The sequence below is a fragment of the Stenotrophomonas sp. YJH_SMC_81 genome (assembly GCF_059370875.1).
Genome location: NZ_JCAFUB010000002.1, coordinates 57672 through 111512, shown reverse-complemented (window position 1 = coordinate 111512; position 53841 = coordinate 57672). Strand labels below are relative to the sequence as shown.

The 53841-nt window shown below is 64.6% G+C and carries 55 protein-coding genes and 2 pseudogenes; 25 read left to right on the top strand and 32 right to left on the bottom strand.

Annotated features, from left to right (window positions below; all coding sequences use genetic code 11):
• Positions 1-22: 22 nt before the first annotated feature.
• On the bottom strand, positions 23-679 hold the full coding sequence (locus AC5P8U_RS04080; RefSeq protein ID WP_072168904.1) for a hypothetical protein: 657 nt from the start codon (positions 677-679) through the stop codon (positions 23-25).
• 125 nt (positions 680-804) lie between these two features.
• On the opposite strand from AC5P8U_RS04080, the gene AC5P8U_RS04075 reads away from it, so the two are divergent.
• Positions 805-1338, top strand: coding sequence for a hypothetical protein (locus AC5P8U_RS04075; protein WP_072168903.1), 534 nt, complete (start codon positions 805-807; stop codon positions 1336-1338).
• Positions 1339-1423: 85 nt separating this feature from the next.
• Here the strand turns inward: AC5P8U_RS04075 and hmgA are convergent, their stop codons facing one another.
• Both hmgA and hppD read right to left on the bottom strand, forming a co-directional pair.
• Entirely contained in the window at positions 1424-2722 is a 1299-nt protein-coding gene (gene hmgA, locus AC5P8U_RS04070; protein ID WP_494541325.1) for a homogentisate 1,2-dioxygenase, read from the bottom strand.
• A 103-nt stretch (positions 2723-2825) separates the two neighbouring features.
• On the bottom strand, positions 2826-3938 hold the full coding sequence (gene hppD / locus AC5P8U_RS04065; protein ID WP_495213936.1) for a 4-hydroxyphenylpyruvate dioxygenase: 1113 nt from the start codon (positions 3936-3938) through the stop codon (positions 2826-2828).
• Between the two features lie 129 nt (positions 3939-4067).
• On the opposite strand from hppD, the gene AC5P8U_RS04060 reads away from it, so the two are divergent.
• Positions 4068-4562, top strand: coding sequence for a MarR family winged helix-turn-helix transcriptional regulator (locus AC5P8U_RS04060; RefSeq protein ID WP_072168901.1), 495 nt, complete (start codon positions 4068-4070; stop codon positions 4560-4562).
• 81 nt (positions 4563-4643) lie between these two features.
• Here AC5P8U_RS04060 and AC5P8U_RS04055 read toward each other — a convergent pair whose 3' ends face one another.
• The 4 genes from AC5P8U_RS04055 to AC5P8U_RS04040 all read right to left on the bottom strand — a co-directional run bounded on the left by AC5P8U_RS04055 (position 4644) and on the right by AC5P8U_RS04040 (position 9156).
• Positions 4644-5783 (bottom strand): hypothetical protein, encoded by a 1140-nt coding sequence (locus tag AC5P8U_RS04055; RefSeq protein ID WP_072168900.1) that lies wholly within the window; start codon positions 5781-5783, stop codon positions 4644-4646.
• A 197-nt stretch (positions 5784-5980) separates the two neighbouring features.
• Positions 5981-6580, bottom strand: coding sequence for a thioredoxin family protein (locus tag AC5P8U_RS04050; RefSeq protein ID WP_111008323.1), 600 nt, complete (start codon positions 6578-6580; stop codon positions 5981-5983).
• Positions 6581-6599: 19 nt separating this feature from the next.
• Positions 6600-8099: a peptide MFS transporter gene (locus tag AC5P8U_RS04045; protein WP_005419890.1), complete on the bottom strand. Its 1500-nt coding sequence runs from the start codon at positions 8097-8099 to the stop codon at positions 6600-6602.
• Between the two features lie 181 nt (positions 8100-8280).
• Positions 8281-9156 carry a tryptophan 2,3-dioxygenase gene (locus AC5P8U_RS04040; protein ID WP_061480234.1) on the bottom strand — a complete coding sequence of 292 codons (876 nt, stop codon included), beginning with the start codon at positions 9154-9156 and terminating at the stop codon, positions 8281-8283.
• Positions 9157-9493: 337 nt separating this feature from the next.
• Here AC5P8U_RS04040 and pdhA point away from each other — a divergent pair, with 337 nt between their 5' ends.
• Genes pdhA through AC5P8U_RS04020 form a run of 4 tightly spaced genes read left to right on the top strand, consistent with a single transcriptional unit; the run spans position 9494 to position 13370 of the window.
• On the top strand, positions 9494-10576 hold the full coding sequence (pdhA, locus tag AC5P8U_RS04035) for a pyruvate dehydrogenase (acetyl-transferring) E1 component subunit alpha (protein ID WP_010482685.1): 1083 nt from the start codon (positions 9494-9496) through the stop codon (positions 10574-10576).
• A complete protein-coding gene (locus AC5P8U_RS04030) occupies positions 10569-11636 on the top strand; it encodes an alpha-ketoacid dehydrogenase subunit beta (RefSeq protein WP_005419896.1) in 1068 nt (355 codons plus the stop codon). The genes pdhA and AC5P8U_RS04030 overlap by 8 nt, the downstream gene beginning before the upstream one ends.
• A gap of 1 nt (position 11637) precedes the next feature.
• The gene (locus AC5P8U_RS04025) at positions 11638-11991 is read left to right on the top strand and encodes an SH3 domain-containing protein (RefSeq protein WP_005411349.1); all 354 of its coding nucleotides are present in this window, start codon (positions 11638-11640) and stop codon (positions 11989-11991) included.
• Positions 11988-13370: a dihydrolipoamide acetyltransferase family protein gene (locus AC5P8U_RS04020; RefSeq protein ID WP_439426449.1), complete on the top strand. Its 1383-nt coding sequence runs from the start codon at positions 11988-11990 to the stop codon at positions 13368-13370. Before AC5P8U_RS04025 ends, AC5P8U_RS04020 begins: the two co-directional genes overlap by 4 nt.
• Before the next feature lie 169 nt (positions 13371-13539).
• Here AC5P8U_RS04020 and AC5P8U_RS04015 read toward each other — a convergent pair whose 3' ends face one another.
• The 3 genes from AC5P8U_RS04015 to AC5P8U_RS04005 all read right to left on the bottom strand — a co-directional run bounded on the left by AC5P8U_RS04015 (position 13540) and on the right by AC5P8U_RS04005 (position 15386).
• On the bottom strand, positions 13540-13926 hold the full coding sequence (locus AC5P8U_RS04015) for a VOC family protein (protein WP_072168897.1): 387 nt from the start codon (positions 13924-13926) through the stop codon (positions 13540-13542).
• A 117-nt stretch (positions 13927-14043) separates the two neighbouring features.
• Positions 14044-14751, bottom strand: a complete 708-nt coding sequence (locus tag AC5P8U_RS04010; protein ID WP_072168896.1) for a helix-turn-helix transcriptional regulator — start codon at positions 14749-14751, stop codon at positions 14044-14046.
• On the bottom strand, positions 14751-15386 hold the full coding sequence (locus tag AC5P8U_RS04005) for a Rossmann-fold NAD(P)-binding domain-containing protein (RefSeq protein WP_172412147.1): 636 nt from the start codon (positions 15384-15386) through the stop codon (positions 14751-14753). The genes AC5P8U_RS04010 and AC5P8U_RS04005 overlap by 1 nt, the downstream gene beginning before the upstream one ends.
• A gap of 105 nt (positions 15387-15491) precedes the next feature.
• On the opposite strand from AC5P8U_RS04005, the gene AC5P8U_RS04000 reads away from it, so the two are divergent.
• On the top strand, positions 15492-17030 hold the full coding sequence (locus tag AC5P8U_RS04000; protein WP_072168894.1) for a GGDEF domain-containing protein: 1539 nt from the start codon (positions 15492-15494) through the stop codon (positions 17028-17030).
• A gap of 95 nt (positions 17031-17125) precedes the next feature.
• Here the strand turns inward: AC5P8U_RS04000 and AC5P8U_RS03995 are convergent, their stop codons facing one another.
• Positions 17126-18052 carry a DUF808 domain-containing protein gene (locus AC5P8U_RS03995; RefSeq protein WP_111008320.1) on the bottom strand — a complete coding sequence of 309 codons (927 nt, stop codon included), beginning with the start codon at positions 18050-18052 and terminating at the stop codon, positions 17126-17128.
• Positions 18053-18259: 207 nt separating this feature from the next.
• Here AC5P8U_RS03995 and AC5P8U_RS03990 point away from each other — a divergent pair.
• Positions 18260-19906 (top strand): annotated as a pseudogene (locus AC5P8U_RS03990) (ABC1 kinase family protein); the annotation flags it as partial.
• 244 nt (positions 19907-20150) lie between these two features.
• Complete coding sequence (locus tag AC5P8U_RS03985) at positions 20151-22256, top strand: phosphoglycerol transferase I (RefSeq protein WP_495213935.1); 2106 nt, start codon at positions 20151-20153, stop codon at positions 22254-22256.
• 522 nt (positions 22257-22778) lie between these two features.
• Here AC5P8U_RS03985 and AC5P8U_RS03980 read toward each other — a convergent pair.
• Together AC5P8U_RS03980 and AC5P8U_RS03975 are read right to left on the bottom strand one after the other, a co-directional pair.
• Positions 22779-25196 carry a DUF3772 domain-containing protein gene (locus AC5P8U_RS03980; RefSeq protein ID WP_495213934.1) on the bottom strand — a complete coding sequence of 806 codons (2418 nt, stop codon included), beginning with the start codon at positions 25194-25196 and terminating at the stop codon, positions 22779-22781.
• Between the two features lie 89 nt (positions 25197-25285).
• Complete coding sequence (locus AC5P8U_RS03975; RefSeq protein ID WP_005419952.1) at positions 25286-25534, bottom strand: hypothetical protein; 249 nt, start codon at positions 25532-25534, stop codon at positions 25286-25288.
• Between the two features lie 182 nt (positions 25535-25716).
• On the opposite strand from AC5P8U_RS03975, the gene AC5P8U_RS03970 reads away from it, so the two are divergent.
• The 3 genes from AC5P8U_RS03970 (at position 25717) to AC5P8U_RS03960 (ending at position 28040) form a co-directional block, all read left to right on the top strand.
• The gene (locus AC5P8U_RS03970; protein ID WP_005419954.1) at positions 25717-26211 is read left to right on the top strand and encodes a lipocalin family protein; all 495 of its coding nucleotides are present in this window, start codon (positions 25717-25719) and stop codon (positions 26209-26211) included.
• Between the two features lie 12 nt (positions 26212-26223).
• Positions 26224-27432, top strand: coding sequence for an NAD(P)/FAD-dependent oxidoreductase (locus AC5P8U_RS03965; protein WP_495213932.1), 1209 nt, complete (start codon positions 26224-26226; stop codon positions 27430-27432).
• Between the two features lie 125 nt (positions 27433-27557).
• Positions 27558-28040: a hypothetical protein gene (locus tag AC5P8U_RS03960; protein ID WP_065178855.1), complete on the top strand. Its 483-nt coding sequence runs from the start codon at positions 27558-27560 to the stop codon at positions 28038-28040.
• A gap of 426 nt (positions 28041-28466) precedes the next feature.
• On the opposite strand, the gene AC5P8U_RS03955 is transcribed toward AC5P8U_RS03960, so the two are convergent.
• Entirely contained in the window at positions 28467-29411 is a 945-nt protein-coding gene (locus AC5P8U_RS03955) for an HlyD family secretion protein (RefSeq protein ID WP_494525127.1), read from the bottom strand.
• A gap of 224 nt (positions 29412-29635) precedes the next feature.
• Here AC5P8U_RS03955 and AC5P8U_RS03950 point away from each other — a divergent pair, with 224 nt between their 5' ends.
• Positions 29636-30283, top strand: a complete 648-nt coding sequence (locus AC5P8U_RS03950) for a CPBP family glutamic-type intramembrane protease (RefSeq protein WP_227836812.1) — start codon at positions 29636-29638, stop codon at positions 30281-30283.
• 143 nt (positions 30284-30426) lie between these two features.
• On the opposite strand, the gene AC5P8U_RS03945 is transcribed toward AC5P8U_RS03950, so the two are convergent.
• Entirely contained in the window at positions 30427-30861 is a 435-nt protein-coding gene (locus tag AC5P8U_RS03945) for a PepSY domain-containing protein (protein ID WP_072167930.1), read from the bottom strand.
• A gap of 155 nt (positions 30862-31016) precedes the next feature.
• Between AC5P8U_RS03945 and AC5P8U_RS03940 the strand changes: the two genes are divergently transcribed.
• Genes AC5P8U_RS03940 through AC5P8U_RS03930 form a run of 3 tightly spaced genes read left to right on the top strand, consistent with a single transcriptional unit; the run spans position 31017 to position 33282 of the window.
• Positions 31017-31307, top strand: coding sequence for a PepSY domain-containing protein (locus AC5P8U_RS03940; protein WP_072167931.1), 291 nt, complete (start codon positions 31017-31019; stop codon positions 31305-31307).
• On the top strand, positions 31307-31966 hold the full coding sequence (locus AC5P8U_RS03935; protein WP_447897018.1) for a response regulator transcription factor: 660 nt from the start codon (positions 31307-31309) through the stop codon (positions 31964-31966). The genes AC5P8U_RS03940 and AC5P8U_RS03935 overlap by 1 nt, the downstream gene beginning before the upstream one ends.
• Positions 31963-33282, top strand: a complete 1320-nt coding sequence (locus tag AC5P8U_RS03930) for a sensor histidine kinase (RefSeq protein ID WP_447897019.1) — start codon at positions 31963-31965, stop codon at positions 33280-33282. The genes AC5P8U_RS03935 and AC5P8U_RS03930 overlap by 4 nt, the downstream gene beginning before the upstream one ends.
• A gap of 132 nt (positions 33283-33414) precedes the next feature.
• On the opposite strand, the gene AC5P8U_RS03925 is transcribed toward AC5P8U_RS03930, so the two are convergent.
• Both AC5P8U_RS03925 and speA read right to left on the bottom strand, forming a co-directional pair.
• Positions 33415-33735 carry a DUF6122 family protein gene (locus tag AC5P8U_RS03925; protein ID WP_005411369.1) on the bottom strand — a complete coding sequence of 107 codons (321 nt, stop codon included), beginning with the start codon at positions 33733-33735 and terminating at the stop codon, positions 33415-33417.
• A gap of 37 nt (positions 33736-33772) precedes the next feature.
• Positions 33773-35662, bottom strand: coding sequence for an arginine decarboxylase (gene speA / locus AC5P8U_RS03920; RefSeq protein ID WP_061480252.1), 1890 nt, complete (start codon positions 35660-35662; stop codon positions 33773-33775).
• A gap of 191 nt (positions 35663-35853) precedes the next feature.
• Between speA and speE the strand changes: the two genes are divergently transcribed.
• Positions 35854-36708, top strand: a complete 855-nt coding sequence (gene speE, locus AC5P8U_RS03915; protein ID WP_072167936.1) for a polyamine aminopropyltransferase — start codon at positions 35854-35856, stop codon at positions 36706-36708.
• A gap of 124 nt (positions 36709-36832) precedes the next feature.
• Here speE and AC5P8U_RS03910 read toward each other — a convergent pair whose 3' ends face one another.
• A complete protein-coding gene (locus tag AC5P8U_RS03910; RefSeq protein ID WP_032954620.1) occupies positions 36833-37738 on the bottom strand; it encodes an aspartyl/asparaginyl beta-hydroxylase domain-containing protein in 906 nt (301 codons plus the stop codon).
• A gap of 436 nt (positions 37739-38174) precedes the next feature.
• Here AC5P8U_RS03910 and AC5P8U_RS03905 point away from each other — a divergent pair, with 436 nt between their 5' ends.
• On the top strand, positions 38175-38834 hold the full coding sequence (locus AC5P8U_RS03905; protein WP_227836810.1) for an RIO1 family regulatory kinase/ATPase domain-containing protein: 660 nt from the start codon (positions 38175-38177) through the stop codon (positions 38832-38834).
• A gap of 125 nt (positions 38835-38959) precedes the next feature.
• Here AC5P8U_RS03905 and AC5P8U_RS03900 read toward each other — a convergent pair whose 3' ends face one another.
• The gene (locus AC5P8U_RS03900) at positions 38960-39298 is read right to left on the bottom strand and encodes a P-II family nitrogen regulator (RefSeq protein WP_005411374.1); all 339 of its coding nucleotides are present in this window, start codon (positions 39296-39298) and stop codon (positions 38960-38962) included.
• A gap of 155 nt (positions 39299-39453) precedes the next feature.
• Between AC5P8U_RS03900 and ubiK (AC5P8U_RS03895) the strand changes: the two genes are divergently transcribed.
• On the top strand, positions 39454-39711 hold the full coding sequence (gene ubiK / locus AC5P8U_RS03895; RefSeq protein ID WP_069138732.1) for a ubiquinone biosynthesis accessory factor UbiK: 258 nt from the start codon (positions 39454-39456) through the stop codon (positions 39709-39711).
• A 35-nt stretch (positions 39712-39746) separates the two neighbouring features.
• Here the strand turns inward: ubiK (AC5P8U_RS03895) and AC5P8U_RS03890 are convergent, their stop codons facing one another.
• Positions 39747-40676, bottom strand: coding sequence for a hypothetical protein (locus AC5P8U_RS03890; protein ID WP_227836809.1), 930 nt, complete (start codon positions 40674-40676; stop codon positions 39747-39749).
• A gap of 73 nt (positions 40677-40749) precedes the next feature.
• Between AC5P8U_RS03890 and ubiK (AC5P8U_RS03885) the strand changes: the two genes are divergently transcribed.
• The gene (gene ubiK / locus AC5P8U_RS03885; protein WP_005419983.1) at positions 40750-41001 is read left to right on the top strand and encodes a ubiquinone biosynthesis accessory factor UbiK; all 252 of its coding nucleotides are present in this window, start codon (positions 40750-40752) and stop codon (positions 40999-41001) included.
• Between the two features lie 127 nt (positions 41002-41128).
• Positions 41129-41563: an NAD(+)--rifampin ADP-ribosyltransferase gene (arr, locus tag AC5P8U_RS03880; RefSeq protein WP_495213930.1), complete on the top strand. Its 435-nt coding sequence runs from the start codon at positions 41129-41131 to the stop codon at positions 41561-41563.
• Between the two features lie 4 nt (positions 41564-41567).
• Here the strand turns inward: arr and AC5P8U_RS03875 are convergent, their stop codons facing one another.
• The 4 genes from AC5P8U_RS03875 to AC5P8U_RS03860 form a co-directional block, all read right to left on the bottom strand.
• On the bottom strand, positions 41568-42002 hold the full coding sequence (locus AC5P8U_RS03875; protein ID WP_272040947.1) for a DUF4279 domain-containing protein: 435 nt from the start codon (positions 42000-42002) through the stop codon (positions 41568-41570).
• Between the two features lie 310 nt (positions 42003-42312).
• Positions 42313-42669, bottom strand: a complete 357-nt coding sequence (locus AC5P8U_RS03870; RefSeq protein WP_032958808.1) for a CPCC family cysteine-rich protein — start codon at positions 42667-42669, stop codon at positions 42313-42315.
• Positions 42670-43015: 346 nt separating this feature from the next.
• A complete protein-coding gene (locus tag AC5P8U_RS03865) occupies positions 43016-43345 on the bottom strand; it encodes a hypothetical protein (protein ID WP_088497371.1) in 330 nt (109 codons plus the stop codon).
• Positions 43346-43441: 96 nt separating this feature from the next.
• Positions 43442-44044, bottom strand: a complete 603-nt coding sequence (locus tag AC5P8U_RS03860) for a DUF998 domain-containing protein (protein ID WP_088497372.1) — start codon at positions 44042-44044, stop codon at positions 43442-43444.
• Between the two features lie 644 nt (positions 44045-44688).
• Between AC5P8U_RS03860 and AC5P8U_RS03855 the strand changes: the two genes are divergently transcribed.
• Both AC5P8U_RS03855 and AC5P8U_RS03850 read left to right on the top strand, forming a co-directional pair.
• The gene (locus tag AC5P8U_RS03855; RefSeq protein WP_088497373.1) at positions 44689-45045 is read left to right on the top strand and encodes a hypothetical protein; all 357 of its coding nucleotides are present in this window, start codon (positions 44689-44691) and stop codon (positions 45043-45045) included.
• Positions 45046-45090: 45 nt separating this feature from the next.
• The gene (locus tag AC5P8U_RS03850; protein WP_447897021.1) at positions 45091-45579 is read left to right on the top strand and encodes a cold-shock protein; all 489 of its coding nucleotides are present in this window, start codon (positions 45091-45093) and stop codon (positions 45577-45579) included.
• A gap of 76 nt (positions 45580-45655) precedes the next feature.
• Here the strand turns inward: AC5P8U_RS03850 and AC5P8U_RS03845 are convergent, their stop codons facing one another.
• Positions 45656-46606, bottom strand: a complete 951-nt coding sequence (locus tag AC5P8U_RS03845; RefSeq protein WP_495213929.1) for an Abi family protein — start codon at positions 46604-46606, stop codon at positions 45656-45658.
• A gap of 400 nt (positions 46607-47006) precedes the next feature.
• Between AC5P8U_RS03845 and AC5P8U_RS03840 the strand changes: the two are divergent.
• Positions 47007-47642, top strand: a pseudogene (locus AC5P8U_RS03840) (magnesium chelatase domain-containing protein); the annotation flags it as partial.
• A gap of 830 nt (positions 47643-48472) precedes the next feature.
• Here the strand turns inward: AC5P8U_RS03840 and AC5P8U_RS03835 are convergent.
• From AC5P8U_RS03835 to AC5P8U_RS03815, 5 genes are all read right to left on the bottom strand, one after another.
• On the bottom strand, positions 48473-49429 hold the full coding sequence (locus AC5P8U_RS03835; protein WP_495213927.1) for a reverse transcriptase family protein: 957 nt from the start codon (positions 49427-49429) through the stop codon (positions 48473-48475).
• Positions 49407-49700, bottom strand: coding sequence for a helix-turn-helix domain-containing protein (locus AC5P8U_RS03830; RefSeq protein ID WP_065197327.1), 294 nt, complete (start codon positions 49698-49700; stop codon positions 49407-49409). The genes AC5P8U_RS03835 and AC5P8U_RS03830 overlap by 23 nt, the downstream gene beginning before the upstream one ends.
• Before the next feature lie 51 nt (positions 49701-49751).
• Positions 49752-49985, bottom strand: a complete 234-nt coding sequence (locus AC5P8U_RS03825; protein WP_346486226.1) for a hypothetical protein — start codon at positions 49983-49985, stop codon at positions 49752-49754.
• Positions 49986-50359: 374 nt separating this feature from the next.
• On the bottom strand, positions 50360-50815 hold the full coding sequence (locus tag AC5P8U_RS03820; RefSeq protein ID WP_065197325.1) for a DUF4411 family protein: 456 nt from the start codon (positions 50813-50815) through the stop codon (positions 50360-50362).
• Complete coding sequence (locus AC5P8U_RS03815) at positions 50812-51858, bottom strand: ImmA/IrrE family metallo-endopeptidase (protein ID WP_495213926.1); 1047 nt, start codon at positions 51856-51858, stop codon at positions 50812-50814. The genes AC5P8U_RS03820 and AC5P8U_RS03815 overlap by 4 nt, the downstream gene beginning before the upstream one ends.
• A 280-nt stretch (positions 51859-52138) precedes the next feature.
• On the opposite strand from AC5P8U_RS03815, the gene AC5P8U_RS03810 reads away from it, so the two are divergent.
• Positions 52139-52711, top strand: coding sequence for a recombinase family protein (locus AC5P8U_RS03810; protein ID WP_495213925.1), 573 nt, complete (start codon positions 52139-52141; stop codon positions 52709-52711).
• On the opposite strand, the gene AC5P8U_RS03805 is transcribed toward AC5P8U_RS03810, so the two are convergent.
• Together AC5P8U_RS03805 and AC5P8U_RS03800 are read right to left on the bottom strand one after the other, a co-directional pair.
• Positions 52708-53409 (bottom strand): hypothetical protein, encoded by a 702-nt coding sequence (locus AC5P8U_RS03805; protein WP_346486220.1) that lies wholly within the window; start codon positions 53407-53409, stop codon positions 52708-52710. The genes AC5P8U_RS03810 and AC5P8U_RS03805 overlap by 4 nt on opposite strands.
• Before the next feature lie 10 nt (positions 53410-53419).
• Positions 53420-53761: a helix-turn-helix domain-containing protein gene (locus AC5P8U_RS03800; protein ID WP_346486218.1), complete on the bottom strand. Its 342-nt coding sequence runs from the start codon at positions 53759-53761 to the stop codon at positions 53420-53422.
• Between the last annotated feature and the right edge of the window lie 80 nt (positions 53762-53841).

Genomic DNA, 53841 nt, shown 5'->3' with positions numbered 1-53841 from the left:
TGGCTGGGCGGTGGATCAAGGATCAGCCACAGCCTTCCGCATAGTCGACCTGCGGGGTCTGCCCGACCCGCCAGGCCCCCACCCGGCCATCGGCACCGAGCGCGAAGTCGATCACTGCCCCGCCCTCCTGCACCGGCCGCACGCGCAGGTGCTGGGCCTTCTCGTCGTACTTGTCGGGACCGACGTCAGCGCGCTCGGGATACAGCACCTGCAGCTCGCCCAGGGTCATGCCGACCTTGCCGCCGCCCGGTGCAGTGATGGCGGCGCTGCGCACGTCGTAGCGCACCAGCTTGCGGCCTTCGATCATCAACCGCGGGTCCTCGGCATCCTGCGGGCGCAGGAAGTAACAGCCGTCGTTGCCGTCGTCCGCGGGCAGCGGCTTGCCGGCGGCATCGGTGCCCAGCCCCTGCAGCGGCGTGCCGAAGCCGCTGCGGACCTCGGCGATGCTGGCGCCCAGCGTGACGCCGCCGAAGCCATCCAGGCGCGCCGGGCTGTCCTTGCGGAGGTCGTTCGCCGGGCGGGCCGCCAGATCAGGATCCGTCGATTGGGCCGGACCGGTCGCCGAGGCGGTTTCCGCCGGGGTGTCGCTGCCGCTGCCGGCGGCGCCCTGCTTGTCGGGGCCGCCACTGCAGGCGGCGAGCGAAAGGAGCAACAGACCAGCAATCGGGAGGTGCTTCATCGGTGCGGTTCCCTGGCACGAAGGTAGCTGCACGCTAGCGCAGCGCGCGTGCAGATGCTGCATTGTCATCGCGGTTTCATCGCCCTCGTTCAGGCTCGGCGTGCACCGACCTGGCTGTCCCTTCCATGCAACCGCGCAAGACTGAACTCGCCCGAACCGCGCTGCAGGCCCATCGCGCGCCGCTGGACATGCGCCAGCGCCGGTTGCTGATCCTGTGCGACGGCCAACGCAGCATCACCGACCTGACCGGCCTGCTCGGCCAGGATGCGCCCGCGATGGTCATCCAGCTGGTGCAGGCCGGCTACCTGAGCACCGGTACCGGTGCCGCAGCCCCGCCACCGCCGCCGGCAGCCACGGTAGCGCCGCAGCCCGCAACACCTGCCGCAGCCGCGGCCACAGCAGTCGAACGCCGCCGCTCGCTGGTGGCTGCGCGCATCTACGTGCTGGGCATCCTGGAAATGCAACGCCACCCGCAGGCGGCGGCCTTGTTCCGCGACCTGCAGCAGGCCCGCGCGGAAAGCGACGTACTACAGGTGCTGCACTCGGCGATGCAGATGCTGCCCGGACTGACTTCGGTGGGCTATTGCCAGCGTGTACGCCAACGCCTGCTGGAGGCGCTGCCGTTGGAGCACTGCGACGCGTTCGCCGAGGTGGCCTGAAGAAAAAAGGGGACGGAGGGGATTAAGTCGTTTCAAGCACACGTGTGCTGATTGCGGCTTAATCCCCTCCGTCCCCTTTTCCGGGTCAGCGGAAGTTGTTGCGCAGGCCGTTCCAGCACTGCTGGTAGTCGCCCTGACGGTGGCCGGCGGCCAGGGCCTGTGCGGTCGGGCGGATCACCGCGCGGGTCTCGAACATGAAGGCCATCGTGTCCTTGATCACGTCCGCCTTGGACAGATCGGCATTGGACGCCTTGTCGAAGGTCGGTGCGTCCGGGCCGTGGCCGCTCATGCAGTTGTGCAGCGATGCGCCGCCCGGCACGAAGCCTTCGGCCTTGGCATCGTAGGCGCCATGCACCAGGCCCATGAACTCGCTGGCGATGTTGCGGTGGAACCACGGCGGGCGGAAGGTGTTCTGTGCCACCAGCCAGCGCGGCGGGAAGATCGCAAAATCCATGTTGCTGGTCCCCGGCGTGTCGCTGGGCGAATGCAGCACCAGGAAGATCGACGGATCCGGGTGGTCGTAGCTGATCGAGCCAATGGTGTTGAAGCGGCGCAGGTCGTAGCGGTACGGCGCGTAATTGCCGTGCCAGGCCACCACGTCCAGCGGCGAATGGTCGATCGGCGCACGCCACAGGCGGCCCTCGAACTTGGCGATCAGCTCGAAGTCACCGTCGATGTCCTCGAACGCCGCGTGCGGGGTTTCGAAGTCGCGCGGATTGGCCAGGCCGTTGGAACCGATCGGGCCAAGGTCGGGCAGCTTCAGCAGCGCACCGTAGTTCTCGCAGATGTAGCCGCGGCTCGGGCCATCGGGCAGTTCAACGCGGAACCGCACGCCGCGCGGGATCACCGCGATCTGCTGCGGCTCGATCTCGATCACGCCCAGCTCGGTCAGCAGGCGCAGCGCGCCCAGCTGCGGCACGATCAGCAGCTCACCGTCGGCATCGTAGAAGTAGCGGCCGACCATGTCGCGGTTGGCAGCGTAGAGGTGGATGCCCACGCCAGCATGCGCATCGGGCGAACCGTTGCCCCCCATCGTGTACAGGCCTTCGACGAAGTCGGTCGGCAGCTCCGGCAGCGGCAGCGGACTCCAGCGCAGCTGGTTCGGCGAGGCCGGTTGTGCGCCGAAATCACATTGCAGCTGCGACTGCGCGAACGGGGTGAACTCGCCATGGGTCACCGCCGGACGGATCCGGTACAGCCAGCTGCGGCGGTTGCTGCCGCGCGGCGCGGTGAAGGCGGTGCCGGTCAACTGTTCGGCGTACAGGCCGTGGGCCACCTTCTGCGGCGAGTTCTGCCCGACCGGCAGCGCGCCGGCGACGGCCTCGGTGGCGAATTCGTTGCCGAAGCCGGACTGGTAGCCGCGGGCGGTGAGGGCGGGGGACATGGGGGCTCCTGAAAAACGGCAAGACCGGAACGGAAAGCAGCCGAGCATGGCTCGGCTCTACAGGCAAGCAGGCGCCGGGCGTGACCCGGCGCTGCCCAGGACCTTACAGCACGCCGCGGCGGATCTGGTCGCGCTCGATGCTCTCGAACAGCGCGGTGAAGTTGCCTTCGCCGAAGCCCTCGTTGCCCTTGCGCTGGATGATCTCGAAGAAGATCGGGCCGATGCAGTTCTGGGTGAAGATCTGCAGCAGCTTGCGCTGGTGGGTTTCCGGATCGGCATCGATCAGGATCTTGTTCCTGGCCAGGCGCGGCACGTCTTCACCGTGGTTCGGCACGCGCTGGTCGATCACGTCGAAGTAGGTCTCCGGCGTGTCGAGGAAGTCCACGCCCTGCGCGCGCATCGCTTCGACCGTGTCGTAGATGTTCTCGGTGAAGCAGGCGATGTGCTGGATGCCCTCGCCCTTGTATGCGTCCAGGTACTCGTTGATCTGGCTCTTCGGGTCGGACGATTCGTTCAGCGGGATGCGCACGATGCCGTCCGGCGCGGTCATCGCCTTGGACACCAGGCCGGTCTTCAGGCCCTTGATGTCGAAGTAGCGGATCTCGCGGAAGTTGAACAGGCGCTCGTAGTAGTCCGACCACTGCTGCATGTTGCCGAAGTACAGGTTGTGGGTCAGGTGGTCGATGAAAGTCAGGCCGAAGCCCACCGGGTGCAGGTCGGCACCGGCGATCGGCTCGTAGTCGCCGTCGTAGATGCTGCCGGCGCTGCCATAGCGGTCGACCAGGTACAGCATGCAGTCGCCGATGCCCTTGATGACCGGCGCGCTGACCGCCTTGCTGTCCGGCTTGAAGGCGATGGCTTCGGCGCCGTTGCCCAGCGCGGCCTGGTAGACCTCCTGGCCCGGCTTCTTGAAGCGGATGGCGAAGCCGCAGGCGCACGGACCGTGCTTTTCGGCGAAGTCGGCGGCGAACGAAGCGGGGTCTTCATTGACCAGGAAGTTGACGTCGCCCTGGCGATAGACGGTAATCGGACGCTGCTTGTGCTTGAGCACCGCGCTGAAGCCCATCTTCCGGAAGTACTCGTGCAGCTCCTGGCCACGGCCGGCCGGGGCGGCGAATTCGACGAACTCGAAGCCGTCGATGCCCATCGGGTTCTCGAAGGTGGTGACCTGCATGCCGGGGTTGGGATGCGAGGCGGTCGGGACTGCGGTATTCATGGCGTGGCTCCGAATCGGTACCGCATCGGTACAAACCAGGTGCGGGCAGGTAGGGACCCGGCGAGAATGCAGGGTCTGGACCCACCCCTTATAGTTACACTTGAAACCACCAGCAAGGTGCACCGCAACATGAGCCCCGCCGATCCTGCCTCGACCCGCCTGCGTGCCTCGCACGTCCTGCTCGACCTGGAACAGTTCCTGCCGTACCGGCTGAGCGTGCTGTCCAACCGGGTCAGCGGCAACATCGCCAAGCTATACGGCGATCGTTACGGTCTGGCGATCCCCGAGTGGCGGGTGATCACCATCCTGGCGCTGTACCCGGGCTCCTCGGCCAGCGAGGTCTCCGACCGCACGGCGATGGACAAGGTGGCGGTCAGCCGCGCCGTGGCCCGCCTGCTGGAGCGCGGCTTCATCAAGCGCGAGACGCATGGCGACGACCGCCGCCGCTCGGTATTGGCGCTGTCGGCCGCCGGTTTCGAAGTGTACGAGACCATCGCGCCGATGGTGATCGAGATCACCCGCAAGCTGATGTCGGTCCTGAGCGACGAGGAAGAGCAACTGCTGGAAAAGCTGATCCTGCGCCTGGCCGGCGAAGGTCTGGAGCGGATGGGCGAAGGGGTGTGAACGAAAAAGGGGACGGAGGTGATTAAGTCGTAATGAGCACAGGTGTGCCTGAAACGACTTAATCCCCTCCGTCCCCTTTTTTCAGCTCAGGTGCTTGCGCCGTGCGTGGATCCACGGCACGGCCAGTGCTGCGATGGCGCCGCCGGCGAAGCCCAGCGAGGCGGCAACCGTGGCGGCTTCGACGGCCCCGGGCAGCGCCAGCGCCGCAGCCACCAGCAGCAGCGACGGCAGGCCGACGAAGGTGCCCAGGAAGAAATGCCAGCGCGGTGACCAGGTATTGAGCTGCAGCAGGCTGACCGGTTGCCAGGCGTCGGACGCGGCATCCTCGGCGATCTTCGCCACCACCTTGCCCAGATCCACTTCCGGCAGCGCGCGCCCCAGGCGGGCGGTCGCCAGCAGTTCGGCCACGGCCTCCACCGGTGGGAAGCTGGACGGCCACGCCACCGGGGCCGGCACGCCGTAAGCGGTCAGCAGCGGCACGCTCAGCCACGGCGCCACCAGCGGGCGCATGCGGCGGCGGCCATGCACGCACCAGATCTGCGGCTGTCCCTGCGCGGTGACGTTGTACAGCGCCAGTTCGTTGGCGGGCGGATAACCCAGCATGGTCACCCGCGCCGCCAGACTGTCCTGGCCCATCGCACGCAGGAAGCCCGGGCGGCTGCGCCCTTCCTGCATCCACGCCAGGCCCAGCGCACCCACCAGGTACGCCTCCGCCACGTCCTTGCTGCCCGCCGTGGCGCGCTCGTCACTGGCCAGGTACCACGCCAACGACTTCGGCTCGGTGACATCCTCCAGGCCCCATCGGCTGTCATCCCCCAGCACGTGCCGCACCGGCAGACGGGCAGGCGCGGTTTCGCCACGCTCCCCGGTCTGCAGGAACGGCAGCACGCCCTGGATGAAGGTGGACAGCTCGATCGCGCGCGCGCCATGGCCCTGCCATTCCGGCGGCAGCAGCCCGGCCAGCTGGCCTTCGGCGGCCAGCGCATCAAGCCGCGCCTTCTGCTCGACCAGTTTCTGCACCGCACCCTTCAGCACCACGTTATCGGGCAGCGCGATCTGCGGCAGGCGATGGCGCGGCGGGGCCAGTTCGACGGTGTCCTCGCCGGTGCCGGCGTCGTCCAACAGGGTTTCCTGCGCCGGCAAAGTCACGCCCTCGCCTGCCCCACCCTCGGCCAGGTGGCTGGCAGGTTCGGGCAATCGTTCGGCGTGGTCGCTGTGCATGGGCGTTCCGGTAGGTAGCATCGACGGGATGTCGACTGAGGTCCTTGCCGGTAACGGCGAGCGCGTTGCGAAGTTGAGATGCCGATTCAGGGAGTGTGACGGCGCGCGCAGTAGAGCCACGCCATGCGTGGATGCGACCCGGCATCAGTGCCGGCCAGCGGCCGGCCCCTCCCCACCCTGCCGGCCAGCGGCCGGCACTACCGGTCAGGTGCCCACTGCTTGAGGAACGCGCTCACCCGCGCAGGCTGGAAGGCTTCGCCCTTGCGCAGCTCAGCAGTGGCCTGCGAGACCAGCAGGCTGCCATCGGCGTCCAGTACCAGCAGGTGCGGGTAGTCGCGCTCCATCACCGGGAACTGGGCGAAGAAGGCCGTGTTGGGCTGTTCGTCGCTGGCGTTGACCTTCACCCACACGTAATGGGCGTCGCGGAAGCGGCGCAGGTCTCCGTTGCCCTCGACCATTTCGTCCAGCGCCCGGCAGCGATCGCAGGCGGCGTTGCCGATCTCGAGCAGGATGCGCTTCTTGCCGCGCTGGGCTTCCACCTTGGCGGTGGCCAGGTCATCGGCGGGGTTGCGGGCCGGGTCGAACTGCGCACCGAGCCCGGCGATGGCGGCGATATCTGCCGCCACCGGGGTGTTGCCCGAGGCCACCGGTTCGCTGGGGTCAGCGACCGGTGGCTCGGTGGGTCGGGTATCCAGCGGCTGCGTGGGCTCGGCGGTGGCAGGCGGTTGCGGTTGGGAACAGGCGCCGATCAGCGCCGCACAGACCACCACCATTGCACCACCGAGCTTGCTACGCATGCCTTCTACCCTCTCATCATTACTTGACGCCGTGCATCAGCTTGTTGATCAGCGGGGCGATCAGGAACAGCACCACGCCGGAGCCGATCAGGGCCCAGAACCCGAAGGTATACCCCTTCAGGGCCGACTCGACCGTCATGCCGCCTTCACCACTGACCACGCCAGCGAAGATGCCCGACAGGTTGTTGCCGATGCCGGTGGACAGGAACCAGCCACCCATGCCGAAGCCGACCAGGCGCACCGGGGCCAGCTTGGTCACCATCGACAGGCCGATCGGCGACAGGCACAGCTCACCCACGGACTGGATGACGTAGACCATGAACAGGGTCCAGAACGGGATCTTGCCGTCCACGACCATCTGCGACAGGGCGAACATCAGCAGCGCGAAGGCGGCGCCGTTGAACAGCAGGCCCAGGCCGAACTTGCGCGGGATGGACGGATTGGCGCGGCCCATCGCCACCCAGATCCAGGCGATGACCGGGGCCAGGGTGATGATCGCCACCGAGTTGACCGACTGGAACCACGCGGTCGGGAAGGTCCAGCTGCCGAACTGGCGGTTGACAATGTTCTCGGCCAGGAAGGTGAACGAGCTGCCGGCCTGCTCGAAGAACATCCAGAACATCACGTTGAAGGCGAAGATGATCAGCATGGCGATCACGCGGTCGCGCTGCACCTTGCCCTCGCGGATGCCCTCGACCAGCAGCAGCACGGCCAGGGCCGTGAACATCGCGCCCAGGATCCAGGCCAGCGCGGTGGCGCCGGTGGCCAGCAGGAAGTACGCGACCGGGATGGCGACCACGGCACCGGCCAGCACCATGATGATGCGGCCGAAGCCTTCAGCGCCGGCCGGCGGTGCACCGATGCCCTTCAGGCCGGCGCGACCGATGTAGAACCACACCAGCGAGATCAGCATGCCCACGCCCGAAGCGATGAACACGACCTTGTAGGACGGCATGGCATCGGTACCGAAGACCTTGCGGGCCAGGTACTCGGTCAGCACCGGGGCGATCATCGCGCCAATGTTGATGCCCATGTAGAAGATGGTGAAGCCCGAATCGCGGCGCTCGTCCTTCAGGCCGTACAGCTTGCCGACCATGGTCGAGATGTTGGGCTTGAACAGGCCGTTGCCGACGATGATCGTGGCCAGGCCGAGCTTGAAGATGTGCTCCTGCGGCAGCGAGATCATGAACAGGCCGGCGGCCATGATGATCGCGCCGGTCAGGATCGAGCGCTGGTAGCCCAGTACCCGGTCGGCCACGTAGCCGCCGAAGATGGCCGCGGCGTACACCAGGGCCAGGTAGGCGCCATAGATGCGGCTGGCGTCGCCTTCACCGGCAGCGCTGCCGTTGTAGAACTGGGCAACGATGTAGAGCACCAACGCCCAGCGGATGCCGTAGAACGCAAAGCGTTCCCAGAACTCGGTCATGAACAGCATCCACAACGGGCGCGGGTGGCCCAGCGTGGTCTTGAAGTCCGGCAGTGCCGGCTCTGGGGTGTTCGCAGTGGCGTTTACGCTCATGCGGATTTCCTGGTTCGGTGGATGACGAGCACGTCCGCTGTGCAGTTGGAGCAACGCGCGAGGATCACCGACTTCTGGCGTTCACGTCAAATACACGCCGTTTGAGGCAGGTGGCAGCCTGCTCCCTGAACTTGCATCTGAAACGATCCAGCCGCGGGCCGGGAACCAAGCTGAATGGGGATCAGCCCAGCGCTGCCGGGGGCACGGCCTGCAGGCTGGTGCGCACCTGGAACAGCTCGGGGAAGAAGGTCAGTTCCAGCGCCTTGGCCAGGAAGCCCACGCCGGACGAACCGCCGGTGCCGCGCTTGAAGCCGATCACCCGCATCACGGTGCGCATGTGTCGGAATCGCCACAGCTGGAAAGCCGTCTCCAGGTCCACCAGGTCCTCGCACAGCGCATACTCGCGCCAGTAGCGGTCGGTGTCCTGGTAGATGCGCTCGAAGACCGGCTGCAATGCGTCGTCGGCCACGTGCGGCTGGGTCCAGTCGTGGGCCTCGTAGACCGCCGGCACTGCATGGCCGAAGCGGGCCAGGTACTTCAGGAATTCCTCGTACAGGCTGGGCGCCTCCAGCACGGTGCGCAGCTGCGCCTGCCCGGCCGGGTCGTGCTCGAACACCTGCAGCATCTGCGCGTTCTTGTTGCCCAGCAGGAACTCGATGTAGCGGTACTGCAGCGACTGGAAGCCCGACGACGGGCCCAGCACGTCGCGGAAGCCCATGTATTCGGACGGGGTCAGCGTTTCCAGCACCGACCACTGCTCGGTCAGCTGGCGCAGCACCTGCTTGCTGCGCGCCAGCACCTTGCGGCACTGCCAGACTTCATCGCGCTGCAGGAAGCCGATCGCGGCACGCAGTTCGTGGCCCAGCAGCTTCAGCCACAGCTCCGAGGTCTGGTGCTGGATGATGAAGAGCATCTCGTCATGGTGCGGCGGGCTGGACAGCGGCTGCTGCGCGCTGAGCAGCTGGTCCAGCCGCAGGTAGCCGCCGTAGGTCAGGCGCCCCTGCAGGTCGGTGTGGATACCAGCTTCGAGATCGCGTTGGTTGTTGTCGACGGACATGGGTGCGGCCAGATCGGGGGCGGCAAGGGTAGCGCGTTGCCAGCCGCGCGGGCAGCCGCGCCGTCCATTACCGGGGCGTGCGGTGCCCCGTGGAGCATTGGCCGATGCGGGCCCTGCGCGTGGAACCGATCGGGTCGTTGCGCCAGCGGTCAGCCAGAGGCGTATTCTGATGCTTTGCAGCAACGACTGAATACGTTGTTGTTATTGGCCCCCCACCCGCCGGCAGGGGTAAAACGGGGAATCTCCGTGTTGCGGCGCAGGAAGGCTATTCCGTACGCGTTCCTTAACATGGCGATTCATATCATTTGTAACTTCTCTGTCGAAGGTGCAGTACGCAATGACGGTTGCCGCTGAATTCAAGATCGAATACCTGCAGTACCTGGACACGGACGGCACGCTCGTCCGTGACGACCTGCCCGCGTCGCTGCGCGACCCCAAGGTGCTGGTACCGCTGTTCAAGCAGATGCTGTTCGTACGTACGTTCGACAGCAAATCCATCGCGCTGCAGCGCACCGGCAAGCTCGGCACGTATGCCGCCTGCCTGGGCCATGAAGCCGCGCACGTGGGTATCGGCGCGGCGATGCAGAAGGACGACGTGTTCGCGCCTTCGTACCGCGAGTATGGCGCGATGTTCATGCGTGGCGTACGCCCGCACGACGTGCTGATGTACTGGGGCGGCGACGAACGCGGCAACGATTACGGCGGCAACGCGGCCAGGGACTTCCCGTTCTGCGTGCCGATTTCCACCCAGTGCCTGCATGCGGCAGGTGCTGCGCTGAAGTTCAAGCTCAACAAGGAACCGCAGATCGCCGTGGCGGTGTGCGGCGACGGCGGCAGCTCCAAGACCGACTTCTACGCGGCACTGAACTCGGCCGGCGCCTACAAGCTGCCGCTGATTCTGTGCATCGTCAACAACGGCTGGGCCATCTCGGTGCCGCGCTCGGCCCAGACCGGTGCCGAAACGCTGGCGCAGAAGGGCCTGGCGGGCGGCCTGCACTGCCTGCAGGTGGACGGCAACGACCTGATCGCGGTGCTGGCGGCAATGGAACAGGCGCGCGAACGTGCGCTGGCCGGCGACGGTGGCACCGTGCTGGAACTGATGACCTACCGCCTGTCCGACCACACCACCGCCGATGACGCGCGCCGCTACCGCGACGACGCCGAAGTGAAGGATGCCTGGCAGCGCGAGCCGATGCTGCGCCTGCGCAAGTACCTGATCAACGCCGGTGTGTGGAGCGAAGAAGAGGAAACCGCCTGGGTCGCCGAGTGCGGCACGCGCGTGGACGAGGAAGTGAACCTGTACCTCAACACGCCGGTGCAGCCGGTCGAGGCGATGTTCGACTTCCTGTATGCCGATCCGCCGCCGGACCTGCTGGCCCAGCGTGCCCAGGCGATCGCCCTGGAGAAGCGCCATGGATGAGATCAAGAACGGCGCGCCCGGCGCGCACACCAACGCCGCCGACAGCGCTGCGGTCGCGCGCGGAGATGACAGCATGACCACCACCCCGATCACCCTCATCGAAGCCATCACCCAGGCCCTGGCCTGGGAGCTGGAACACGACCCGTCGGTGCTGGTGCTGGGCGAAGACGTGGGCGTCAACGGCGGCGTGTTCCGCGCCACTGCCGGCCTGCAGCAGCGCTTCGGCTCGGACCGCATCCTCGACACCCCGCTGGACGAAACCACCATCGCCGGCCTGACCATCGGCCTGGCCGCACAGGGCATGAAGCCGGTGGCCGAAGCCCAGTTCGACGGCTTCATGTACCCGATGGTCGACCATATCGTCTGCCATGCCGCACGCCTGCGTTACCGCACGCGTGGCCGTCTGCACTGCCCGATGGTGCTGCGCGTGCCGTGGGGCGGTGGCATCCGCGCGCCGGAACACCACAGCGAAGCCAACGAGGCGATCTTCACCAACGTGCCGGGCCTGCGCGTGGTGCTGCCGTCGTCGCCGCAGCGTGCCTACGGCCTGCTGCTGGCTGCGATCCGCGAGCCGGATCCGGTGATCTACATGGAGCCCAAGCGCATCTATCGCCAGTACAAGGAAGTGGTCGTCAACGACGGCGAAGCGTTGCCGCTGGACGTCTGCTTCGTGCTGCGCGACGGCACCGACGTGACCCTGGTGACCTGGGGCGCGCAGGTGAAGGAAGCCCTGGAGGCGGCCGACAAGCTGGCCGGCGAAGGCATCAGTGCCGAAGTCATCGACGTGGCCACGCTGCGCCCGCTGGACTTCGCCACCATCGCCGAATCGGTGGCCAAGACCGGCCGCTGCGTGATCGTGCAGGAGGCCCCGAAGACCGCGGGCTTCGGCGCCGAGATCGCCGCGCGCCTGGCCGAGGAATCGATCTACGACCTGCTGGCCCCGGTCGAGCGCGTCACTGGCTACGACACCCACATTCCGCTGTTCCGCCTGGAAATGAAGTACCTGCCGAGCGTTGAGCGGATCGTGGCGGCGGCCAAGCGCGCGGTGGCGGCCGGCTGACATGCGGGCCCGCCTTCTGGGGGCTTACCGCAGCCAGTATCCCAACCCGCTCCGGTTCCACACCGGCCAGATCGTCGAAGTAGGTGTACGTGACGAGGAATGGCCGGCGTTTGCCTGGGTACGCACCAACGATGGGCGCGCTGGATGGGCGCCCATCGCCTGGTTGCAGCTGCTGGACGAGGGTCGCGCCGAAGCCCTGTGCGACTACGACGCCCGCGAGCTGGATGTGGAAAGCGGCGAGATGGTGAAGCTTCATCACGAACACGGCGGGTGGTGGTGGTCCGAGCGCGCCAATGGCGCGACGGGTTGGCTGCCGGCCCGCGAACTGGAACTGCTGGAAGAGAACTGCAAATGAGCCAGACCAAGAACTTCAACCTGCCCGACCTGGGCGAAGGCCTGCCGGACGCGACCATCGTCGAGTGGTTCGTCAAGGAAGGCGATGTGATCAAGCTGGACGAGCCGCTGGTGTCGATGGAGACCGCCAAGGCCGTGGTGGAAGTGCCCTCGCCGTTCTCCGGCAAGGTGCTGAAGCTGTCCGGCGGCGCCGGCGACATCATCCCGACCGGCTCGGTGCTGGCCAGCTTCGAATTGGACCCGAACCTGCCGCAGCGTGCCGATGGCCAGGACACCGGCCACAGCCATGGGCACGCCGCACCGGCGGCGCCGACCCCGCCGCCGCTGCCTGCCGCAGCCGCACCGGTGGTCGCGGAAGAAGCCAAGCCCGCCGCTGCCGAGCGTGACGACGCCGGTACCGTGGTCGGCGCGATGCAGAGCTCCAATGCCGTGCACGCCGAGCAGGCGCTGGCCGTCGGTGGCGTCAAGGCCGTGCCGGCCGTGCGTGCGATGGCGCGCAAGCTGGGCGTGGACCTGAGCCGCGTGGCCGCTACCGGCACCGATGGTGCGGTGACCATGGCCGACGTCAAGCAGGCCGCCGCCAACGGCACCGCCAAACTCGGCGCCGCCCCGGCACCGGTTGCCGCCGCGTATGCCGCACCCACCCCGGCGCAGGTGTCTGCCCCGGTGCAGAGCGAAGCCCGCACCCCGCTGTCCGCCGCCGGCAAGCCGATGCGCACCCAGCCGCCGGGCGTGGTCGCCAAGGGCCAGCCGGAACCGCTGAAGGGCGTGCGCCGCAACATGGCCCGCGTCATGGCCGATGCGCACAGCAAGGTCGTGCCGACCACGCTGAACGACGACGCCGACATCCACGCCTGGCTGCCGGGCAACGACGTCACCGCCCGCCTGGTTCGCGCCATTGTCGTTGCCGCACAGAAGGTGCCGGCGATGAACGCCTGGTTCGACGGTGAAGCGCTGACCCGCACCCTGCACGCGCAGGTAGACATCGGCATCGCCGTGGACACCGACGACGGCCTGTTCGTGCCGGCCCTGCGCAATGCCGACATGCTCGACGCACGCGGCATCCGCGAAGGCGTCAACCGCCTGCGCGAGCAGGTGGAATCGCGTTCGATCGCCGCCTCGGAACTGAGCGGCTACACCATCTCGCTGTCCAACTTCGGCATGTTCGCCGGCCGCTACGCGACCCCGGTCGTGGTGCCGCCGTGCGTGGCCATCGTCGGTGCCGGCCGTGCCCGCCACCAGATGACCCCGGTGATGGGCGGCGTGGAAGCGCACAAGGTAATCCCGCTGTCGGTCACCTTCGATCACCGCGCGGCGACCGGCGGCGAAGCCGCCCGCTTCCTGCGCGCGATGATGGACGACCTGGCGCTGGCCAGCTGATCGGCCCCCCCTCTGAAACACAAGAAACGCCGGGCAATGCCCGGCGTTTTTTTGTGTCGCTCTACTGTAGAGCCGAGCCATGCTCGGCTGCGTTGCAATGTATCCACGTCATGCGTGGATGAAGGCAAGAAGCAAGCCGAGCATGGGCTCGGCTACAGATCGCCTGCGATCAATCGCGCGCGACCATACCCTCGGCACGGCTGTACACACGCAGGCGATGACCATCCGGATCGGCGCCGACGAAGGTGTGGCCGAATTCCAGCGTTGTTGGTGCCTGCAGGATCTGCACGCCCAGCGCGCGCCACGCATCGTGCATCTGCTGCACGGCGTCGGGGTTGGAGACCACCATCGCCAGTTCGGCGGCACCGGCCTGCGCGGACACCGGAGGCTGCACGTCATCGCGCTGCCACAGGCCGAGTGCGGCACCATCACCGAGCAGGAACAGCGCAAAGCCGGGCGACTGTTCAACCGGTGGTTTGCCGAGGATGCCACTGTAGAAGGTTGCGCTGGTGGCGACGTCGTGCACGTACTGCAGCAGGGTGCTGGGCGTGAACATGGGGAAGCTCCGTTGTTGGGAGCATTCATGGTGGTATGGGCCTGCTGACACATTCTGTCAGTAGAGGGGACTACCGGTAGAGTCGACTCTACCCCCCGCTCTCGGCTGTTGCTGTGGTTATGAGCGATCCAGCCAGTCCGGCGCGATGCCCTGGGCCTTCTGCCAGCGCCGCAGCAGGGTGGCGCGCGGCACGCGGTAGCAGTCCTCCAGCACACGCACCTGGCGGATGCGATCCAGCCGGAAATGGCGGAAATCCTCGCGGCTCTCGCACCACGCCGCCAGCATCGGCACCTCATCGAAGTAGCCCAGCGCGAACGGCCAGACGACGCGCGCGCTGCGCTGGCCGTGCGCATCCTCGTAAGCGAACTTCAGGCGCTGCTGCGATCCCACGGCTTCGCGCACAGCCTGCAGGCGTGCTGCCGGCACCTTGGCCGCAGCACGCGAAGGTCCCACGCGCAGGCCACTGTCACGCAATGCCTCGCGGCGTGCCGCAGGCAACACATGGGCGATACGCGCCAGGGCATCACGTGCGGCCTCGGCCAGCGCCGGCTCGGTGCGCGCGGCGACCCAGCGCAGGCCCAGCACCAGCGCGTCGATCTCGGCCGGTGGCAGGGTCATGGGAGGCAAGGTATCGCTGGGTGCCAGCTGGTAACCGACGCCGGCCTCGCCACGCAGGTCGGCGCCCTGCTCGCGCAGGGTCTCGATATCGCGGTACAGCGTGCGCAGGCTGATGCCCAGCGCTTCGGCCAGCGCCTGCCCGGCCACCGGCCGTCGATGACGGCGCAGCAGCTGCAGCAGCTGGGTCAGGCGCAGCGCTCGCGACATCAGCCGACCAGCGTGCGCGACGCCACCACGTGCTCGCCCGGCTGCGGGGCCAACGCAGCCTCGACCAGCGCCCTGGCAATCTCGGTGGCCGGATTGATCCGCCACGCACGCGGCAAGACCGGCCCCAAAGCGCCCAGCACCGTCAGCGCCAGGCGCTCGCCACGACGCACCTCGTTGCGCTCGCCCCCGATCAGCCCTGGGCGGACCAGGGTCAACGAATTGAAGCCCAGCGCGCGCAGGTCCCGCTCCAGCTCCCCCTTCACCCGGCTGTAGAAGATCGACGACTGTGGGTTGGCGCCGGCTGCGGAATTCAGCACATAGGTCTGCGCCCCCTGTGCTTTTGCCAGGCGTGCGAACGCCAACGGGTAGTCATGATCGATGCGATGGAAGGCCTCGCGGCTGCCGGCCTGGGCGATGGTGCTGCCCAGCGCGCAGATGACCGCGTCAACGCGCGCCCATTCTGGCGAAGTGGGCAACGCTTCGAATGCCAGCACCGGGTTCTCCAGCTTCCCGTGAGTCAACGCCAGGGGGCGGCGGGTCGGGGCAACCACGGCGCCGCAGCGCGGGTCGTCCAGCAGCCTGCGCAGGGTCAGCCCACCGACCAGGCCGGTCGCCCCCAGCAACATCACGCGCATCACCACCTCCACTGCGGCATCCTATCGCCCATCCTAGCCGTTCAAGCCCTCGGCGGCCGCGCCGATATGCTGGAACCAGTCCCTGCCAGCCCCAGGATTCGCTCCATGACGGACCAGCCCGACCACCGCCCTGCCCCCGGTACCGCCCTTGGGCCGCCGGCACGCGTGCGCGCGGTCGTGGACGATGGGCGGGGTGACCGCGTGGTGCTGCAGGGCGGCGGTGGCGTGGCCCTGCAGCAGCTGTTCGCGGGCGCCGATGCGCCGGAACCGCTGCTGGCAGCGTTCGCCAACGGCATGGCCACCCTGCCCGGCGAACTGGGCGACATGGGCGACCGCCTGCAGTCGGCACAGGCCAGCGCCGATTGGCCGCGCTATGGGCGCGCGATGCGGCAGCTGATCGACAAGTACATCCGTACCATCGAGCAGCATTCGCCGGACGGGCAGCCGGAAAGCCTGCGCCTGTCCGAGCAGCTGCGGCTGCTGCTGGGCGGTGCGGTGGTGGCCCTGCTGCAGCACGACCCGGACCTGCGCGAGCAGGCGCAGGCGCTGGCCCTGCGCCTGCGCCAATGGCAGCCGGGCACGGCCCTGGAACCAATCGAACAGGGCGTGCGCGAACTTGGCCACCAGGTCGGCGTGCGTGCCGAAAGCTGGCAGGAGCAGCAGGCGCTGCTGCTGGAGCTGTTCGCGCTGCTGCTGGAGAACGTCAGCGAGCTGCTGGATGACCGCAGCTGGCTGCAGGGCCAGATCGCGGCGGTGCGCCAGTTGCTGGACGGTCCGTTGGAAGCCGAGGCAGTCGAGCGCACCCGCGCCGAGTTGCGCGAAGTGATCTACAAGCAGGGTCTGCTGCGCCAGGGCATCGACGATTCGAAGGCGGCGATGCGTGGGCTGATGGGCGAGTTCATCGAGCGCATGGACGGCATGGCGACCAGTACCGGCGAGTATCACGACCGCATTGGCAGCTACGCATTGCAGCTGCGCGAGGCGCGCAGCATCGCCGACCTCAACCAGCTGCTGCAGGAGGTGATGCGCGATACCGGCAAAGTGCAGCAGCAGGCCGCACAGGCCCGCGATCACCTGGCCAATGCGCGGCAGGAAGTGGAGCGTGCAGAGCAGCGCATTGCCGAGCTGGAGCAGGAACTGCGCGCCGCTGGTGACCTGGCACGCATCGATCCACTGACCCAGGCGCTGAACCGCCGTGGCCTGGACGAACTGCTGGAGCGCGAGCTAGCCCGAGCCGCGCGCAACAACTCACCGCTGGGCGTAGCGGTGATCGACCTGGATGATTTCCACCAGACCAACGACGCGCACGGGCATGCCGGTGGCGATGCGTTGCTGCAGCACCTGGTGGCCGTGTGCAAGCTGCTGCTGCGCGCCACCGACGGCATCGCACGGCTGGGCGGCGACGAGTTCGTGCTGGTGCTGCCGGAAACCCAGGGCGCCGACAGCATGGCCACCGTGCAGCGCCTGCAGCGCTCGCTGGCCCATCGCGTGCTGACCGTGCAGGAGCAGCGCGTGCCGGTGCATTTCAGCGCCGGGCTGGCGCAGTGGCAGCCCGGTGACGATACCGAAACCCTGCTGCGGCGCGCCGATGACGCGCTGTATGCGGCCAAGCGGCAGGGCAAGAACCGCGTGCAGGCGGGCTGATGATCCAGCGTGCAGACGCTGTAGCGCCCGAGCCCATGCTCAGGCGGCGGCGCGCAGCGCCGTAGAGCAGCCGAGCGTGGGCTCGGCTCTACAGATCATTTCCCGCGCAGCTTCTGGAACCCGGTCACCGCTGCCAGCACGATGGCGCCGGCGATGATGCCGACCACCATGTTGCCCACCGCGCTCACCAGCCAGCCCCACTGCCCTTCGCCGCCCAGCGCCTGCACCGCGTGGTGCAGGGCCGGCACGTTGTGCACCAGGATGCCGCCGCCGACCAGGAACATGGCGATGGTGCCGGCCACCGACAGGAACTTCATCAGCCACGGCGCCGACGCCACCAGCCCGCGACCGAAGGCGGCAATGGCACCGCCCTTGCGCGACAGGTACAGCCCAACGTCATCGAGCTTGACGATGCCCGCCACCAGCCCATAGACGAACAGGGTCATCGCCAGTGCGACCACGCTCAGCGTGAGGATCTGGTTGGTGAACGACGCAGTGGCGACCACGCCCAGGGTGAGCACGATGATCTCGGCCGAAAGGATGAAGTCGGTGCGGATCGCGCCCTTCACCTTGTCCTTCTCCCACGCGACCATGTCCACCTGCGCGTCAGCCAGCGCCTTGCGGCGTTCGGCCTGGCGCTCGGCATCGTCATCGGAGGAATGCAGGAAGCGGTGCGCCAGCTTCTCCACGCCTTCGAAGCACAGGAAGGCACCGCCGATCATCATCAGCGGCACGATCAGCGGCACGTTCCAGCCGCGGCTGTGCAGCCAGGCTTCCAGCGCACTGATCGCCAGCGCCGCCGGCACCAGGATGACCTTGTTGACCAGCGAGCCCTTGGCCACCGCCCAGACCACCGGCAGTTCGCGGTTGGCGTTGACTCCGGTCACCTGCTGCGCGTTCAGCGCCAGATCGTCGCCCAGCACACCGGCGGTCTTCTTCGCCGCGACCTTGGTCAGGACCGAGACATCGTCGAGCAGGGAGGCGATATCGTCGAGCAGGGCAAACAGGCTGGCACCGGCCATGGGGCGTCCAAGAATGGGAATGAGCGGATTCTGACCGATCCGCCGGCCTCTGCGATAGCTGCGGGGTTCACCGCATGCCCACCTTCCCCCGGCGACACTGCCGAATCCGGACATAGCCGGCCAGCGGCCGGCACTACCGTCCTTGCCGCATGGGAGTTCCGCTTGAGCAATCCGCCCACCGCCAATGGCAATCCTCCGCTGGTCAAAGGCATGAACCGGCGCAGCCAGATCCTGCGCCTGCTGCTGCGCTACCGCCATTCGGGCGTGTTCTCCGGCATGAATCTGGACGCCGCCAGCAACCAGGCCGACGTGCCCGCCGATGGCAACCCGGAACAGTTCGTCAGTGACCTGGAGGCCCTGGGGCCGACCTTCGTCAAGCTGGGCCAGATGCTGTCCACCCGCCCGGACATGGTGCCGGTGGAGTTCGCCACCGCCCTGGAACGCATGCAGGAAAAGGTGGCGCCGATCCCGGTCGAGCGCATCCACGCCATCATCGAGCAGGAGCTGGGGGTGGGGGTGAACAAGCTGTTTGCCTCGTTCGATCCCGAGCCGTTGGGTTGTGCGTCGATCGCGCAGGTACATCGCGCGGTGCTGCACGATGGCCGCCAGGTGGCAGTGAAAGTGCAGAAGCCTGAAGTGGCCGCGCAGCTGCGCTCGGACCTGGAAGCGCTGCGCAGCTTTGCGCTGGCCGCCGATCATCTGACCCAGGTGGGCCGCCGCGTGCGCCTGCGCGACTGGCTCAACGAGTTCGCCAAGACCCTGATGCAGGAGCTGGACTACCACACCGAGGCCGAGAACCTGGCCCGCTTCGGACGGCATCTGCGGCCCTTCCGCCGCCTGTGGGTACCGCAGCCGATCTGGGACTACAGCAGCCAGCGCGTGCTGACCATGGAGCTCGCCACCGGCGTGCGTGTGGATGCGATCTCTGGCGTGCGCCGCACCGAGCAGGACATGGATCCGCTGGCAGCGGCGCTGATCCGCGGCTACCTGGACCAGATCTTCGTGCATGGCGAGATCCATGCCGACCCGCACCCGGGCAACCTGCGGGTGATGCCCGATGGCCGGCTGGCGATCTTCGACCTGGGCATGGTCGCGCACATGCCGCCGCGCCTGCGCGAGCGGCTGCTGAAGATCCTGTTCGCCGCCGTCGATGGCCGCGGCGAAGAAGTGGCCGACGATCTGATCAGCATCAGTACGCGGCTGGAGGCCTTCGACGAAGAGCGCTACCTGCGCGAGACCGGCCAGCTGATCGCGCGCTACGCCGCCAGTGGCAGTTTCTCCGAAGGCCGCGTGGTGCTGGACATGGTGCGCATCGCCACTGCCTGCGGGCTGCGCACGCCGCCGGAACTGAGCCTGCTGGGCAAGGCCCTGCTCAACCTGGAAACCGTGTGCCGGCTGCTGGCGCCGGAGCTGGACACGCGCCGCATCGTCGAGCGCCAGCTGCAGCACGTGATGCGCGCGCGCCTGAAGAAATCCCTGTCGGCGGCCAACATCGCCAGCGAGGCGATGGAGCTGCAGCAGCTGCTGCGCGACGGGCCGCGCAAGCTGTCGGACATCATGGCGCTGCTGGCCGAGAACCGCCTGCAGATGAAGGTGACCGGGCTGGAAGAATCACGCCTGATGGAGAACCTGCAGAAGATCGCCAACCGCGTGGCGGCCGGCATCATCAGCGCCGCGTTGATCATGGCTGCGGCAATGATGATGAAGATCGACACCGGCTGGCACCTGTTTGGCTATCCCCTCATCGCACTGATACTGCTGTTGATCGGCGTGGTGCTGGGGCTGGGCATCGTTACCAGTGCATTGCTGTTCGATCGCCGCGCGCGGGCGCGCGAGGAACGCGGGCACCGCTGATGCATTGGCGAAAAGCCGCGTATTCATGCGGTTTTTAATGCAATCCAACGAAGCCTTTCACGCTCGTTTTACCTTCGCGGCGTGATTGCACGCGCATCCTTTCAACAAACATTTCAGTCAGCTTCGTGCATGCACTATCGGGTCATCGGCCTGTCATGTGGATGTGCTTGCAGCAGCGCCGGTCGGATGGACACGCGTCGGTACGACGTCCATCGCCACCACCCCGTCACTGCCGAAGCTGCCTATGCTCTGGATACTGCTGTTGTCGTTGTTGCTGCTGTGCTGGCTGTTCCTCGCGTCCGACAAGTGGGTGTGGTGGAAGGCCGGTGCATTCTCGCTGCTGTTGCTGATGCTCAGCGCGTGGTGGCTGATCGACAAGCTGTCCGGTGATGGGCTCAACGCCGCCACGCTTTATCACCTCGGCGCCGACATGGAAGGCGCTGGTGTCTCCGACTTCAAGGGCTACATCGCCGGCTTCATCGTGCTGGCGCTGGTCTCGCTGCTGCCGCTGTTTGCCACGCGGGTGAAGCGCTGGCGCCGGCCCGGCCACGGTGGCGCGCTGTTCGCCGGCTTCGCGACCGTGTGGGTGGCCACGATCCTGATCAGCCCGCTGGCCCGTGACGGCCAACGCCTCTACCAGCAGCTGCGCCCGGTCGATTTCGCCCGTATCGCCCCCGAGTACCAGGTGCCGACTCAACCGCTGCAGCGCCCGCGCAACATCGTATGGATCTACGGTGAAAGCCTGGAACGCACCTATCTGGACGAGGCCGTGTTTCCCGGCCTGATGCCCAACCTCAACCGCCTGGCGTCCAAGTCGCTTGACGTGCGTGGCCTGGCCTCGGCCGAAGGCAGCGGTTGGACCATCGCCGGCCTGGTGTCGTCAATGTGCGGCGTGCCGCTGACCACCTCGCAGGGCGACGAGAACAGCATGGACCGCATGGGCAGTTTCCTGCCCAAGGCGGTGTGCCTGGGCGACTACCTGAAGCAGCAGGGCTACACCAACCATTACCTGGGCGGCGCCAACGGCCAGTTCGCCGGCAAGGGCCAGTTCCTGGCCAGCCATGGCTTTGACGAAGTGCATGACCTGGCATGGTTCAAGCAGCAGAAGAAGATCGGCCGCATCCACTACTCGGCCTGGGGCGTGCACGACGACGTGCTGCTGGACACCGCCTACCAGCGCTTCGAGCAGCTCTCGCGCGCCGGTTCACCGTTCATGCTGACCACGCTGACCATGGACACCCACCACCCGGCGGGCCACCTGCCGGTGTCGTGCAAGGGCGAGCGCTACCGGAGCGGGTACGGCAACATCGGCCTGCTCAATGCACTCAAGTGCACCGACCGCCTGATCTCACAGCTGGTCGAGCGAATCCAGGCCAGCCCGTATGGGAAGGACACGCTGATCGTGATCGCCTCCGACCACCTGGCGATGCCCAACGATCTCAGCCACGTGCTGGCCAAGCAGAAGCGCGAGAACCTGCTGCTGTTCCTCGGCGACGACATTGCCCCGCAGCAGCTCAGTGCCGACGCTGGCACCACCCTGGATTCCGGTGCGACCCTGCTCAGCCTGCTGGACCCGAACCTGAAGACGATGGGCTTTGGCCGTTCGCTGATCGACCCGCAGCGCGCGCCCAGCGCCAGCGTGGCCGCACGCCGCGATAATGGCCGCGACTACCCGCAGTACCTGGCCTTCGCCCGTTCGCTGTGGCTGGGCCAGCCGACCCGCGAGCTGAAGATCGATGGCGATGACCAGGTGGTCGTTGGCCTGCAGCACGTGCAACCGCCGGTGCTGCTGGAGTACGACAAGGATTGGGGCCTGAAGTCCGTGTATCTGGAAAACACCTCGCGCCAGTTCGATGATGCCAACCCGGACAACACCCTGGCCTACGTCGACCGTTGTACCGCGTTCGAGGACGGCTCGGCCGACGGCGACTGGTGCGCCCTGCTCGTCAACCGCGACAATGGCATCAAGCTGTACCGCGACAACGACCTGCGCGGTGGCATCGCGGTGGATGCACCGCTGGATACGCTCCAGGGCCCGCGCCCGAGCGTGCGCCAGGCACACATGATCACCCAGAAGGGACGCCGTACGCGTGCCGGCCAGTACATGCTGCAACTGGTGGCGAGCACTCGCCCGGACCGCGGCTTCTGGATCGAAGCGGTGTCCTCGCAGCGCAAGGTGGTGCTGGCCCAGCAGTGGGTGCAGCCCGATGCCAACGGCAAGATCAACGTGTCGTTCGGGCTGGATCACGAAGTGGACGATCTGGAGATCCGCGCGTGGTTGAACCACGCCGAGAAGCTGGCGGTGGATACATTCGCACTGGTGCCCTCGCGCAGCCGACCGCGGGGGTAGGGCTATTTGCAGGGCTGCGCCCTGCACCCGTGGTAGTGCCGGCCGCTGGCCGGCAACCTCAGAAGCAACAGCAACAGCTGGCATTCCGTGGGATGGCGGGGCGGTGTGGGTTGGCAGGACACGCCGTAAACCCGTCCATGGGGGCTCGTTGGCGCCATCCATGGCGCCAACGGTCCTGCCAACCCACACCGCCCCACCTTTGACAGATTCCGTGTGCTGTTGGTGGGTGTCGACCTTGGTCGACACACTCTGTCAGTTATCGAAAATCAAAATGGGGTCAGATCCGTTTTCCTCCGGAAAACGGATCTGACCCCAAAAGCAATTCCAACAGATCGCGGAAATCTGTCGAAGGCGGGGCGGTGCCGGAGTGTGGGGTGTCAGCCGCATGGATGCGGCTGCCAAGCCTCCATGGAAGGATTCACGGCGTCCCCGCACTCCGGCACCGCCCCGCCATCCCACGGAATGCACGCTGTTGCTGTTGCTGTTGCTGTTGCTACTGAGCTTGCCGGCCAGCGGCCGGCACTACTGCGGATCGCGGATGATGTGGATGTCGGTCGGGGTCGACAGCGGAATGTTCCGCTCGGCCAGGATCTGCAGCAGGCTGAAGTACAGGTCGCTGCGGGTGGCGTACACCTGCCGCGGGCTGGCAACGTAAGCGAAGCTGTTGATGGTGATCTGGCCACCGGCAATGCTGTCGATGTAGACCGTCGGTGCCGGCTGTTTCAGCACATTCGCGTGCGCGGTGTACGCATCCAGCAGCGCCTGCCGCAGATTGCCGACATCCGTGCTGGGCGGCACCGCGAACTGGATCTGGATGCGGCCCTGGTTGTTGCCCATCGTCATGTTGCGCACGGTCTTGGTGACCAGCTCGGAGTTGGGCACGATCAACGTCGACTTGTCGCCCACCTGGATCTCGGTCGAACGCAGGCTGATGCGGCGGATGTCGCCCTCCTGGTCACCCAGCTTCACCCAGTCACCGATCTTCACCGGCCGCTCGGCCAGCAGGATCAGGCCGGAGACGAAGTTCTGGGTGATCACCTGCAGGCCGAAACCGATACCCACCGACAGCGCGCTGACCAGCAGGGCCAGCTTGCTCAGCTGCAGCCCCATCGCGCTCAGCGCCCAGATCACCGCGATGATGATCCCCACATAGCGGGCAACGGTACTCACCGAATTGCGCGCGCCCAGGTCCAGCTCGGTCTTGGGCAGGTAGGTGTCGGTCAGCCAGCGCTGTACCAGCTGGGTAACGGCCAGGCCAGCCAGCAGCACCAGCACCGCCAGCACGATGCGCACCGGCTCCAGCTTGGTTCCGCCAATGTCGAATCCAGACGTGAACAGCGAGGAGAAGCGCTCCACCACCGCGCCGATGTTGCCGAACGGTGCCACCAACGCCAGCAGCGCGATCAGTACGACGATGGTGCGCAACGCCGCCGACAGCAGCACGCCCGCCTGTTCCAGCCGCGATACGCTCAGGCCGGTGCTGAGCAGGATGGTCTGGCCGACCTTGCTGTCGGCGTTGAGCATCCAGGTGCTCAGGTCATCGACGAACTTGAACAGCAGGGTTGCGGCCAGCACTACGATGCTGCCGCCGATCAGCTGCTGGTTCACGAACTTGGCGAAATTCAGGTAGCCCAGCAACGTGGCAACGATGGCGGCCACCACCGCGATGTTGCCCGCTACCCGGGCCAGTACCAGCCAGCTGCTGCGGCGCACGGGCGTGGTTGCTCCCACGCCATCGGCCTGTGCTTCCAGCTTGGCCTCGGCCTCGGCGGTCTGCCGCCGATGCAGGCGCGCCAGGGTCACCAGCATGGCCATGATCAGGCCGAGGTAGGTCAGGGCAATCAGGCCGTCCAACGCCACCGTGGTGACGTCGCTGGTGCGCGTAGCCTGGTCGAGGGCCACCAGCACCGTGCTCAGCCAGGCCAGCACCGCCGCGCCCCAGGCATACTTGCGCAGCTTCAGCGCGGCGGTGTCGTCCAGGTTCAACAGCCGCCATGACGGGCGCTTGGGCACCAGCAGGCAGGCGCTGAGCGCGGCAATGAAGGCCGCACGGAAGGTGGCGGTCTCCAGGCCGTCAGCCACCACCTGCAGGCGCGGCGCGATGGCATCGATCGCATCCAGCGCCGCCATCAGCACCACTACCGCATAACCGGGCAGCAGCGTGCCCACCAGCAGCAGCCACATCGCCAGGCCAGACCGGCGCAGTCGTCCATCAGGCGCGCGCTCGGACGCGGCGAACTGCCGCCCCAGCCTGCGCAGCCACAACCGCAGCGGGAACATCATCACCAGCGCGGCCAGCAGGCCCAGCAACGGCGTGCCCCAGCCATGGGCGCGGATGCCGGCGACCAGCGCGTCACGCCCCTGCTCGGCCAACGGCGCAACGCGCGCGATATCGATCGGCAGACGCTCGGCCACCTTGCTCCACAACGCAGGCGACAGCGGCGAGGCGACCTTCTGGCCCAGTTCTTCCGTGCGTTGTGCGGTGCGCTGCTGTTCGATGTCGGTCGCCAGCTGCTGTGCACGCACGGCACTGGCCTTGGCCTGGGCCACCGACGCGGCCAGCCCGTCGCGCTGCCTGGTTATGGCCCGTCGCTGCGCTGCCAGCTCCGGCGGCTCCGTGGTGCCCTCGGCAGGCGTTCCCAGCTGCGCCAGCTGCTCGTTGATGCGATCCAGCTGGGGCTGCAGTGCCTTTTCCAGTGCCTCGGCGTCACGCCGTGCCTGCGAGGCATTCTCGGACAGCATCGCCAGCGTCTCGGTGGCTTCCGCATCGCCACGCTTGCGCTCGACATCCTTCAACCGCGAATCGATGTCCGCCAGCTGCTGCTTGGGCGTGGGGTCCTCCTCCTGTGCCAGCACCGGCGCGGACAGCAGGAAGGCAGTGCACAGCAGCAGGACCCACCAGGGCCCCCGTGCACGGATCGATCGCAGGAAAGAAGACACGCAGCCACACCGGTTCGCGCGGACCACCGCGCCTGCGCGCGACTATACGGCACAGGCGGTAAACGGCGGATGGGGGACGTGCAGCAGTATCAGTACTTCAGGCGCAGCTCTTCCACGGTCGGCTGCTGCAGCGCGTACCAGTCCTGGAACTCTTCCTCGGTGATCTCATCGGGCGCATATACCGCCACCGGGTGCCACTCGTGGTCGGTCGGCAGTGGCTGGCGCGGGCCGGCTCGCAGGCTGTAGCTGACGCCCTCGTAGTCGACCAGGTCGTCGACCTGCGGCCACTGTTCGCGCGCGAACGCGGATTCACTCTTCAACAGGATCACCTGGTACATCGGCACCTCCACCTCGGTTGGATCAGGAAAACACGGCGCTGGCGGCAGGATACCGCCATGCCGGTGACAACAGGCACGTCGCATCGGCGACGGATCGTTCTGGACGCGGCCATCGCCCCGGCTTCACCCGCCCATGGCGAGCCCATCGGCATCGTGGAGGCCCGCCCCTGCCACGATGACCGATGACCGAGCACCCGCCGCTGAAGACCGTCGCCGACCTCAAGCTGCCGCGCTACCTGGGCACCTGGTACGAGATCGCGCGCCTGCCGATGCGCCACGAGCCGGAAGGCTGCACCGATGTATCGGCGCACTACACCCTGCTCGACAACGGCAACGTCGGCGTCACCAACCGCTGCCGCATGGATGGCGAGATCGAAGAGGCCACCGGCGAGGCCTGCGCCGTCGACAACGACAGCGCGCGCCTGGAAGTCAGCTTCCTGCCCAAGGGCCTGCGCTGGCTGCCGTTCGCCAAGGGCGACTACTGGGTGATCCAGGTCGCCCCGGACTACAGCGTCTCGCTGGTCGGCAGCCCGGATCGCAAGTACCTGTGGCTGCTGGCGCGCGAGCCACGCCTGGACGCGACCGTGCAGGACCATTATCTGGCCGCGGCCCGCCTGCAGGGCTTCGATCTGTCCGAACTGATCCAGACCCCGCATACCGGCCACCCCACCGCCTGAGCACGACCACGCATGGACCTGAAAAGTGGCTACCCCTGGTGGGCAGTGCGCAACGGACTGCTGCAGGCGTTTCCCCCGCTGAAGCAGGATCTGCGCTGCGACGTGCTGGTGGTCGGTGGCGGCATCACCGGTGCGCTGATCGCCGACGAACTGTCCGCCCACGGCCACGAGGTGGCGGTGATCGAGCAGCGCGACATCGGCTGGGGCAGCACGGCGGCCAGCACCGCGCTGTTGCAGTATGAGATCGATACCCATCTGCTGGAACTGGCCGAGCGCTATGGCAAGGATGCCGCCGCCCTGGCCTACCTTGCCTGTGCTGACGCGATCCCGGCACTGGCTGAAGTGGCACGCGGGCTGAAGGAGGTGGACTTCCGGCAGATGGACAGCCTGTACCTGGCCAGCCGGCGGCGCGACGTGCCGCGCCTGATGGCCGAAGGAGCTGCACGCCGTGATATTGGACTGGACGCGCGTTGGCTGGACCGCGAAGCCCTGCGCGAACGCTTCGACGTGGATGCCGGCGGCGCCCTGTTGACCCGCCAGGCGGCGCGGGTCGATCCCTACTGCCTCACCTACGACCTGCTCAAACGAGTGCGCCGTCGCGGCGGCCATGTGCACGACCGCACCGTGCTGCACACGCTGAAGCCTGGCGCGCAGGGCGTAACCGCGATGACCGAGGCCGGCGCCACGGTCCGTGCCCGCCACGTGGTCCTGGCCATGGGCTACGCCAACCAGCGTTGGCTTGAACAGCGGGTTGCGCGCAACCGCAGCAGCTACGCCTTCATCACCGACCCGATCGATGCGGACACGCTGGGCCGGCTGCAGCGCACGATGGTGTGGGAGAGCGCACGCCCGTACCTGTACCTGCGCGCCACCGGCGACCGCCGCCTGCTGGTGGGTGGCCTGGACGACGCCATCGATATCCCGGCGCGGCGCGACCGGCGCGTGCAGCGCAAGGCCGACAAGCTGATGGATCAGCTCCTGCACTGGTTCCCGCGCCTAGACCCGGTGCCCGCCTTTTCCTGGGCCGGCACCTTCGCCGAAACCGCCGACGGCCTGCCCTTCTTCGGCCCGCACCCGCAGTGGGGCCCGCGGGTGCATTTCGCCATGGCCTACGGTGGCAACGGCATCACCTATTCGATGATCGGCGCCCAGCTGCTGCGGGCCCGGATCGAGCGGCGCAAGCATGCGCTGGAAGGGCTGTTCGGGTTCGGGCGGTTGTGACCTGCAGCCGGCCGCGGCCGGCTCTACCCCAATCCGGCGCCGACAGGCATCATTCAAGCAACCCCTGCTAGCGTCGGCCTGTACCGCCGCGTGTTGCGCGGCCACCTGTCCGCTGGAGCACCGTCATGATCCGCCCCCTGACCCTGCTGCTGTGCCTGGCCCTGCCGGGAACCGTGCTGGCCCAGTCCGCCGCTGGCGCTACCGCGCCGCAGGCTGCCGGCCTGGACCTGACGCTGCCGCAGGCGCCGCTGCGCTACCTCAACGACCCGGCCCTGCAGCAGGACCCGCCGGGCACCTATTACGGCGACAAGAGCGGCCCGCGCGTGCACGACGACGCGAAGATCGCCGACGTCACCGACGACAAGGTCAAGGTGTCCGGCAGCTTCACCACCGGCATCGGCTATTCGAAGAACGGCGGCAACAGCCACTACAACGCGGCCACGCTGAATTTGAGCAAGAACTACACCACCGATGAGGGCAAGACCCACGGGGTCAACGTCAACATCCATGTGAGCGAGGGCAAGGGCCCGGGCTTCTTCGGCCCGTATGGCGGCTATTACGGCCGCGGCCCGGGCTATTGGGACTACCCGCCGCCGTACGGCTGGTAAGCCCCGCGCCAGGCCTGGGCCGACCAAGGTCGGCTGCTACCGCTGCACATGCCTGGGCGGCAACCGCACTGTAGTGCCGACCGCCGAATGACCCGAGGCTGCGGCAGGAACGGCGCCCATTGAACTACGAGCGAGCCTAACGCCGCCGCCAAGAGCCACGGCGCAGATGTGTAAGCGCAGGCAAAAAAAGGGGCAGCAGGGGCGGCGCCATCCGTTGATTAAGCGGAAGGCTGCCAATAAGGGCTAGCCGATAGATCTGCCGTCCGATCGCACTGCCGAATTGCCAGATCAACCAGTCAGGATTTTCGCTCCAACGAAAGTCAGTGAAGTCTATGATCAGCAACATGGCATGTTTAGGGGAACCCGCCCCTTCCCGAGTCTGGGCCCGGGGTGAGGGCCACCCCAGGAGAACGCAGCACGCAGCGGCTATTCTCCAAATTTTCCCGTGACAGAGTAGAGTGGCTCAAGCAACCACTCATAGAGCCTTCGGCGCTCCCCCATGATGTCCGCCTCAAGCTGCATGCCAGGACGCAGCGGCTCCCGATTTCCATATGCTAGAACGTCCTGGCGGTCCAGCGAAACGAGGACACGATAGAGGGATTGGTTTGGATCGCTGCTGTCCTTGCCTTTCAACAGTGCGCTTCTGGATATACGAATTACGGTCCCCTCATGAGTACCGAACTTTTGGTATGGATACGCTTGGTACCTCAGTAGAACTCGATCACCCACCTTTACGAAGCCTATTGCGGAACTCGGGACAAGCAGCTGCGCTCTCAGCTTAGACCCTTCAGGTAACAGGCTGAGAATCGCTCGACCGGCCTGCACCGCCTGACCAGCTTCAACCAGACGATTCGCGACGAGTCCAGCTACGGGGGCCCGAAGTAGGAGCTCACCGTCGGCCTCCATCCGAATGGCCTCCTGGCGCAGCGCCGCCAAGTCACGCTCAGACGCGGCCTTGGTCGACAGCCTCTGCTGTGGAATCTCCGCAAGGCGCTGCTCCAGTTCAGTCAGACTCCTACGAATTGACGTCGCCTGGCGTTGGAGCGCCTGCTGTGCGTTGACCATCTCAAGTGTTGATTGCTCTTGCTGGTTGATCTGAACGAGACTCACATAACGCTGATCTTCCACGCTTCTGTAGCGAGACACCGTTTCGCGACCGATCCTAACCTGCTCGCCGCGCCTTTTTATCTCAGACTCAATCTGAGCTAGCTCCCGCAACATCTCGCTACGCTGCGCTTTGGCGCCGTCCAGCTGGACTGCAAACTGTCTATCCTGGAACTCACTGATTGCGCTTACGCTTGCGATTCGGCTCTTCTGGGCATCGAGCAAGGTAGACAGAATCGCGACCGGAAGACGTGACTCTTGGAACATTCACTGTCAGCAGTCCATCCTGAACACGAACATGGTCGCCCTCCTCGATATTCAACCTTGACACAACACCTGCAGAGGGCGCTACGATCAGTTTGCACCGTTCAGCGGCATTGCCTATCTTGGCGATCTGTACGACCTTTACAACCTGATGGCAAGGTGACGCAAATGCCCCCGGCTCGATTCAACCGGGGGCATTCTCTTAGTGTTTGCCATCCAAGGATCGAATGCGGAAGCCGCTACCCACCCCAGAGAACTTCCTGATCTATGCAGCTGTTAGCTGGGTAGCCGTGAGCTTTATTGGAATGTTCTTAGCCGATGCCGGCATGTATGGCGCCAAAATCGTAACTGAGGCGGCAGCGTTCTCTCTCTTGGTTGCGCTGTTTCCTAGCGAGCCGCACAGACCTTGGTCAGTAGCAGTAGTCTGCATCGCATTAGCTGGCGCCGCAGTATTCTTTGCCATGTGGCTTGTATTTTTCGCGCTCCCCGAAGCCAAGAGCTTTTCCTTCCCAGATCCTCAAAGCTTAAATCGCCTTGACATAGTTGCTGGATTTTTGGGGACTGCGGTTGTTTCACCACTTTTTGAGGAAAAATTGGCGAGACACTTGGCACTAAGGGGTATCGAGGGCGTTACACCGCCTTGGCTCTCGAGGTTAGTGTCGCCTCGAATACTTGCCACCTTGATTGTCTCAACAATATTTGCGTGGGCGCACGGCGATATGGCTGTCCCTGCGTTTATCTTCTCGCTCACTTTAAGCTGGCTCACCCTGAAGCATAGGTTCGGCCTCTTACAGCGCGCATTGTTGCATGGGATCTACAATGGCGCGGTCATGTTCTGGTTCCTGTCCTATGGTTTCGGCTTCTACTCAGGATGACTCTGTAGCGAGGAGCACGGTTCGCGCCGCATAGTTGCTCGCGAGAGTCCAGGTCAATCATTGCGACTTTTCGACGACAAGGATTGCGGAGCACAACGATCACGAGATTGCCGGCCAGCGGCCGGCACCTGCCCGCGCGCGAATCAATCCAGCCAGCCATCGCGCTCGCTGTGCAGGATGCGGCCGTCGTAACCGCTCAGGCGCACCTCCACCTTCTGGTTGCGGGCATTGCGGGCTTCCAGCGACCAGGTCGCCCCATCGCGTTCCAGCGAATGGATCTCGCGCAGGCCATGCGACTGCGCCCGTGCCAGCACCTGCTCGGTGGTCAGCAGCGCGCGGCCGCTGTGCTCATCGAAGATCTCGCCGGTCTTCGGGTCCACGTAGACTTCGCTGAAGCGGCCATCGGCGCGGCTCACGTCGGCTTCCCACAGGCCGTCATCGCGTTCGATCTCGTGGATCTGGGTGTAGCCGGCCTTGCGCAGGGTCTGTTCGACCTGGGCCATGCCCAGCGGTGCGGCCTGTGCGGCCGGTGCAATGGCCAGCAGGGCAACGGTGGCGAGGGTGAGCGACTTCAACATGGGGGTTCTCCTGTTCGTGTTCGTGGCCGGACCATCCCGGCAACGCCACGATGCATGCCTCGGTTAACAGCGCCTTAGCCGTGGCTGTTAGCCGGCTGTTAGTCATCCCCGGCACACTCGCGCCTGAACCCCTCCTTCTTTCTTTCTGCACCCGCATGCTTCCCACCCTGCCCCTGCTGCTGGCCCTGGCCGGCTCCCCGATCGCCGCCGCGCCCGTACAGGACCCGGCGCAGCAGGTCGCGCGCCGTGCCGTGCAGCAGGGCCGCTACGTGCCGCTGGAGAGCGTGGTGCGCGATGCGCTCAAGCGCTACCCGGGCCAACTGCTGGAAGTGGAGCTGGACGACGGCGTCTACGAAGTGGAGATCCTGCGCGGCGACGGCGTAGTAGTGGAGCTGGACTATGATGCGCGCAGCGGAAAGCTGCTGAAGACGGAGCTCGACGACTGATGCGCATCCTGTTGGCCGAAGACGATGCCGCACTGGCACAGCGCCTGGTGCCTCTGCTGGAACAGGCCGGCTATGTGGTGGCGGTGGTCGCCGACGGCCGCGAGGCCGAGGAGATCGGCCAGGTCGAAGACCTGCAGGCCGCCATCGTCGACCTCGGCCTGCCCGGGCTGGATGGCCTGAGCGTGATCGAGCGCTGGCGCGGCAATGGCCGCAGCTTTCCGGTGCTGGTGCTCACTGCGCGCGGGCGCTGGCACGACAAGCTGGCCGGCTTCGATGCCGGCGCCGACGACTACCTGACCAAACCGTTCCAGGCCGACGAACTGGTGCTGCGGCTGCGCGCACTGATCCGTCGCAGCCATGGCCACGCCAGCCCGCGCCTGCACTGCGGCCCGCTGCAGCTGGACGTCAACGCCGGCCGCTTCGAGCTGGATGGGCAGGCGCTGGCCCTCAGCCCGCAGGAGTTCCGCCTGCTCAGCTACTTCATCCATCACAGCGGACAGGTGATCGGCCGCGACCGGCTGGGCGAGCAGGTGTTCGACGGTGGCCACGACCCAGACTCCAACGCACTGGACGTGCTGCTCGGACGCGTGCGCCGCAAGCTCGGCATCGACCTGATCCAGACCGTGCGCGGCCAGGGCTGGCGGCTGGCCGCGCCGTGAGCCGGCAACCATCGCTGCGACGGCGCCTGCTGCTGGCCGGCGGCGTCGGCCTGCTGCTGGTCTCGCTGCTGGCCAGCGCGTTGCTGGGCGAGCTGTTCAAGCGCAGCGCGCGCGACCGCCTCGACCACGAACTGCAGCAGGACATGCTGACCCTGCTGGCGCAGGCCGAAGTGGATGCGGACGGACAGCTGCGCCTGCGCCAGGAACCCAATGACGCACGCTTCCAGCGCGTGTTCTCCGGTGCCTACTGGCAGATCGCCGGTGCCGATGGCCGCGTGCTGCTGCAGTCACGCTCGCTGTGGGATGAAACCCTGCCGGCGCCGGTTGCCGGGCCGGCCACCCGCAACCTGCCCGGGCCGCTGCAGCAATCCCTGCGCGCACGCGTGCAGCAGGTGCGCCTGCCGCGCGCCAGCGAACCGTTCGTGGCCGTGGTTGCCACTGATCGCAGTGCGTTGGATGCGGATGTCGCTGCATTCCGCAAGCGCACCGCCATCGCGCTGGGCGTGCTGGTCGCCGCCTGGCTGGCGGTGCTGGCCAGCCAGGTGCGCTTCGGCCTGCGTCCACTGCATCGCCTCGGTGCGCAGCTGGAACAGGTACGGCGCGGCGACGCGCAACGCATCGATACGCAGGGCCTGGGGGCAGAGGTTGCGCCACTGGGCGAAGAACTCAATGCACTGCTGGACCACCAGCAACGCATGGTCGCGCGTGCGCGCACCAGTGCACAGGATCTGGCGCATGCGCTGAAAACCCCGCTGAGCGTGCTGGCCACCGAAGCTGACGGCGATGGCGCGGACTGGCGGGCGACCGTGCGCGAGCAGAGTGCGCGCATGCAGGCCAGTGTCGACCGTTACCTGGCTGCAGGACTGGCCGCCGACCATCGCCAGCGCACCGACGTGGCGGCTGTCGCACAGGCGATGTGCCGGCTGATGGCACGCGTGCATGGCGAACGTGGCATCGCGTTCACGGCGGCGGGCATCGACCCGACGCTGCAGTTCGCCGGTGCCAGTGCGGACTTGGAAGAGATGCTGGGCAACCTGCTGGACAATGCCGGGCGCTGGGCACAGCGGCAGGTCCAGGTCAGCGCGGAAGCCGACGACGGCCAGTTGCGCATTGAGGTCCGCGACGACGGCCCCGGCCTGGCCGCGGACGCCCTGCAACGGGTCACCCAGCGTGGCGTGCGGCTGGATGAGCGCGTGGGCAGCAGTGGATTGGGGCTGGCGATCGTCGGAGATATCGCCGCCAGTTATGGCGGACGCGTGGCGCTGGAGAATGTACAGCCGGGCCTGCGCGCGACGTTGTGGCTGCCGGTGGGGTGAAACGACCAACCTGACGGTGGGTAGTGCCGGCCGCTGGCCGGCAACCACGTGGTCACCGGGAACACCCTGCGGAAACCGGCCAGCGGCCGGCTCTACCAAGCGCCAATCCGACCGGTCGCCGTGCAGCAAGCATCAACGGTGGTGCATCCACCAGCAATCAATTGCGTCCAGCACGATGTGGATGATCAGACCGATGCCGAACAAACGCGTTTTCTTCGGCACGCACAGCCCGGCATAGACCGCAATGGCCGGTGCGGTGTGCAGCGGATGGAAACCAATGCTGCAGCGGTTCGGTGCATAGATCGGGTCGGCCAGCAGATGGTCCAGGTCGATGATCCAGCCCAGCAGCATCAACAACCACGCCGAGGCGAAGCGCTTGCGCCAGAACAGCCATGCCAGCAGGGCTGGCACGGCGGCATGCAGGAACAGGTGGAAGATCGCGCGCGCGCTCATCGGCAACAGTGGCACCGGGCGGGCCCGGTGCCGTCCATCACACCAGCGGTTCGTCAGACAGGTAGGTGTAACCGGTCAAGCCGGCTTCCAGCGCGTCCGACAGTTCCTGCGCGCGTTCCGGCGACAGCTGCGCTGCAGCCACGCGCTGCGCATAGGTCGCACGCAGTTCGTCCAGGCGGTAACCCACGTAGTCCAGCATCACGTCGGTGGTATCGCCACGGCGCTGCTGGGTGATGGCATAGCCATCGGCATCGGCCAGCACTTCCACCGCGTCGGTATCGCCGAACAGGTTGTGGATGTCGCCCAGGATTTCCTGGTAGGCGCCGACCATGAAGAAGCCGATGCGGTAGCTCTCGCCCGGCTTCATCTTGTGCAGCGGCAGCGAGCTGTCCAGGCTCTCGTTCTCGACATAGGTTTCCACCATGCCGTCCGAATCGCAGGTCATGTCGGCGATGATGCCGCGGCGGTCCGGGGTTTCATCCAGGCGCTCGATCGGCACGATCGGGAACACCTGGTCGATCGCCCACACGTCCGGGATCGATTCGAACACGCTGAAGTTGACGAAGTACTTGTCGACCAGGCGCTCGTTCAGTTCATCCAGTACCGGGCGATGGCTCTTCTCGTCATAGCTCAGGCGCGCACGCACGCCGTGGGCGATGGCGTAGAACAGATCGTCGATGCGCGCGCGCTGCGGCAGGTCGATCTGGCCCAGCGCGTAGCTGGCCAGGCCTTCGGCATGGAAATGCTGCGCTTCCTGGAACAGCTCCACCGCCGGGCGCACGTCCAGCTCGTCGTGGATCTCGCGCAGGTGGCGGATCGCCGCCGGCTCGTCGTCGTGCTGGTCCGGCACGCGGCCTTCCTGCGCTTCTTCCACTTCCGACACATTGGCGATCAGCACCGCGTGGTGCGCGGTCATTGCGCGGCCGCACTCGGTGACGATGCGCGGCGGGGTCAGGCCGAATTCTTCGCAGGCATTGGCCAGCGGCTGCACGATGTTGCTGGCGTAGGAATGCAGGCCGTAGTTGATCGAGCAGAAGCTGCGCGAACGGGTGCCTTCATAGTCCACGCCCAGGCCACCGCCCACATCGACGTGGGTGATCTTCGCGCCCAGGCGCGACAGCTCCACGAAGTAGCGGGTGGCTTCGCGCATGCCGTTGGCGATGTCGCGCACGTTGGAGATCTGCGAGCCCATGTGGAAGTGCAGCAGGTTCAGGCAGTCGGCGTACTCGGTGTCACGCAGCGACTTCCACAGGTCCAGCAGCTGGCGCGGCGACAGGCCGAACTTGGCCTTGTCGCCACCGCTGTTCTGCCACTTGCCGGCGCCCAGCGAGGCCAGGCGCATGCGCACGCCCAGGCCCGGCTTCACGTCCAGCGCCTTGGACTCTTCCAGCACCAGCTTCAGCTCGGACGGCTTCTCGATGACGATGAAGGTCTGCAGGCCCAGCTTGCGGCCGATCAGGGCCAGGCGGATGTACTCGCGGTCCTTGTAGCCGTTGCAGACGATCAGCCCGCCCGGGCGCGACAGCGCCAGCACGGCCATCAGCTCGGGCTTGCTGCCCGCTTCCAGGCCGAAGCCCTCGCCGTGGTGGCTGGCCAGGGTGCCGGCCACGCCGCGGGTCTGGTTGACCTTGATCGGGTACACGGCCGTGTAGCCGCCGCTGTACTCCCAGTCCTGCTGGGCCTGGGCGAAGGCCGCCTGCAGCTTGCCCAGGCGCTGGCCGAGGATGTCCGGGAAGCGCACCAGCAGCGGCAGCTTGGCGCCCGCCGCCCGCGCCGCGTCGACCACCTTGGGCAGCGACACCACCGGGCCGTCCGCCCCGGTCGGTCTCACCACCATGTGCCCGGCCTGATCCACGTCGAAGTAACCGTCCGCCCAATGCGGGATCGAGTAGGTCTTGCGGGCTTGGTCGAGGGACCAATCGGTCATTTCAGTCGGCCTTGTTGGCAATAAAAGGGGGGGCATGATAACGCCTATGTGCCCACAGGTTCGTTATCATGCGCGCCCGCGCCCGTGACAGGTTCCAACCTGAACGGGCCGATCCGTCCGGATGTGGCATCTGTGCCACGCGGCCCCGCCCGCCAGCCCGGCTCCACCCCTCCGAACAGGACTGTTTTCCCATGACTGACAGCAACAACTGGTACATCGAACACTTCGAACGCACCGGCTCGGCCATCGGCTACCGCATCACCGGCAAGCTGGACGAGGTGCAGTCGCCGTTCCAGAAGATCGAGATCTTCCAGACCACCGACTGGGGCAACCTGATGACCATCGACGGGGCCATCATGCTGACCAGCAAGGACAACTTCTTCTACCACGAGATGATCAGCCACCCGGTGCTGTTCACCCACGCCGCGCCCAAGCGCGTGGTGATCATCGGTGGCGGCGACTGCGGCACCCTGCGCGAAGTGCTCAAGCACACCGGCGTGGAGAGCGTGACCCAGTGCGATATCGACGAGCAGGTCACCGTGATGGCGCGCAAGCACTTCCCGGAACTGTGCGACTCCAACGACGACGCCCGCGCCGAGCTGCTGTTCGACGACGGCGTGGCCTACATGGCCAACTGCCCGGCCGGCAGCGTGGACGTGGTGATCGTGGACTCGACCGACCCGGTCGGCCCGGGTGAGGGCCTGTTCAACAAGGCCTTCTACGAGAGCTGCTTCAAGGCCCTGAAGGACGACGGCATCCTGGTGCAGCAGTCCGAGTCGCCGCTGATGCAGCTGGCGCTGATCAACGAAATGCGCACCGAGATGGGCAAGGCCGGCTTCGGTTCGTTCAAGACCCTGCCGTTCCCGCAGCCGTGCTACCCCACCGGCTGGTGGAGCGTGACCATGGCGCGCAAGGGCGACAGCAGCTTCGACTTCCGCCAGGCCGACTCGGCCGCCAAGACCTTCAACACCCTGTACTACACCGCCGCGCTGCACACCGGCGTGCTGGTGACCCCGCCGTTCGTGCAGGCGGCATTGAAGGGTTGATCCAAAGAAAAACCCGCGCTGGCAACAGCGCGGGTTTTCTGCTTTCTGTAGAGCCGAGCCCACGCTCGGCTGCTCTTCGGACAGGTTGCGGTAAACCAAGCCGAGCATGGGCTCGGCTCTACAGTTACAGCGCCCAGATACCCGCGATCACCGCCACCACCAGGCCCCACTTGATCAGCTGGTAGGCCACCACGCTGCGCTCGCGCAGTGCCTTGGCCTTCAGGCGCACCTTGTAGACGCTGCCGAATGCCTTGTTGACGCCACCGGTTGGGTCACCCGGCAGGTTGGGCGAGGCGCCGCCGGCCAGCAGCGTGGCCGCCACCGCGCGGTTGAACAGCCCCGGCAGGCCGAAGCGCAGCGGGCGGGCGATGTCGCAGAACAGGATCACGCGGTCCTGCTGGGTCTCGTTGTGCGCATGGTGGATGTAGGTCTCGTCGAACATCATCCACTCGCCGTCGCGCCAGCTCTTCTTGATGCCGTCCACTTCGATGTAGCAGGCATCGTCGTTGGGCGTGCTCAGGCCCAGGTGCAGGCGCAGCGAGCCGGCGAACGGGTCGCGGTGCGGGCGCAGCTCACTGCCCGGCGGCAGCTGCGCGAACATCGCCGCACGCACATCCGGGATCGACTCGATCAGCGCCGTGGTCTTCGGGCACAGCGTCTTCGCCGACGGGTGCGACGGGCCGTACCACTTCAGGTAGAAGCGCTTCCAGCCACGACGGAAGAACGAATTGAAGCCGGCATCGTTGAACGTGCTGGAGGCGGCGATCTTCTGCGCGTCGCGCAGCGCCAGCGCCTCGTCGCGGATCATCTGCCAGTTCTGGCGCAGCGGCTCCAGCTGCGGGAACTCCTTGCCCGGGTCCAGGAACGGCGTGGTCGGCACCTTCGAGAACATGTACATGACCACGTTGATCGGGGCCATGAAACTGGAGTGGTCCAGCAGCTGGCGCGACCAGCGCGCGCGGACCTTGCCACGGAAGTGGATGTACAGCACGCAGGCCACGAACAGCGCTGCAATGACGATTTTGATGATCAAAGCACTTTCCTCCAGCCGCGGCCGGAACGGGAAACGGGGCGATGCACGGCCAGGCGGCCAGCACCGGTGGGGAACGCGGCAGGGGACGGGGACGTGCCGGAGGGGGGCGGCCGCCGATGTCGCGGGCTAACAGCTTATGGTCGGCAGGCCGTGCGCCGGGGTCAAGTTGCCCGTGCGCCGCGTTCAGCCGGTTGTGGACGAGGCGCAGGGCTGAGCGCGCAAGCGGTTGATACTAAAGGCCAACTGGAATAAGTGAGACAGAATTGTCCGATTCTGCGCGACGAACTGTTCCAGCCACGGCCCCGACATTTCTCCGACAAATCGTGGAATAGCGAACTGGCGAGTACTAAAATTAACGAAAACTTAGTAACTCCCTGTAACACCGGTTCGCTTGACGCTTTGCGCCACCCACCGGGTCGTCCGAGACCCCGACATGTACCTTCCTGCCCTGCCATCCTCTTCCTGCGGCGATGACGCCGCCTCCCCGCTGCTGCTCAAGCGCGGCGAGCGTTTCCTGGCCCCGGATGTCTACCGCACCTGCCTGGACGGGCGCGAGGCGGTCATCAAGGACTACTCCCGCTACCGCGGCACCCCCGTTTCGCTGATCGCGCGGCTGATGGTGCGCCGTGAAGCACGCATGCTGCAGCGCCTCGGCGGCTGGAAGCATGCCCCCGCACTGCTCGGCACCCTGGGCGGCCTGGCGCTGGGCATGGAGTTCATCCCCGGCCAGACGCTCAGCACCGCGCAGGCCGTCGGCAATGAAGTGTTCGAGCAGCTGCAGCACGCGCTCAGCCGCCTGCACGCCGCCGGCATCACCCACAACGACCTGCATGGCACCAACGTGGTGGTGAGCGGAGGCGTGCCGGTGCTGCTGGACTTCACCTCGGCCTGGCGCGTACCGCGCTGGCTGCGCCGCAACCCACTCAGCCGCCAGCTCAGCCGCAGCGACATGAAGAACCTGCTGAAGATGCGCCAGCGCCTGACCGGCCAGGCCCCGAGTGCCGCGCAGGCCGCACTGGTGGCCGATCCGGGCTGGGTGGCCGCGGTGCGGCAGGGCTGGAAGCGGTTCTACAAGTGGGCCAAGCGGCGGTAGGGGTCGAGCTCGCTCGACCGCGTTACCGCTCTTTGTAGAGCCGAGCCCACGCTCGACTGCTGTTCCTGCGTCGCGCGAAATGCAGCCGAGCATCGGCTCGGCTCTACAACATCCCGCCAAACGGGTTACAACGCGTCAGCGTCCAGTTCACCGGTACGAATACGCACCACGCTGCCCAGGTCGTACACGAACACCTTGCCGTCCCCAATCTTGCCGGTGCCGGCGGCCTTCACGATGGCCTCAACCACCGCCTCCACCTGGTCATCGGTCACCGCCACTTCCAGCTTCACCTTCGGCAGGAAATCGACCACATACTCCGCGCCACGGTACAGCTCGGTGTGGCCCTTCTGGCGACCAAAGCCTTTAACTTCCGTCACCGTGATCCCGGTGACCCCACGCTCGGCCAGTGCTTCGCGCACGTCGTCGAGCTTGAACGGCTTGATCACCGCCATGACCATCTTCATCGTCTATCTCCTGTCTTCCGGCGTGGAGGATAGCGCCTGAACGTGGCCCGTGCGAAGCCGCTGCGGCCTGTCCGGGCAGTGGGTGCCAGCAGTATCCTTGTGTGCGAACGGCCTGCCCGCGCCGGATGCACGGGCCCCCCCCCACGGAGCACCCCATGATCGACCTGAACCAAATCGATGACCTCGCCCGTCGCCTCAGCGACCTGGTGCCGCCGGGCCTGCGCGAGTCGCGCGAGGAACTGCAGGCCACCTTCAAGAGCGCGCTGCAGGCGGGGCTGGCCAAACTGGACCTGGTGACGCGCGAAGAGTTTGAAGTGCAGCGTGCTGTGTTGTTGAAGACCCGCGAGAAGTTGGATGCACTGGAAGCGACCGTGCGTGAGCTGGAAAGGCGCTCGACATCAGATTTGAGTTGACGCCACTTTCGCCAGACAGCGAGGCGAAAAGCAGACTACCGCTCATCGTCAAACGCGAAGTGCCTCACGTCCTCGAGATCGAACACGGCACGATCCTGCGTCAGCCGAATCCGGCCGGACACCTGCACGCTGGCAGAGACATTGCACAGGCCAGGACTGTTACGCTCCAGGCATATGCGCTTCTGTTCGGCGTAAAAACGTGCGACCGAACTGGCGGCCCCATGCTTGCCGATATCGAGGATTCGTGCGCCATCGCTACAGCGGGAGTTGCGCAGAACCTCTTCGTGGCGGTTATCCGTTACATATCGAGCTGACAACACGACCTCATCCCGATCATATTTGCCGGGATTCTTAGTGATGGCACACAGCACTTCTTCATGAGGATCGTCTTTTACCGCTGCCGCCCCTACACTGGCATATGCAGATAGCAGCAGGCCCAGCATGGGCACCAATGACGCAGATTTCATAGTCATTTGTCCTTCTCGGTCTTGGGCTGACGCGCTTCCCAGTTTGCAACAGAACCCTCCCCCCTTGGCCTGTTCACCCTTGCTGATGTTGATCCCAAGGCCTTTAGCAACAACCGCCTCCGTGCCGTAAGCACTCCGCTCTGTGGCACGAATCTCATCACTGGTGGCTGCGGCGCGTCCACGCTCCGCCGTATCAATATCGTGCTGATCTTCTTGGGCGATCACCTGCACCCCCGTCTTTGGGCTGTCGACCTTGCTGAGATCGACAGTGACTGTCCCCTTCTGATTGGTATTGGCGAGCGTGACTACCTGCGTTGGAAGCCCATCTGCGGCGTAACTCCAAGTCTGGCTTCCGTTCCCATCGGGGAACGTTAGCGTCGAAATCCTGTTGCGCGCATCGTACGCCCGGTCAATGACCTGTAGCCCTTTTCCTAACAAGCCCCGCCAGCCACTGCCTTGGTGCTCGAAAAGTCCTAGGGAATGGACTGAGGAAGCCATCACAAGGTTTCATGCGTGGTTTAACTCGGCGGGCTGAAGATCGAACCGGCTGTTACCCCACGGCCCCCTCCCCATGATCGACCTGAACCAAATCGATGACCTCGCCCGTCGCCTCAGCGACCTGGTGCCGCCGGGCCTGCGCGAATCGCGCGAGGAACTGCAGGCCACCTTCAAGAGCGCGCTGCAGGCCGGCCTGGCCAAGCTGGACCTGGTCACCCGCGAGGAGTTCGAAGTGCAGCGCGCCGTGCTGCTGAAGACCCGCCAGAAGCTGGATGCGCTGGAAACCGCCGTGCGCGAGCTGGAAGGGCGCGGCGCCGCAGAATGAAAAAAGGGAGGCGCACTGCGCCTCCCGTTTGCAGATTATTTCCCGGATGGGGCCTTGCAGCAAGGCCCACCGGGCGCCCTAGACTCGCCGGCCTGTCGATCCGGCAGGACACGCAGGGGCAGTGCCGATGGCGCAGGACACCGAATGGACACCCGTTTCGCATGACACCTGCGACCAGATCGCCGGGCCGTTCTATCACGGCACCCGCGCTGATCTGGCGGTGGGCGAGCTGCTCAGCGCGGGCTTCCGCTCCAACTATCGCGACAGTGTGGTGATGAACCACATCTACTTCACCACGATTGCCAAGGGCGCCGGGTTGGCTGCGGAGATGGCCCGCGGTGAAGGGCGACCGCGCGTGTATGTGGTGGAGCCCACCGGGCCGTTCGAGGACGATCCGAACGTGACCAACAAGAAGTTTCCCGGCAACCCGACGCGGTCGTATCGGAGTGCAGAGCCGTTGCGGGTGGTGGGCGAGATTGTGGAGTGGGAGCTGTATGACGCGGAGTTCGTTCGGCAGTTGAAGGCGTTTGTTGCTTCGGGCAGTGGGGAGATCATCAATTGATGACCTACTGGCGTTGGGCGTTGCACACCTCTTCATCGGCTTCATAGATGTCCAGCCCGAGCTCAATGCCGCGCTCACCCAAGGCGAGCAGCGCGCGAGGCGAAAGCGAGACACCACCGTTGCTGCTGCCCATGAAAAGACCGCAGAACAGATCAGGTCGGAAGCGTGCCAGAGACTGCCATACGGCGAGATCGCCGGTGAGCTGATCGAGGATTTCGAAGATCTGAGCGTCCAGATCTTCAGGCTCACGACGCTCCGCATCAAGTTGCCAGCTGCCAGTCCTGGCGATGCGCACGGTGCCTGATGGGTTGCCTCTGAGTTCCTGGCCCTTGTGATGCGATGCGGTTGGAGTGGATCCGAGCAAGGCACTGACTTCTTCGGGCAGGAGGTCGTCCCCGAAGAATCTGAGGGTTACCAGGGAATGATCGAATGCGGCCATTGGAATCCAGTGCGTAGGCATCGTTGATGTCAGATTACGGCCGACCTGCCCACAAAGCACCATGCGGCGTGCTTTCGCCTGATACAGCGCGATCCTAGGGCGGCTGGGTTCGGCCATCAAGCCGGCGCATGACCAGATGCAGGCATAGCATCAGACGCCCCGCCAAATCCACGTTCAACACACCTGGGCCATGTCCGCTACGGGTCGCTGGCCGGTCAGTGATCCACAGGAAATACCCTGCGCGAGCCAATGTCCGCTCTCGGCCAGTGGTGGACATTCGCGAACGCCATGAGTTGGGCCGCGAAGTGCTTCAGATCGAAAGAACGCCCAGCATCGACCAGTAAGCCTCCTTCTCGTACGAGACACTCTTGCTGTGCCAGTGATTGCCGCCCCTTAGAGCTTCGTAGTGCCCGATCTCCGTGCTGGACAAAGGGCGCCAGCCAGATCCGCGGCGAAAGCCGCTTGCGACCTCGACGCCAAGGGGGAAACTGGAAAGAGCATTCTGCTGCGCTTGCGCCAGAGACTCGCCGTTGGCTCCGCCGGTGGATGTGGGGTTGGCAAGTTGCACTCCGTCATCCTCCCAGTTGCAGATCGGACATATGGCGTGGGACCCGTAGACGTCTTCCAGGGTCAGGAAGCCACACGATGGACAAGGCAAATCGATCATTGAGAACCAAGAACCTCAGGTAGACGAATCACTGGACTGGCAGGTGTCGCGTAGGGCTGAAGGGGACGAACGTCCGCTTCGGATCGAGAGCGGCCTCTAGCATTCCGGGTCGCGTTGTCTGGCGCCGGCACGTTTGCATTCAGCCAAGAGCGGGCATCAATCGCAAGAGCCTTCCATATCGTGGAGCACCGACACGAAAGTGTGAGCCCCGTCAGGCCGGCTGGATAGGCGATGCAAGATTCTCAAGCTCGACTCTTGCCGCGCTACCGCAAGATGATAACCGGCTAGCGGCCGTGGTCTCTAGAGCAGTTCCATGCCGGAACCAGGCATCTACTCCAGCGATTCGTCACTCCCGCCCTTCTGTCTGGATATGGATAGACGAAACACCGGAAACCAAGGAATGGCTGGACCAAGCATCCAGCTCTTCCGCAATTGAACCACTCAGGAGCCATCCGCGGCCGGTGCACTGTGCCGAAGCCAGGGCAAGAACCACAAACTCAGGCCACGATTGCGCAGCATGACGGGAGCAGGCACTCACCACGAAGCCGCCCTTGTGATATGGCTCGGCGTGGAGATTGCTGACTTCAAGACCTGCTTGCTCAAACATCCGCGCCGCGACCTTGACAGCCGCCTGCTGCGATGTGCAACTGGTGAACAAGCGCCAGTACAACTCCATGAGCCCACAATCTTCCAAAAGGCCCTCTGGGCGCGGTTGCCCTACTTATAGCAGAAGGCGCGCGCCCCTTCCGCTCTTGCCACCGAGGTGCCAGCATCAATGCGCAGGCTCCGCCTTCAACGCGCTTGAACCCCTTCGCAGCAGATACAGTGCAACCAGGAACGGCCACAGCGAGTTGATCGACGAGAACAGGCGCTGTGTCAGCCCCCGGAAGCCTTCCGGATCCGCCCCCACCACGTTCAACCAGAGATAGACGATGCTCGCGATGCTCACCATAGCAGTCACGGCGTACGCCCTTCGGTTGGCAGACCACGCGCTCAGTTCGATGTGCGACATCGCCGGTGCAATGATGTTTGCGATACCGATGGCGTAGAAGCCATGCATCGGATGACCCATGGGCCAGAGCCCATTGGTCAGCATGGAAATGCCAAAAACTAACCAGCAGATTGCACCGACTGCAATCCGGCGACCGGACTCTCGCCATACCCCGATGGAGAACGCCACGAAGCCCATACCGGAGCCGATAGCCGCGATCCTGCCGCAGATGCTTGCAAGCGTTGGCGCCTGCAGCAACTCGCTGGCGTGCTGTGCAAGCGGGCTGTAGCCCGGCGCAAACACGGCGGCAACGCTGGTCCAGAACAGGAACCACGGAAGCGGGACCAGACCCGCGCAGAGAAGCAGTCGGCTGCGGCGTGACACGTGCAGTGGTCCTTGTTTGGCCTGCGCCAGTGCGTGGAATCCAGTTGAACGCTGCCGAACCCTCCTGCTGCAGGCAGGACGATCTTGAGTCACTGCAGCAGTAGCCAGATTGCGCGCGGCACTCGGTGGGTTCAATAGGAAGGAGGTCATTTAAACCATCTAGCGGGTCTCGCAGCGGTTAGGTTACATGAGCGATCACACATATCCGATGGGCGAGTGCTGTCGCATTTGCCGCGCCTTGCATCTCCAACGGAAGGTTCTGACGACTCCGTCCCAGAAGTGCCGCTGCGCCAAGCACGCCAAGGCTCTCGCCCCATCCGACGCTATGCGACAATGCCAAAAGCGTCTCGGGTTTTGGCGGCATTGACCCCTACCCGTTGGCATTCCGCACAACAGCAGGTAATCGTTACTGCGCCACCGTGCATCGGTGGCCGGGACTCGAAAACCCGTTGTTGTGATGAAGTTTGCGCTTGCCAGCCGGCATCACCTTGCGTGGTGCCGGCTGGCAATCCGTCTGCCGGCTATGGCGGGCGGGGCGTGGGGGCCTCGTGCCCACCGGCGATCATCACACACCGGTTTTCGAGCCACGCTCTGCCCGCCACCTTTATCGGTGGCGGCTTCTGCCTGCATGCACGGAGCCCGCCATGACCACACCGCACTCCCCGCCCCCGCGCCCGATCCCGCAAGCGCCCTCGGCCGCTGCGGCCTTGGCCCCCAACAGCCTCATCGCCATCCTGCACGCCATCGGCGCGGGCGCTGCGGCCGACGGCCAGCCTTGGCCCGAGCGGCACCATCTACGCAGCCGGCAGATGGCGTTGTCCGACGCCGACTGCGCGCTCACCGGCCAGCGCATCGTGCAGGAGATCCTGCTGGCGGCCGAGCGCACGCGCCAGAACGGTGAGCCGGAGCAGTACGTCGGCGACCGGGTGATGGAGGGGCTGGTGATGGCCGATCTGGCGCTGACCGCCTTCATCCACGAGCGGATGCGACCCAAGGACTGAGCACGCTTATGGCGCGGACCTATCTGCCTGTGTGCGGGGTGACGAATGAAGATGCACGGCCTTGCCGCTGCGGCGGTGTGCATCGCGGTGATCGGCGCGATGTGGGTGGAGTGGCCTGAGCCTGCGAGCGATCAGGTGTGGGCCTACCAGAAGCTGCAGCCGGCCGATTACCGCCTGCTGCACAGTGATGCGCTCGGCTTCGTGACCGCGAAGGCCCACGAGGGTTTTGAACTGCATACACGCCATGCCAGAGCAACGTCCTTCGAGATCCGATGCAAGGGCGTGCTGGTGATGGAGGTGGAGAATGCGCCCTCGCGCGTGCTGATCCGCATGCCTGCCGATGCACGGTGGCGGGCGCCGGACATCGAGCGTCTGCGCACCAGCTTCGAGCGCTGGCTGGATCTGCATCAGAGCCAGGGGCGGTTGCTGGTGGAAAGTGCGGGACCTTCGTGGGTTGAGGCGCGGTTTGGGCGCTTCAATGGGGCGATGCCTGATGAGCAGCGGTGTCTACTTGGGGCGCCGCACCGCGATTGACGAGAATCCCCCCGACCGGCCATCCATAACACGAAGCCACCGAAAGCTCTCTCGACAGCAAAGGCGACTCCTGGTCTCACCCGCGCCACAGGCGGTGCCCCTGCCATCCTGCCGCAGCCCCGAGGCTCTTCACTCGAACTTCGTTCGTCAGGCCAGCCGCGAGGTGGGCGTCGACACGTTCACGCCAATCCTTGGAATCAGCGGTTGTCGCTTCCAGAAGTTTGCGAAGCAGGAGCAACAGAAAGAAGGAGCGGTTCGGCGCATACGGTGCCTCATGTTCAGACCATCCCGCCGACCGAGGACGAACCGCCGAAACACCGAGCTCCTTGTTCCAAAGCCTGCTGTGATGTGCAACGACGTTTCGCGCCACGCTGGTGACATGCAGCCAGTTCGCGAAGACGGGGGCTGCCAGGCCCATCTCACCCGCAACAGCTTTCTGCTCACGGGTACGAAGCGCTTTGTAGAGGCGGGAGAGCGACCCCAGCGACATGACTTCCGTTGCCATCCAAACCGGTACTTTGGGAAACGCCGGTGGGGTGTACTTGTCCCGGTAGTGCCGAATGAACGTCTCCCTGGAGCGCACCACTTCACTTTCGACGCCATCCAGCCAATCTGCATGCTCCTGTCCAGCGAAGGTCAGATTACACGCTTCCAGATGGCCGAAGGCGCCGCTCGCATGCGCAAAGTGGTACGTGAGCACGGTCCGCGTTGCGACCTCGATATGGCCGACGGCCTCCATCACCAGGTCTCTAAGCGCTCTATCGAACTCATAGAGGCTTATCGCTTCTTCGAATGTCGCTTGATCGCGGAAATTGTCGCTACCGGGCATGCGCTGTGTGTAGAGATAGCCCATAAGACGATAGTAGCCGACACGCTGCAGGTATCGATTGGCATTGGCGGTATCACCAATGGCAAGCCCGCGCTGCTGGAGCAGATCCAACTGTTCCTGAATCGACAGGGGCGGTTTGCGGTAGCGGGTCATCCCGACTCCAATCAGCAGGCAAAAAAAACCCGCCAATTTGAGCATGTCGCGAACTGGCGCGTCAGAGGCTTGGCGGGTGTGTTGGGTGAATTTTAGCGCCCCTTTTGCTTACCTTCAAGTAAATGTCTGTAGTTCCGGTGAAATGTAAATGCCTGTACGAAAAGCACTTCATAGGGAATTCTCTTGGAATTCCGCAGTCTCCCGGGCGCAGATCCAGTGAGGTGAAAGGCCGGCCCGGGCGAGCGGCAACGGCCTATTCCCCGGCGTTGTTCCACGTCATACCGGTTGAGTTCCGACACTCGATCGCGAACACCGGCCGCTACGAAGCGCACAGGCGCACCCCAACGGTCTGCCGGAATCCCCCTAGCCGCTTCACCAGCAATTCCCGATAGCCCAAGCGGAACGCCCGCCGCACCATCAAGCGCCCTTCCGCAGGAAACCACACATGAGCCTGGCGCTGGTCCACAGCCGTGCCCGCGCCGGGGTCGATGCCCCGCTGGTGCGGGTGGAAGTGCATCTCTCCGGTGGCCTGCCTGCCACCCAGATTGTCGGCCTGGCCGAGACCAGCGTGCGTGAATCCCGTGAGCGCGTGCGTGCCGCCCTTCTTTGCGCGCGCTTCGACTTTCCGCAGCGACGCATCACGCTCAACCTCGCGCCCGCTGACCTGCCCAAGGAAGGCGGGCGTTACGACCTGGCCATCGCGTTGGGCATTCTGGCAGCCAGTGGCCAGATCGATCCGCAGTCGCTGCTGCAATACGAGTTCCTGGGTGAGCTTGGCCTGACCGGCGAGCTGCGGCCGGTGGCGGGCGCGCTGCCCGCTGCGATTGCAGCGGCTGACGCTGGGCGCATCCTGGTGGTGCCGCCGGGCAATGCCGCAGAGGCCGCGTTGGCCGAGCACGCCGATGTACGTGTGGCGCGCACGCTGCTGGAGTGCTGCGCCGGGTTGGGCAATCCGCGCCTGTTGCCGTCCGTGGAGCGCGTGGACACGACACCGTTGCCACTGCCCGATCTGGCCGACGTGCGCGGGCAAGCGCATGCGCGGCGCGCGTTGGAAGTGGCGGCCGCCGGTGGGCACCATCTATTCCATTTGGAAGCCATTACACCCCTTTTTGAAAAGCAGCAAATTGGAGAATTTGCAGCGTTGCTCACTCGGCTCTAAATATTCGTTGTGGCAGTTCCGCCACCCGCTGCTGAGGCTAGACCCGCAGTCAGGTCCCCACCCCAATAAAGGGAAGAAGCATCCAAAATTTGTAGACGAACATGACGCACAAAGAAACAATTTCAAACTATTCGAGGTATCGCGGAGTACTGCAGGTTGAACCTGCACCATGGAACACGGCAGAGCACAAGAAGAAGAATTCTTGCGTGGAGGGGTGGAGGCAGTTCCTATCCGAACTCAGCAAAGACTCATACCTGTGGACCTTGTCATTCATGCGTCCCTATTCCGACTCCCAATGCATCAAGGCTCTTTGGGAAGCAACGAAGTACATCAACAGAGAGATGTGGGGACCTAGATGGTCGAGGAAGAGGGCTGGCATGCATGCTACGGTCGTCGCGGAAAGGCACCAACTCAGCCAGGAACTGAGAGGCAGGCTACATTTCCACGTGCTGGTGCACGACTTGGAGGATGTATGCGAGGAACGTCTTAGGTCCGCAGTGATTCGCACAGCAGAATGGCTTCGTGACGAACACGGACAGACGATGTCTGCGGCGGAGAGAACGGATGTCCGAAAGGTGACCGACAGCGACGGTCTTGCGTCCTATTTGGCTAAGGACATTGGCTCATGGCCGAACGAGCGGGGTAACAGCGTGTTCTTCATTCGCCCGTCGGGCCTCGAAGGTGTCGTAGTCGAGAACATGACGTCAAAGCAGCTTCAGCGCCTTCACTAAGCCCAAGATTGCTCGCCTGTCCTAGACTGCTGCTGTCAGCAGTCTTCTGAGCGCATCAAGCCTACCCTTCAGCATTTGGCCCTCATTTGGATGAAGTCGTCGCAGGCGAGCAACTTGCCCCGACACACTGCTCAGGCGCCTCAGCAGCTCATCTGAAGGCCCGGCTAGAGCCATCCGTTCCAGGCCATGCACAGCCCCCCGTATCGCGTGTCGTTCCTTTTTCGTAAGGGCGACTCGGGTATTAGTCTGAAGCTTTGTCACTAGAACAGGGCCATTAGCCCACTGAATCTGCTGCTTTGCTCTTTTGGGGCGATATCCGTTCCGCCCCATCATCGTATAGACGCGAGATATGCAAGCAGCAAGCTCCTGTCTACTGAGCTGATTCACAGACGACACCGATACGTCGTCAACATATCGGGAATAGCGAATGCCCTCACGATGCAGCTCCTCATACAAAGCATGCTCTTCGCGCCAAAAGGCCAGATTTGCGAGATGGGAACTCGTTACGGCCCCCTCAGGCAATGCCCCGTTCAGCGTAGTCAGCTGAGTCAGCAGTTCGCTCACCTCAGTGGAGAAGCCGAAGAATCCTCGCCAGATGCCAAGCACGGCCGGTGAACTGGTGGCCGGAAAGAAGCCGGCTACGTCCTCACACACGACCACCGACGCTCCAACGTGCAGACGAGCATTTGCAACTGCGTCCTTCCCTTTGAGACTTCCGGTGAGGTAGTCCGGGAACCTGACTTGGTCCAGAATCCGCTCTTTAATCCGGACTTGGACGCCTTTCAGCTTCACCCTGGCGTCGACAGGACGTCTCACAGAGCCATCAGCTTTTACGATTGGCTTTGCCAATCTGTAGCTATTGTCGGCATCTTTGGCTATCTGCAGTAGTTTGTCGGCTGGCACGCCGAGCGTGCGAGACAGCGCCGCGAGGCTTTGGATGCTGCCATCAGGGTAGCTAGGGGGGGGCACTCGGCTCATTCAGCAGGTCCAATGCCACCATGGCCAACTGACCGGCCAGCTCGGCATTGAGACCGGCAAGCTCGCCCTTCTCGGCACCCAAGAAGAACAGAATCTCTGTCGGGATACCCAACGCACTGGCTATAGAAGACACAGTAGATAGCGTGGGGTCTCTCTTGGAGTTCTCCAGAAGCGACAGATATGAAACCGAACATCCTGCGCGCTGCGCCAGTTCCGCTTGGCTTAGCTGACGACGAATGCGACACATGCGTATCGCGCTCCCGATGTTCATAAGAGGAACCTCCAGAAAACATGAAAGGCTTGTTGTGCATCGCCTATTCCTTCACTTCATCAGTTCGGACACGTTCGTCAACAACCGAACTAAGTCCGCGATTAGCGTAAGAACCCGAAAGCCCAATGTCTCCTTGGCCTTCAATTTCTCGATGTCGTTGCTCTTTTCAAGCAGGGCAATGACAGCGTCAATTTCCGCGATAACACTTGTATCGAGTTGGCCTTGATGAGCGTCACGAATACGTTTGAGTACTGCAACGCTGTTCTCTGTCGTGCGAGCGTCCAATGGACTCTCCTTCAATCCGGGCGACATTGCCCGTGCCCATAGCAAGAAGCCGGAAGGGGCCAACCCGATACAACAAGCCAATCACCATTAAACGCTCTGTAACGTGCCCATCAACTTGCACATCACTTCGTACGACGAATCGGGCCTAGGCTCGAGACGTGTGCACAGCGCATAGCTCCATGAATGGACATGAAGCGTTCTCACTTCATCGAGAACCGATTAGCTAGCTCTTGCTTTCAGCGAACAGAAGGAGGAACTCATACCACCGAGAACATCAACCGAGCGATGTCACTCGGCCTAGGACCCAAGATAGGGGCTCAGAAGGGTCCTGTCAATATTTTTTGACTGTCAGTCAATACGCACAGCTGGGCGGGCTAGCGATAGCCAGTCTGGCGAAGCACGTCAACCAACGATAGGCACCCAATGCCGAAGTGGGCGCAAGCATTGGGAATCTTAGGCTTTGAAGCCTTCCCCATCGTTTCGTAGGTAACGACGCTTCTCCCCGCCGAAAGAGCGTATGCGACCACCCACGGGTCCGCACCGGACCTGTCTCGCTCATGGTCTGCCAAGTTCGGGAAAGCGATGAGAACATCCCTCAGTGCGGTCTGCACATCTGCGCTGGCAGGTACAAACAGCTTTTCCTGACTTTTCGTCCAAGCCGATAGCTCGTCTTCCTGTCGGTGGAGTTCATGCCTGACTTCGTCAATAGCAGCCACGTGCCCCTGGTCGACCAGGTTCTCCAGCCACCCCCAAATGGGCTGGAACAGGTCCGGGGGATATCGGCGAGTCCAAGGCTCTATGAGTGCACTCGTATCAAAGCTATAGCTCATCGAAGTGTCTCCGGCATCCCTACCTCCGCCTGAATTTTCGGCAGATGCAAAAGCTTGGTCCCTAACATGCGAGAGAGTTCAGTCCCTGTAATGAGCTCACGCTGGTACGCATCAACCACCAAGCGGGTGAATACTCTCCCGTTGTGATTCACCACACGCCGGAAGTACTCAACGAACCCTCCGTCGTCGCTCGAGGCCCCTTCCATTGCCCGCTGTTGTTGAGCTCGCCAATTTCCATAGAAGTCAGGGGATGCGGCACGCCCAATCACTAGACGACGAAGCACAACCTCTGAAGAGGTACCGAACTGCCTTGATAGTTCAATTAAGGAGGAATCATCCCACTCACCTTCTGCGTTCCGCCGCAGTCCCTCAACGACGGTCCGTGAGCTTAGGAGCGCATCCATGGGGACCAATGCGGCGCCGGCAATGTGGTTGCAGAAGACCTCAATGCTCTCCTTCAAGGGCGAACGCGTTCCAGTTCCATCCACAACGTCACAGAGACTGTCTTGTCCCAGTGCAAGGTGGCCGAGCTCATGAAGCAGGGTAAAGGTGCGACCTGCCGGTGCGTCACCCCCGTTGACAATGACGACTGGCAGCGGGAAAGACGCCAACGCGCATCCCCTCATCACGCTCACCGGAATACCGGAGGCTTGCATGATGAGAACACCCACTCGTTCAATCGCCTCCCGCCAAGTCTTCAACGCCGTGTACTTGTCGCGCCAAAGTCGGTTGCCGGGAGCCGGGACATCCAGCCAGCGCCTGAGCTTGGAACCAACGACTTCAGGGTCATCCTTAAGAGATGCCCTAAAGGTGAACTCAGGCAATGGGACCTCAAGCTCCTCAGCCAAGTCCAACGCATCCTGACGCTTAAGCTCGGCCAGTCGGAGCTCTAGCTCCAATGCGACACCCATTCCCGATTCACTAGTCTCCGGAAGAGTTCTGAAGTCGACTTGTCGCCGTCCTTTCTCGGGCGGAGGCTCAGGAAGGAAGAAAGTTGCCGTTGGCCTTTTCAGCCTGTCCGCGATGTCGCGCAGCTGAGCCATGGACGGCTGCTCGATTCCTTCTTCCCAAGCCAATACACGCTCTTCCGCTTGACCAATAGCTCCCGCCAAGCCGGAGACGCTCAATCCAGCCGCTTCTCTGGCCCAAGTCAGCAACGCGGGAGTAACGAGTGCAGGTGGCGTTCTCATGTGTGCAGCATAGCCTTCCATGGCGGCGTGGAGTTCTCAATTTGTATACCTCATGGGACTACCGAACCACCGTTCCACAACTCATCCCAAAATGATATTATCACAACCTCTAAGAGTTTCTGGGACAACCAAGATGGAAGTCGTCGGCTACGCACGTGTCAGCTCAGCAGGCCAGTCTCTAGACGTGCAACTGGAGAAACTTTCGAATGCAGGATGCACCAGGGTCTACCAAGAGAAGCGCTCAGGACGCCAAGCCGAAAATCGCCCTGCACTTCAAGACGCCCTTGACTATGTGCGAGATGGCGATGTCCTAGTCGTTTCCCGCCTCGACCGCATGGCGCGTTCCGTACTGGACCTCGCCAGAATAGCTGACCACCTTAAGCACAAGAACGTCAGCCTCCGCGTCCTCGACCAGGGTTTGGATACAAACTCCTCTGAGGGCAAGCTGATGTTCAATCTCTTGGGGGCGTTTGCAGAGTTCGAGGCCGACATCCGCGCCGAACGCCAACGTGATGGCATTGCTCTCGCTCAAAAGAACGGAACCAAATTCGGACGCAAGAAGGCGCTCACTGAAGCCCAAGAGGCACGCATTAGGAAGATGCGACTGGAAGAAGGCTTCAGCATTGAACAATTGGCTGAGAGATTTGCAATTGGTCGAAGTAGCGTCTATCGAGCCTTGCAAGCTGCTCGCGAACAAGAGACCTAGCTCTTCTTAGTCCATCCCGGGACGGTGGCCGACCACACCCTGAACTCAGCGGACACGTCGTAGATGTCTTGGAAGAACTCAGCCACCACCCTGAGCGACTCAATCATATGATGAGTTAGAAGCGACATAGCCTGGTCTTCCCCGCCCGCGTACGAAACGAGCTGGGCTAGTGAAAGCTCACTGGTTCTGTCCGACTCGGAGTGGAAGAAGTCGTCATTGAACCATGCCCTCACCACGGCAGACGTGTTCAAGTTCGCGCCATCAACAGCCATCGACATCCTGCCCTCGAAAGCACTGTTCTCCCATCGCAGGCGATGTTGTCTCAAGCAAGGCCGCAAGTTCTCCACCGCCCCAAGCGAACGCAGCGAAAGAAGTTTGGTGAAGCAGAGAGGGTCTTTCTCAAGAAAGAAAGGCCGCATCTCCATGGCAAGCACCTTGACGTCAGAGTGCCTAGGCTTTCTCGAGGCCAATAGTTGCCCATTATTGAATGCTAGGCCAATGTCACCGATGGTCTGGCGCGCCTCGATAGAGCGCGTGAAACGCAGGAAGGCACGCTTCAGCCGACTGAAATCATCATCAGTCAGGGCAACTTGGCAGTCCACAGGTGCCACTAGGCGGGGGTGGGGCGGCAGCGCCTCTCCCGTCAGAGTACGAATGTAGTTGCCATGCTCATCGACGCAACGAATCTGAATCTTCACTCGGACTCCTCTATGCAGACGATGAGGGCTTCCCTGCACGACCGGCCCGCAACTCAGCAGCCAACTTTCGTTGCTCGGCTGGTGACAGCGTCGCAGCAAGAAGGATGATGTCACCTAGTACTTCGGTGTCAGCAAGAAGGTAAGCAAGTGGCACCCCCAACTCCTTCGCCAACCTACCAGCGGTCGCGAAATCTGGCTCAGAAGTTCCCAGCTCGTACCTTGTCACCCTACTGGACACGACATCCTCCGCCAACCCAATCCGCCGCCCAAGCTCTCGCTGCGAGATGCCCAATGCCAAGCGCGCGTCCTTCAAGCGCTTGGTGAACAGACTGCGAAGTTTTGGGAGCGCCATAAGCCGAGACGGAGACCATCCTGTAGCGGTCTACAGGATGGCCATCTCGAGCACTGCCGTATGCTACATTATCTGTAGCA

What these genes read in the sequence shown, in the direction of transcription:
- AC5P8U_RS04080 (WP_072168904.1), bottom strand. Translation starts at nt 679, where the DNA reads ATGAAGCACCTCCCGATTGCTGGTCTGTTGCTCCTTTCGCTCGCCGCC.
- AC5P8U_RS04075 (WP_072168903.1), top strand. Translation starts at nt 805, where the DNA reads ATGCAACCGCGCAAGACTGAACTCGCCCGAACCGCGCTGCAGGCCCAT.
- hmgA (WP_494541325.1), bottom strand. Translation starts at nt 2,722, where the DNA reads ATGTCCCCCGCCCTCACCGCCCGCGGCTACCAGTCCGGCTTCGGCAAC.
- hppD (WP_495213936.1), bottom strand. Translation starts at nt 3,938, where the DNA reads ATGAATACCGCAGTCCCGACCGCCTCGCATCCCAACCCCGGCATGCAG.
- AC5P8U_RS04060 (WP_072168901.1), top strand. Translation starts at nt 4,068, where the DNA reads ATGAGCCCCGCCGATCCTGCCTCGACCCGCCTGCGTGCCTCGCACGTC.
- AC5P8U_RS04055 (WP_072168900.1), bottom strand. Translation starts at nt 5,783, where the DNA reads ATGCACAGCGACCACGCCGAACGATTGCCCGAACCTGCCAGCCACCTG.
- AC5P8U_RS04050 (WP_111008323.1), bottom strand. Translation starts at nt 6,580, where the DNA reads ATGCGTAGCAAGCTCGGTGGTGCAATGGTGGTGGTCTGTGCGGCGCTG.
- AC5P8U_RS04045 (WP_005419890.1), bottom strand. Translation starts at nt 8,099, where the DNA reads ATGAGCGTAAACGCCACTGCGAACACCCCAGAGCCGGCACTGCCGGAC.
- AC5P8U_RS04040 (WP_061480234.1), bottom strand. Translation starts at nt 9,156, where the DNA reads ATGTCCGTCGACAACAACCAACGCGATCTCGAAGCTGGTATCCACACC.
- pdhA (WP_010482685.1), top strand. Translation starts at nt 9,494, where the DNA reads ATGACGGTTGCCGCTGAATTCAAGATCGAATACCTGCAGTACCTGGAC.
- AC5P8U_RS04030 (WP_005419896.1), top strand. Translation starts at nt 10,569, where the DNA reads ATGGATGAGATCAAGAACGGCGCGCCCGGCGCGCACACCAACGCCGCC.
- AC5P8U_RS04025 (WP_005411349.1), top strand. Translation starts at nt 11,638, where the DNA reads ATGCGGGCCCGCCTTCTGGGGGCTTACCGCAGCCAGTATCCCAACCCG.
- AC5P8U_RS04020 (WP_439426449.1), top strand. Translation starts at nt 11,988, where the DNA reads ATGAGCCAGACCAAGAACTTCAACCTGCCCGACCTGGGCGAAGGCCTG.
- AC5P8U_RS04015 (WP_072168897.1), bottom strand. Translation starts at nt 13,926, where the DNA reads ATGTTCACGCCCAGCACCCTGCTGCAGTACGTGCACGACGTCGCCACC.
- AC5P8U_RS04010 (WP_072168896.1), bottom strand. Translation starts at nt 14,751, where the DNA reads ATGTCGCGAGCGCTGCGCCTGACCCAGCTGCTGCAGCTGCTGCGCCGT.
- AC5P8U_RS04005 (WP_172412147.1), bottom strand. Translation starts at nt 15,386, where the DNA reads ATGCGCGTGATGTTGCTGGGGGCGACCGGCCTGGTCGGTGGGCTGACC.
- AC5P8U_RS04000 (WP_072168894.1), top strand. Translation starts at nt 15,492, where the DNA reads ATGACGGACCAGCCCGACCACCGCCCTGCCCCCGGTACCGCCCTTGGG.
- AC5P8U_RS03995 (WP_111008320.1), bottom strand. Translation starts at nt 18,052, where the DNA reads ATGGCCGGTGCCAGCCTGTTTGCCCTGCTCGACGATATCGCCTCCCTG.
- AC5P8U_RS03985 (WP_495213935.1), top strand. Translation starts at nt 20,151, where the DNA reads ATGCTCTGGATACTGCTGTTGTCGTTGTTGCTGCTGTGCTGGCTGTTC.
- AC5P8U_RS03975 (WP_005419952.1), bottom strand. Translation starts at nt 25,534, where the DNA reads ATGTACCAGGTGATCCTGTTGAAGAGTGAATCCGCGTTCGCGCGCGAA.
- AC5P8U_RS03970 (WP_005419954.1), top strand. Translation starts at nt 25,717, where the DNA reads ATGACCGAGCACCCGCCGCTGAAGACCGTCGCCGACCTCAAGCTGCCG.
- AC5P8U_RS03965 (WP_495213932.1), top strand. Translation starts at nt 26,224, where the DNA reads ATGGACCTGAAAAGTGGCTACCCCTGGTGGGCAGTGCGCAACGGACTG.
- AC5P8U_RS03960 (WP_065178855.1), top strand. Translation starts at nt 27,558, where the DNA reads ATGATCCGCCCCCTGACCCTGCTGCTGTGCCTGGCCCTGCCGGGAACC.
- AC5P8U_RS03955 (WP_494525127.1), bottom strand. Translation starts at nt 29,411, where the DNA reads ATGTTCCAAGAGTCACGTCTTCCGGTCGCGATTCTGTCTACCTTGCTC.
- AC5P8U_RS03950 (WP_227836812.1), top strand. Translation starts at nt 29,636, where the DNA reads ATGCGGAAGCCGCTACCCACCCCAGAGAACTTCCTGATCTATGCAGCT.
- AC5P8U_RS03945 (WP_072167930.1), bottom strand. Translation starts at nt 30,861, where the DNA reads ATGTTGAAGTCGCTCACCCTCGCCACCGTTGCCCTGCTGGCCATTGCA.
- AC5P8U_RS03940 (WP_072167931.1), top strand. Translation starts at nt 31,017, where the DNA reads ATGCTTCCCACCCTGCCCCTGCTGCTGGCCCTGGCCGGCTCCCCGATC.
- AC5P8U_RS03935 (WP_447897018.1), top strand. Translation starts at nt 31,307, where the DNA reads ATGCGCATCCTGTTGGCCGAAGACGATGCCGCACTGGCACAGCGCCTG.
- AC5P8U_RS03925 (WP_005411369.1), bottom strand. Translation starts at nt 33,735, where the DNA reads ATGAGCGCGCGCGCGATCTTCCACCTGTTCCTGCATGCCGCCGTGCCA.
- speA (WP_061480252.1), bottom strand. Translation starts at nt 35,662, where the DNA reads ATGACCGATTGGTCCCTCGACCAAGCCCGCAAGACCTACTCGATCCCG.
- speE (WP_072167936.1), top strand. Translation starts at nt 35,854, where the DNA reads ATGACTGACAGCAACAACTGGTACATCGAACACTTCGAACGCACCGGC.
- AC5P8U_RS03905 (WP_227836810.1), top strand. Translation starts at nt 38,175, where the DNA reads ATGTACCTTCCTGCCCTGCCATCCTCTTCCTGCGGCGATGACGCCGCC.
- AC5P8U_RS03900 (WP_005411374.1), bottom strand. Translation starts at nt 39,298, where the DNA reads ATGAAGATGGTCATGGCGGTGATCAAGCCGTTCAAGCTCGACGACGTG.
- ubiK (WP_069138732.1), top strand. Translation starts at nt 39,454, where the DNA reads ATGATCGACCTGAACCAAATCGATGACCTCGCCCGTCGCCTCAGCGAC.
- AC5P8U_RS03890 (WP_227836809.1), bottom strand. Translation starts at nt 40,676, where the DNA reads ATGGCTTCCTCAGTCCATTCCCTAGGACTTTTCGAGCACCAAGGCAGT.
- ubiK (WP_005419983.1), top strand. Translation starts at nt 40,750, where the DNA reads ATGATCGACCTGAACCAAATCGATGACCTCGCCCGTCGCCTCAGCGAC.
- arr (WP_495213930.1), top strand. Translation starts at nt 41,129, where the DNA reads ATGGCGCAGGACACCGAATGGACACCCGTTTCGCATGACACCTGCGAC.
- AC5P8U_RS03875 (WP_272040947.1), bottom strand. Translation starts at nt 42,002, where the DNA reads ATGGCCGCATTCGATCATTCCCTGGTAACCCTCAGATTCTTCGGGGAC.
- AC5P8U_RS03870 (WP_032958808.1), bottom strand. Translation starts at nt 42,669, where the DNA reads ATGATCGATTTGCCTTGTCCATCGTGTGGCTTCCTGACCCTGGAAGAC.
- AC5P8U_RS03865 (WP_088497371.1), bottom strand. Translation starts at nt 43,345, where the DNA reads ATGGAGTTGTACTGGCGCTTGTTCACCAGTTGCACATCGCAGCAGGCG.
- AC5P8U_RS03855 (WP_088497373.1), top strand. Translation starts at nt 44,689, where the DNA reads ATGACCACACCGCACTCCCCGCCCCCGCGCCCGATCCCGCAAGCGCCC.
- AC5P8U_RS03850 (WP_447897021.1), top strand. Translation starts at nt 45,091, where the DNA reads ATGAAGATGCACGGCCTTGCCGCTGCGGCGGTGTGCATCGCGGTGATC.
- AC5P8U_RS03845 (WP_495213929.1), bottom strand. Translation starts at nt 46,606, where the DNA reads ATGCTCAAATTGGCGGGTTTTTTTTGCCTGCTGATTGGAGTCGGGATG.
- AC5P8U_RS03835 (WP_495213927.1), bottom strand. Translation starts at nt 49,429, where the DNA reads ATGAGCCGAGTGCCCCCCCCTAGCTACCCTGATGGCAGCATCCAAAGC.
- AC5P8U_RS03830 (WP_065197327.1), bottom strand. Translation starts at nt 49,700, where the DNA reads ATGAACATCGGGAGCGCGATACGCATGTGTCGCATTCGTCGTCAGCTA.
- AC5P8U_RS03820 (WP_065197325.1), bottom strand. Translation starts at nt 50,815, where the DNA reads ATGAGCTATAGCTTTGATACGAGTGCACTCATAGAGCCTTGGACTCGC.
- AC5P8U_RS03815 (WP_495213926.1), bottom strand. Translation starts at nt 51,858, where the DNA reads ATGGCTCAGCTGCGCGACATCGCGGACAGGCTGAAAAGGCCAACGGCA.
- AC5P8U_RS03810 (WP_495213925.1), top strand. Translation starts at nt 52,139, where the DNA reads ATGGAAGTCGTCGGCTACGCACGTGTCAGCTCAGCAGGCCAGTCTCTA.
- AC5P8U_RS03800 (WP_346486218.1), bottom strand. Translation starts at nt 53,761, where the DNA reads ATGGCGCTCCCAAAACTTCGCAGTCTGTTCACCAAGCGCTTGAAGGAC.